General features: G+C 59.9%; 50 protein-coding genes and 1 tRNA gene (1 of these 51 only partly in view). 22 read left to right on the top strand and 29 right to left on the bottom strand.

Going from position 1 to position 57671, the window contains the following annotated elements:
* On the bottom strand, positions 1–2194 hold a 2194-nt coding region (rlmKL, locus tag AC1RP7_RS17885; protein WP_493183996.1), incomplete at its 3' end, for a bifunctional 23S rRNA (guanine(2069)-N(7))-methyltransferase RlmK/23S rRNA (guanine(2445)-N(2))-methyltransferase RlmL.
* 530 nt (positions 2195–2724) lie between these two features.
* Here rlmKL and rmf point away from each other — a divergent pair.
* Entirely contained in the window at positions 2725–2940 is a 216-nt protein-coding gene (rmf, locus tag AC1RP7_RS17890; RefSeq protein WP_003223300.1) for a ribosome modulation factor, read from the top strand.
* Positions 2941–3225: 285 nt separating this feature from the next.
* Here the strand turns inward: rmf and AC1RP7_RS17895 are convergent, their stop codons facing one another.
* Positions 3226–4245 carry a quinone-dependent dihydroorotate dehydrogenase gene (locus AC1RP7_RS17895; protein WP_090454050.1) on the bottom strand — a complete coding sequence of 340 codons (1020 nt, stop codon included), beginning with the start codon at positions 4243–4245 and terminating at the stop codon, positions 3226–3228.
* Positions 4246–4473: 228 nt separating this feature from the next.
* Here AC1RP7_RS17895 and AC1RP7_RS17900 point away from each other — a divergent pair, with 228 nt between their 5' ends.
* The 8 genes from AC1RP7_RS17900 to cobA all read left to right on the top strand — a co-directional run bounded on the left by AC1RP7_RS17900 (position 4474) and on the right by cobA (position 16048).
* A complete protein-coding gene (locus AC1RP7_RS17900; protein ID WP_493181790.1) occupies positions 4474–5685 on the top strand; it encodes a CmpA/NrtA family ABC transporter substrate-binding protein in 1212 nt (403 codons plus the stop codon).
* A gap of 15 nt (positions 5686–5700) precedes the next feature.
* Positions 5701–6276, top strand: coding sequence for an ANTAR domain-containing response regulator (locus AC1RP7_RS17905; RefSeq protein WP_008048624.1), 576 nt, complete (start codon positions 5701–5703; stop codon positions 6274–6276).
* Between the two features lie 336 nt (positions 6277–6612).
* Complete coding sequence (locus tag AC1RP7_RS17910) at positions 6613–7824, top strand: nitrate/nitrite transporter (protein ID WP_057715698.1); 1212 nt, start codon at positions 6613–6615, stop codon at positions 7822–7824.
* Positions 7825–7831: 7 nt separating this feature from the next.
* Positions 7832–9499 carry a bifunctional protein-serine/threonine kinase/phosphatase gene (locus AC1RP7_RS17915; protein WP_493181788.1) on the top strand — a complete coding sequence of 556 codons (1668 nt, stop codon included), beginning with the start codon at positions 7832–7834 and terminating at the stop codon, positions 9497–9499.
* Between the two features lie 289 nt (positions 9500–9788).
* On the top strand, positions 9789–12242 hold the full coding sequence (gene nirB / locus AC1RP7_RS17920; RefSeq protein ID WP_493181786.1) for a nitrite reductase large subunit NirB: 2454 nt from the start codon (positions 9789–9791) through the stop codon (positions 12240–12242).
* Positions 12239–12556: a nitrite reductase small subunit NirD gene (gene nirD, locus AC1RP7_RS17925; protein WP_046042889.1), complete on the top strand. Its 318-nt coding sequence runs from the start codon at positions 12239–12241 to the stop codon at positions 12554–12556. Before nirB ends, nirD begins: the two co-directional genes overlap by 4 nt.
* Positions 12556–15273 (top strand): nitrate reductase, encoded by a 2718-nt coding sequence (locus AC1RP7_RS17930; RefSeq protein ID WP_493181784.1) that lies wholly within the window; start codon positions 12556–12558, stop codon positions 15271–15273. The genes nirD and AC1RP7_RS17930 overlap by 1 nt, the downstream gene beginning before the upstream one ends.
* 10 nt (positions 15274–15283) lie before the next feature.
* Positions 15284–16048, top strand: a complete 765-nt coding sequence (cobA, locus tag AC1RP7_RS17935; RefSeq protein WP_057715702.1) for a uroporphyrinogen-III C-methyltransferase — start codon at positions 15284–15286, stop codon at positions 16046–16048.
* A gap of 73 nt (positions 16049–16121) precedes the next feature.
* Here the strand turns inward: cobA and AC1RP7_RS17940 are convergent, their stop codons facing one another.
* From AC1RP7_RS17940 to ppsA, 8 genes are all read right to left on the bottom strand, one after another.
* On the bottom strand, positions 16122–17153 hold the full coding sequence (locus tag AC1RP7_RS17940; protein WP_057715703.1) for an OmpA family protein: 1032 nt from the start codon (positions 17151–17153) through the stop codon (positions 16122–16124).
* 107 nt (positions 17154–17260) lie between these two features.
* Positions 17261–17851 carry an RNA polymerase sigma factor SigX gene (gene sigX, locus AC1RP7_RS17945; RefSeq protein ID WP_015096065.1) on the bottom strand — a complete coding sequence of 197 codons (591 nt, stop codon included), beginning with the start codon at positions 17849–17851 and terminating at the stop codon, positions 17261–17263.
* 90 nt (positions 17852–17941) lie between these two features.
* Positions 17942–18766: a mechanosensitive ion channel family protein gene (locus AC1RP7_RS17950; protein WP_008048604.1), complete on the bottom strand. Its 825-nt coding sequence runs from the start codon at positions 18764–18766 to the stop codon at positions 17942–17944.
* A gap of 2 nt (positions 18767–18768) precedes the next feature.
* Positions 18769–19017 (bottom strand): hypothetical protein, encoded by a 249-nt coding sequence (locus AC1RP7_RS17955; protein WP_008017601.1) that lies wholly within the window; start codon positions 19015–19017, stop codon positions 18769–18771.
* A 62-nt stretch (positions 19018–19079) separates the two neighbouring features.
* Positions 19080–20075, bottom strand: coding sequence for a zinc transporter ZntB (locus AC1RP7_RS17960; RefSeq protein WP_150812371.1), 996 nt, complete (start codon positions 20073–20075; stop codon positions 19080–19082).
* A gap of 26 nt (positions 20076–20101) precedes the next feature.
* Positions 20102–20593, bottom strand: coding sequence for a ribonuclease E activity regulator RraA (gene rraA / locus AC1RP7_RS17965; protein ID WP_008027412.1), 492 nt, complete (start codon positions 20591–20593; stop codon positions 20102–20104).
* A 120-nt stretch (positions 20594–20713) separates the two neighbouring features.
* On the bottom strand, positions 20714–21703 hold the full coding sequence (locus AC1RP7_RS17970; protein WP_090454039.1) for an alpha/beta fold hydrolase: 990 nt from the start codon (positions 21701–21703) through the stop codon (positions 20714–20716).
* A 197-nt stretch (positions 21704–21900) separates the two neighbouring features.
* Complete coding sequence (gene ppsA, locus AC1RP7_RS17975) at positions 21901–24276, bottom strand: phosphoenolpyruvate synthase (RefSeq protein WP_493181782.1); 2376 nt, start codon at positions 24274–24276, stop codon at positions 21901–21903.
* 174 nt (positions 24277–24450) lie between these two features.
* Here ppsA and ppsR point away from each other — a divergent pair, with 174 nt between their 5' ends.
* Positions 24451–25269 carry a posphoenolpyruvate synthetase regulatory kinase/phosphorylase PpsR gene (gene ppsR / locus AC1RP7_RS17980; protein ID WP_008048584.1) on the top strand — a complete coding sequence of 273 codons (819 nt, stop codon included), beginning with the start codon at positions 24451–24453 and terminating at the stop codon, positions 25267–25269.
* A gap of 117 nt (positions 25270–25386) precedes the next feature.
* Here ppsR and prpD read toward each other — a convergent pair whose 3' ends face one another.
* From prpD to AC1RP7_RS18010, 6 genes are all read right to left on the bottom strand, one after another.
* On the bottom strand, positions 25387–26871 hold the full coding sequence (gene prpD, locus AC1RP7_RS17985; protein WP_493181781.1) for a 2-methylcitrate dehydratase: 1485 nt from the start codon (positions 26869–26871) through the stop codon (positions 25387–25389).
* Between the two features lie 196 nt (positions 26872–27067).
* On the bottom strand, positions 27068–28258 hold the full coding sequence (gene prpF, locus AC1RP7_RS17990; protein WP_218496789.1) for a 2-methylaconitate cis-trans isomerase PrpF: 1191 nt from the start codon (positions 28256–28258) through the stop codon (positions 27068–27070).
* A 66-nt stretch (positions 28259–28324) separates the two neighbouring features.
* On the bottom strand, positions 28325–30919 hold the full coding sequence (acnD, locus tag AC1RP7_RS17995) for a Fe/S-dependent 2-methylisocitrate dehydratase AcnD (protein WP_057715708.1): 2595 nt from the start codon (positions 30917–30919) through the stop codon (positions 28325–28327).
* Positions 30920–31115: 196 nt separating this feature from the next.
* Complete coding sequence (gene prpC, locus AC1RP7_RS18000; protein WP_090454029.1) at positions 31116–32243, bottom strand: bifunctional 2-methylcitrate synthase/citrate synthase; 1128 nt, start codon at positions 32241–32243, stop codon at positions 31116–31118.
* A gap of 161 nt (positions 32244–32404) precedes the next feature.
* Positions 32405–33295 carry a methylisocitrate lyase gene (prpB, locus tag AC1RP7_RS18005; protein WP_008017616.1) on the bottom strand — a complete coding sequence of 297 codons (891 nt, stop codon included), beginning with the start codon at positions 33293–33295 and terminating at the stop codon, positions 32405–32407.
* Positions 33292–34011, bottom strand: a complete 720-nt coding sequence (locus AC1RP7_RS18010; protein ID WP_008048579.1) for a GntR family transcriptional regulator — start codon at positions 34009–34011, stop codon at positions 33292–33294. The genes prpB and AC1RP7_RS18010 overlap by 4 nt, the downstream gene beginning before the upstream one ends.
* A 297-nt stretch (positions 34012–34308) precedes the next feature.
* Between AC1RP7_RS18010 and rloA the strand changes: the two genes are divergently transcribed.
* The 4 genes from rloA to pabB all read left to right on the top strand — a co-directional run bounded on the left by rloA (position 34309) and on the right by pabB (position 38893).
* Complete coding sequence (gene rloA, locus AC1RP7_RS18015) at positions 34309–34845, top strand: retropepsin-like aspartic peptidase RloA (RefSeq protein WP_046042906.1); 537 nt, start codon at positions 34309–34311, stop codon at positions 34843–34845.
* A gap of 5 nt (positions 34846–34850) precedes the next feature.
* Entirely contained in the window at positions 34851–36386 is a 1536-nt protein-coding gene (gene rloB / locus AC1RP7_RS18020; RefSeq protein ID WP_057715711.1) for an osmotic stress tolerance membrane protein RloB, read from the top strand.
* Positions 36386–37372 (top strand): alpha-L-glutamate ligase-like protein RloC, encoded by a 987-nt coding sequence (locus AC1RP7_RS18025; RefSeq protein WP_492625176.1) that lies wholly within the window; start codon positions 36386–36388, stop codon positions 37370–37372. The genes rloB and AC1RP7_RS18025 overlap by 1 nt, the downstream gene beginning before the upstream one ends.
* A 177-nt stretch (positions 37373–37549) precedes the next feature.
* Positions 37550–38893 (top strand): aminodeoxychorismate synthase component I, encoded by a 1344-nt coding sequence (pabB, locus tag AC1RP7_RS18030; protein WP_493181778.1) that lies wholly within the window; start codon positions 37550–37552, stop codon positions 38891–38893.
* 108 nt (positions 38894–39001) lie between these two features.
* On the opposite strand, the gene thrH is transcribed toward pabB, so the two are convergent.
* The gene (thrH, locus tag AC1RP7_RS18035) at positions 39002–39619 is read right to left on the bottom strand and encodes a bifunctional phosphoserine phosphatase/homoserine phosphotransferase ThrH (RefSeq protein WP_057715714.1); all 618 of its coding nucleotides are present in this window, start codon (positions 39617–39619) and stop codon (positions 39002–39004) included.
* A gap of 173 nt (positions 39620–39792) precedes the next feature.
* On the opposite strand from thrH, the gene AC1RP7_RS18040 reads away from it, so the two are divergent.
* The 3 genes from AC1RP7_RS18040 to AC1RP7_RS18050 all read left to right on the top strand — a co-directional run bounded on the left by AC1RP7_RS18040 (position 39793) and on the right by AC1RP7_RS18050 (position 43408).
* Positions 39793–40533, top strand: coding sequence for a phosphoadenylyl-sulfate reductase (locus tag AC1RP7_RS18040; protein WP_493181777.1), 741 nt, complete (start codon positions 39793–39795; stop codon positions 40531–40533).
* 548 nt (positions 40534–41081) lie between these two features.
* Positions 41082–42623 carry an NCS1 family nucleobase:cation symporter-1 gene (locus AC1RP7_RS18045; RefSeq protein WP_493181776.1) on the top strand — a complete coding sequence of 514 codons (1542 nt, stop codon included), beginning with the start codon at positions 41082–41084 and terminating at the stop codon, positions 42621–42623.
* 56 nt (positions 42624–42679) lie between these two features.
* Positions 42680–43408: an aspartate/glutamate racemase family protein gene (locus AC1RP7_RS18050; RefSeq protein ID WP_007988885.1), complete on the top strand. Its 729-nt coding sequence runs from the start codon at positions 42680–42682 to the stop codon at positions 43406–43408.
* A 129-nt stretch (positions 43409–43537) separates the two neighbouring features.
* Here AC1RP7_RS18050 and AC1RP7_RS18055 read toward each other — a convergent pair whose 3' ends face one another.
* Entirely contained in the window at positions 43538–44461 is a 924-nt protein-coding gene (locus tag AC1RP7_RS18055; RefSeq protein WP_340314413.1) for a LysR family transcriptional regulator, read from the bottom strand.
* A 124-nt stretch (positions 44462–44585) separates the two neighbouring features.
* Here AC1RP7_RS18055 and AC1RP7_RS18060 point away from each other — a divergent pair, with 124 nt between their 5' ends.
* On the top strand, positions 44586–45332 hold the full coding sequence (locus AC1RP7_RS18060) for a 3-oxoacyl-ACP reductase family protein (protein WP_151213299.1): 747 nt from the start codon (positions 44586–44588) through the stop codon (positions 45330–45332).
* Positions 45333–45469: 137 nt separating this feature from the next.
* Here AC1RP7_RS18060 and AC1RP7_RS18065 read toward each other — a convergent pair whose 3' ends face one another.
* The gene (locus AC1RP7_RS18065) at positions 45470–46165 is read right to left on the bottom strand and encodes an HAD-IA family hydrolase (RefSeq protein WP_493181773.1); all 696 of its coding nucleotides are present in this window, start codon (positions 46163–46165) and stop codon (positions 45470–45472) included.
* A 413-nt stretch (positions 46166–46578) separates the two neighbouring features.
* Between AC1RP7_RS18065 and AC1RP7_RS18070 the strand changes: the two genes are divergently transcribed.
* Entirely contained in the window at positions 46579–49746 is a 3168-nt protein-coding gene (locus AC1RP7_RS18070) for an RHS repeat-associated core domain-containing protein (protein ID WP_493183998.1), read from the top strand.
* Between the two features lie 55 nt (positions 49747–49801).
* On the opposite strand, the gene AC1RP7_RS18075 is transcribed toward AC1RP7_RS18070, so the two are convergent.
* From AC1RP7_RS18075 to AC1RP7_RS18120, 10 genes are all read right to left on the bottom strand, one after another.
* Positions 49802–50011 (bottom strand): hypothetical protein, encoded by a 210-nt coding sequence (locus AC1RP7_RS18075; RefSeq protein ID WP_493181770.1) that lies wholly within the window; start codon positions 50009–50011, stop codon positions 49802–49804.
* A 107-nt stretch (positions 50012–50118) separates the two neighbouring features.
* Positions 50119–50301: a hypothetical protein gene (locus tag AC1RP7_RS18080; protein ID WP_057715722.1), complete on the bottom strand. Its 183-nt coding sequence runs from the start codon at positions 50299–50301 to the stop codon at positions 50119–50121.
* A 16-nt stretch (positions 50302–50317) separates the two neighbouring features.
* Positions 50318–50743: a glycine zipper domain-containing protein gene (locus tag AC1RP7_RS18085; RefSeq protein ID WP_349736047.1), complete on the bottom strand. Its 426-nt coding sequence runs from the start codon at positions 50741–50743 to the stop codon at positions 50318–50320.
* A gap of 168 nt (positions 50744–50911) precedes the next feature.
* On the bottom strand, positions 50912–51280 hold the full coding sequence (locus AC1RP7_RS18090) for a hypothetical protein (protein ID WP_007988063.1): 369 nt from the start codon (positions 51278–51280) through the stop codon (positions 50912–50914).
* Positions 51281–51592: 312 nt separating this feature from the next.
* Positions 51593–51781, bottom strand: a complete 189-nt coding sequence (locus AC1RP7_RS18095; RefSeq protein ID WP_032829518.1) for a hypothetical protein — start codon at positions 51779–51781, stop codon at positions 51593–51595.
* Between the two features lie 146 nt (positions 51782–51927).
* Complete coding sequence (locus AC1RP7_RS18100) at positions 51928–52248, bottom strand: YbjQ family protein (protein WP_493181769.1); 321 nt, start codon at positions 52246–52248, stop codon at positions 51928–51930.
* Entirely contained in the window at positions 52245–53588 is a 1344-nt protein-coding gene (locus AC1RP7_RS18105) for a serine hydrolase domain-containing protein (RefSeq protein WP_493181767.1), read from the bottom strand. Before AC1RP7_RS18105 ends, AC1RP7_RS18100 begins: the two co-directional genes overlap by 4 nt.
* A 59-nt stretch (positions 53589–53647) precedes the next feature.
* Complete coding sequence (locus AC1RP7_RS18110) at positions 53648–53980, bottom strand: type II toxin-antitoxin system HicB family antitoxin (RefSeq protein ID WP_150812359.1); 333 nt, start codon at positions 53978–53980, stop codon at positions 53648–53650.
* Complete coding sequence (locus AC1RP7_RS18115; RefSeq protein WP_218542839.1) at positions 53977–54231, bottom strand: type II toxin-antitoxin system HicA family toxin; 255 nt, start codon at positions 54229–54231, stop codon at positions 53977–53979. The genes AC1RP7_RS18110 and AC1RP7_RS18115 overlap by 4 nt, the downstream gene beginning before the upstream one ends.
* Before the next feature lie 533 nt (positions 54232–54764).
* Positions 54765–54854 (bottom strand) — tRNA-Ser (locus tag AC1RP7_RS18120).
* A gap of 308 nt (positions 54855–55162) precedes the next feature.
* Here AC1RP7_RS18120 and AC1RP7_RS18125 point away from each other — a divergent pair.
* The 3 genes from AC1RP7_RS18125 to AC1RP7_RS18135 form a co-directional block, all read left to right on the top strand.
* Positions 55163–55852 carry a crotonase/enoyl-CoA hydratase family protein gene (locus AC1RP7_RS18125; protein WP_493181766.1) on the top strand — a complete coding sequence of 230 codons (690 nt, stop codon included), beginning with the start codon at positions 55163–55165 and terminating at the stop codon, positions 55850–55852.
* 214 nt (positions 55853–56066) lie between these two features.
* Positions 56067–56789 carry a lysophospholipid acyltransferase family protein gene (locus AC1RP7_RS18130; protein WP_057715729.1) on the top strand — a complete coding sequence of 241 codons (723 nt, stop codon included), beginning with the start codon at positions 56067–56069 and terminating at the stop codon, positions 56787–56789.
* Positions 56790–56948: 159 nt separating this feature from the next.
* Positions 56949–57671, top strand: the 5' portion of a protein-coding gene (locus tag AC1RP7_RS18135) for a magnesium and cobalt transport protein CorA (RefSeq protein WP_057715730.1). 249 nt of this gene lie beyond the right edge of the window; the window shows 723 of its 972 coding nt (coding positions 1–723); its start codon is at positions 56949–56951; its stop codon lies beyond the right edge, outside the window.

The raw sequence follows: 57671 nt of genomic DNA on the forward strand, positions 1-57671 counted from the left end.
TCTCCTCGACTGCATAACGCTCGCCGAGATTGGCTTCCAGTTCAAACTTGCGGAAGTTGTTGGAGAAGTACAACACGCCGCCGGGAGCCAGTCGCGCCATGGCCAGGTCGATCAGTTGCACCTGGTCGCGCTGCACGTCGAAGACACCTTCCATGCGCTTGGAGTTGGAGAACGTCGGCGGGTCGATGAAGATCATGTCGTACTCGTCACGACTGGCTTCGAGCCACGCCATCACATCACCCTGCTCCAGGCGGTTCTTGTCGGAGAAACCGTTCAACGACAGGTTGCGACGCGCCCAGTCCAGATAGGTTTTCGACAGATCGACACTGGTGGTACTGCGCGCGCCGCCCTTGGCCGCATGCACACTGGCCGTCGCGGTGTAGCAGAACAGATTGAGGAAGCGCTTGCCGGCCGCCTCTTTCTGGATACGCATGCGCATCGGCCGGTGGTCGAGGAACAGACCGGTGTCGAGGTAGTCGGTGAGGTTCACCAGCAGCTTCACGCCACCCTCATTGACCTCGACGAACTTGCCCTGTGCCGCCTGGCGCTCGTACTGCTTGGTGCCGCTCTGGCGCTCGCGGCGCTTGACCACCACACGGCTCTTGTCGATGTTCAACGCCTGCGGGATGGCTGCCAGGGCATCGAACATGCGGGCCGAAGCCTTTTCCGGATCGATTGATTTCGGCGCGACGTACTCCTGGACATGTACCCAATCGTGATACAGGTCGATGGCCATGGAGTATTCCGGCATGTCGGCATCGTACACGCGGTAGCAGTCGATGCCTTCACGCTTGACCCACTTGCCCAGGGCCTTGAGGTTCTTTTGCAGGCGGTTGGCGAACATCTGCCCGCCTTCGCTCAGGCGCGGCTGCTCGACCACTGGAGCCGGTGCCGGCGCCGGTTTGATCGGGTTGCCGTTTTTGTTGAACTTGCGTTCCTGCGGTTCGTTCGGCGCCTGATCGTAGGCGGCTTGCTCGCGCTCGACCTGGCGCTGCTCCGGAGTACGACGCTCGCCGGTGACGAATTGATCCGGCAACACCTTGATCAGCAACAGCTTGCACGGCAAGGCGCCGTTCCAGAACGAATACTGCTTGTGGCTGCGGATGCCCATGCGCTTGCCCAGGTCCGGGGCGCCGGTGAACACCGCGGCTTCCCAGTTGAGGCAAGCCTGACGCAGGCGTTCGCCAAGGTTCTGGTAGAGGTAGAGCAGGCTCGCCTCGTCGCCCAGACGCTCGCCGTATGGTGGGTTGCAGATCACCAGGCCTTTCTGGTTCTGGTCCGGACGCGGCTCGAAGGTCGCGACTTCGCCCTGGTAGATCTTGATCCACTCACTGAGGCCAGCACGTTCGACGTTGTTGCGGCCCGGTTGAATCAGGCGCGGGTCGGCTTCGTAACCGCGAATCCACAGCGGCGGCTTGGCCAGGCCGGCCGCGGCGCGTTCGGTGGCTTCTTCGTGGAGTTTTTTCCACAGCGCCGGTACGTGACCGAGCCAGGCGGTGAAGCCCCACTGCTCGCGACGCAGGTTCGGCGCCATGTCGGCAGCGATCATGGCGGCTTCCACCAGGAACGTGCCGACGCCGCACATCGGGTCGGCCAGAGCGCCGCCTTCGGCCGCGATACGGGGCCAGCCGGAACGGATAAGGATGGCGGCCGCGAGGTTTTCCTTGAGCGGCGCCGCACCTTGCTGCAAGCGATAGCCGCGCTGGTGCAGGCTGTGACCGGACAGGTCAAGGGACAGAATGGCTTCGCCACGATCCAGACGCAGGTGAATGCGCAGGTCCGGGTTGAGCTTGTCGATGGACGGACGGTCGCCTTGCGGGGTGCGCAGTTTGTCGACGATGGCATCCTTGACCTTCAGCGCGCCGAAGTGGGTGTTGTCGATACCTGAGCCATGGCCGCTGAATTCGACGGCCAGGGTGCCGTCATTGAGCATGTGGTCTTGCCACTCGATGTCCAGCACGCCGTGGTACAGGTCTTCGGCGTCCTTCATTTGGAAACGCTTGAGCACCAGCAGCACGCGGTTGGCCAGGCGTGACCACAGGCACAGGCGATAAGCGGTTTCCATGGTGGCCATGCCGCGTACGGCAGAGGTGTGCTCCCGCGCTTCCTCAAGGCCAAGCCCGACGGCTTCCTCGATGAGCAGGCCTTCAAGGCCTTTTGGGCAAGTGAGGAAGAGTTCGAAACGATCGGACATGGGAATTCCAGAACCTTTAGCTAAGTGACCGGGCAACGCATTGCCGGTCCGGTTTTCAATCAGGCACTTTTCTCGAAGAGCGCCCGCGTGGCACGAAGGTGTGCCGTTCCACCCCTGCTGCTCGGGTTAAATGAGCTTAGATGCAAGGACAGATAAAAAAGTTGATGCAACAAAATGTCATAAGTCGACCCTTCGTCGAATAGTGCTTCCCGGCAACGGGAGCCATTCTCACTAAAGGATTAAGCCCATCATCCAGCGCAGAGCCGATCATACCGGGGTTTGGCCAATAAATACGCTACAAACGCTCTGTTACTTATGGCGTTAGCACATGAACGGTTACGTCCTTATGACAAAACGATCATTCCCTCGATGTGACGCATTGGTTAGAACTCAATACAGGTTGGCGCCGCAATGACGCCAACACCTTGGCTCGTCACGCCGGCAACGAGCCCCCAACGGCAGAGTTTTTCTGCCAGACCTCAATAGAGGTCGACGCGATAAATACAGTCAACAAGTGAGGGCAACACCCTATGAGAAGACTTAAGCGTGATCCGTTGGAAAGAGCATTTTTGCGCGGATATCAATATGGCGTTGGTGGTAAATCCCGTGAGCTTTGCCCATTTACTCTACCGTCGGTACGTCAAGCCTGGATTAACGGCTGGCGAGAAGGACGCGGCGACAACTGGGACGGTATGACCGGCACTGCGGGAATCCACAGACTCAACGAACTTCACGCCGTCGGCTAATTACAGGGCAGAACACTCCGACACGACAATCTGATTTGTACTGAATTAACCATGCACGTCCCATCCGGACGGCGGGCTCCGGCCCAGGGGCTCCTTTAAAGGGGCCCTTTTTTATACCTGCTTCACATTCAGCGACGATACCCTTGTGGCGAGGGGGCTTGCCCCCGTTGGGTCGCGAAGCGGCCCCGAAACCAATCGACTCGGTGACACCGGTAAAACACAGTGGCCGGAATTGCGGCTGCTTCGCAGCCGAACGGGGGCAAGCCCCCTCGCCACAAAAGCTCGCTAGCGTAGTGCTGCGATTGCGTCTACGGATTCACGAATCAGCGCCGGGCCTTTGTAGATGAAGCCCGAGTAGATCTGCACCAGGCTCGCGCCCGCGGTGATTTTCTCCGCTGCGTGCTTGCCTTCGGTAATACCGCCGGCAGCGATGATCGGCAGCCGACCACCCAGCTCCGATGCCAGCACTTTCACGGTGTGGGTGCTCTTGTCGCGAACCGGCGCGCCGGACAGACCACCGGCTTCTTCGCCGTGCTCCATGCCTTCGACGCCTACACGGCTCAGGGTGGTGTTAGTCGCAATGACCGCATCCATCCCGGTTTCGATCAGCGCTTGCGCAACTTGTGCGGTTTCTTCGTCGCTCATGTCCGGCGCGATCTTGATCGCCAGCGGTACATGTTTGCCATGACGCAATGCCAGTTCCGCGCGGCGCTCGGCCAGATCGGCCAGCAACTGCTTGAGCGAGTCACCGAATTGCAGGCTGCGCAGGCCCGGCGTGTTCGGCGAGCTGACGTTGACCGTCACATAGCTGGCGTGGGCGTAGACCTTGTCCAGGCAGATCAGGTAGTCGTCCACGGCACGCTCGACCGGCGTATCGAAGTTCTTGCCGATGTTGATGCCCAGCACGCCCTTGTATTTGGCCGCCGCCACGCGGGCCAGCAGGTGATCGACGCCGAGGTTGTTGAACCCCATGCGATTGATGATCGCCTCGGCTTCCGGCAGACGGAACAGGCGCGGCTTCGGGTTGCCCGGCTGCGGACGCGGCGTGATGGTGCCGATTTCGACAAAACCGAAACCCAGTTGGGCGAAACCATCGATGGCCGCGCCGTTCTTGTCCAGGCCGGCGGCCAGCCCCACCGGATTCGGGAAGTCCAGGCCCATGACATTCACCGGCGTCTTCGCCGGGGCCTTGCACAGCAAGCCGTTGAGCCCAAGACGCCCGCCCGCGCCGATCAGGTCCAGGGACAGATCGTGGGAGGTTTCCGGGGAGAGTTTGAACAACAGCTGACGGGCCAGGGTGTACATGGGCGGATTTGACTCGATTGGCGGCGAATTGAGGCGGCGATTATAGCCGGGCAACGGGGTGGCAAGCGAGGCGCGTGATCAAATCAACGGATAATGGCATATGCCTTGCACCACTCTGGGCACCAGCACCCATGCCAACGACCGAATGTGTGCAAAGACAATGGCGTCGTCCCCGACCTGCTCATGCAAGAACTCGGGACGACGTTTTTTTTGCAAGGTGAACACGCGATGAACGAACCATCAGCCGGCCCTCTGGCCTGGGTCAATGGCAGCGATGCCCCGGAAAAAACCGAAATCAATCTCGGCTTCATGGCTCTGAGCGACTGCGCCTCGGTGGTTGTCGCCGCCACCCAGGGCTTCGCCCAACCCCATGGCTTGACCCTGAACCTCAAGCGTCAGTCGTCCTGGGCCAACCTGCGGGACAAACTGGTCAGCGGCGAACTCGATGCCGCCCACAGCCTCTACGGTCTGGTTTACGCCGTTCACCTGGGCATCGGTGGCGTGGCCGCGACCGACATGGCCGTGCTGATGGGCCTGAATCAGAACGGCCAGAGCATCAACCTGTCCCGAGGTTTGCAAGCGCTTGGAGTGACCAGTCCTGAAGCACTGGAACGGCACGTGCACCAAACTCGCTCAAAATTCACCTTCGCCCAGACGTTTCCAACCGGCACCCACGCCATGTGGCTGTATTACTGGCTCGCCAGCCAGGGCATTCACCCGCTCCTGGAGGTCGACAGCGTGGTGGTGCCGCCGCCGCAAATGGTCGCGCACCTGCGGGCCGGGCGCATCGACGGGCTCTGCGTCGGCGAACCCTGGTCCGCCAGCGCCGTGCAACAGGACCTCGGCTTCACCTTGGCCACGACCCAGACCATCTGGCCCGATCATCCGGAAAAGGTCCTGGCCTGCACCCGCGCCTTCGTCGAGCAATACCCCAACACTGCCCGCGCGTTGGTGATGGCGATTCTGGAGGCCAGTCGCTTCATCGAAGAAAGCAGCGAAAATCGTCGCAGCACCGCGCAATTGCTCAGTGCAGCGCAATACCTCGATTCGCCGCTGGAGTGCATCGAGCCGCGCCTGCTGGGCGATTATGTCGATGGTCTGGGCAATCGCTGGCAAGACCCACACGCCCTGCGCTTCCACGGTGAAGGCGAGGTCAATCTGCCGTACCTGTCCGATGGCATGTGGTTCATGACCCAGTTCCGTCGCTGGGGTTTGTTGCGCGACGACCCGGATTACCTCGCCGTGGCCCGTCAAGTCCAGCAACTAGACTTGTATCGTGAAGCGGCCAGCGCTGTAGGGGTCGCGGCACGGGGCAAGGAGATGCGCAGCAGTCAGTTGATCGACGGCAAGACCTGGGACGGTTCGGACCCGGCCGGTTATGCCCGCAGTTTCAAACTGCACGCCATGAGCGACAGCTCGCACCGATCCGCCAGCCGCTGACAGGAGACCATGAACATGCTGCGTATCCTGCTGATCAACGACACCGCTAAAAAAGTCGGGCGCCTGAAGGCCGCCCTGACCGAGGCCGGATTCGAAGTGATCGATGAATCCGGCCTGACCATCGACCTGCCCGAACGCGTCGAAACGGTGCGTCCGGATGTGATTCTGATCGATACCGAGTCACCGGGCCGCGATGTCATGGAACAAGTGGTGCTGGTGACTCGCGACCAGCCACGACCGATTGTGATGTTCACAGACGAACACGACCCCGATGTGATGCGACAGGCGATCAAGTCCGGTGTCAGCGCCTACATCGTCGAAGGCATTCACGCACAACGCCTGCAGCCGATTCTCGATGTGGCCATGGCACGTTTCGAAAGCGATCAGGCCTTGCGTGCCCAACTGCATGCCCGCGACCAGCAATTGGCCGAGCGCAAGCGCATTGAACTGGCCAAGGGACTGCTGATGAAAATGAAGGACTGCAACGAGGAAGAGGCCTACACACTGATGCGCCGCCAGGCGATGAGCCGCCAGCAGAAGCTGATTCAAGTGGCGGAGCAGATTATTGCCATGAGCGAGTTGCTCGGCTGAAGTCCAGTGGCGCTTGTAAGGGCGCCATCGCGAGCAGGCTCGCTCCCACAGGTGGTTTGTGTTCGACGCCATTCCCTTGTGGGAGCGAGCCTGCTCGCGAATGGCCGCTCGATTTCGAGTGTTGGCACAGATCTCGCTAAGTAATCACCACAGGTAACCAACGGCGGTTGCCCCACCTACGACAAAGACGTCGCTCACCTCATTTGCCCTTGGCGGATCGGGTAGCGGCGTTTTTTCGTTTTGGCCCCACAGCACGGGGCCGGTGGTGCGGCCGTATCGGCGCCCCACCTGCAAGCTCATGACTCCTTTCGAGACTCTTCACAGCTGAGGTGCGCAATGAATTCAAGCTTCTGGAAATCCGGCCATACACCCACATTGTTCGCAGCCTTCCTCTATTTCGACCTGAGCTTCATGGTCTGGTACCTGCTCGGTCCTTTGGCAGTACAGATCGCCGCCGACCTGCACCTGACGACGCAGCAACGAGGGCTGGTGGTCGCCACGCCGATTCTGGCCGGGGCGGTGTTGCGCTTCGTGATGGGGATGCTGGCTGATCGCCTGTCGCCCAAAACCGCCGGCCTGATCGGTCAGGTCATCGTGATCTGCGCGCTGTTCGGCGCCTGGAAACTCGGGATCCACAGCTACGAGCAGGCGTTGCTGCTGGGCCTGTTCCTCGGCATGGCCGGCGCTTCGTTCGCCGTCGCCCTGCCCCTGGCCTCGCAGTGGTATCCGCCGCAGCATCAAGGCAAGGCCATGGGCATTGCCGGCGCGGGGAACTCGGGCACGGTGCTCGCCGCATTGATCGCCCCGGTGCTGGCGGCGGCGGTTGGCTGGAGCAACGTGTTCGGTTTCGCCCTGATTCCGCTGATTCTGACCCTGATCGTCTTCGCCTGGCTGGCCCGCAATGCCCCCGAGCGGCCAAAAGCCAAATCCATGGCCGACTACTTCAAGGCCTTGGGCGATCGTGACAGCTGGTGGTTCATGTTTTTCTACAGCGTGACATTCGGCGGCTTCATCGGTCTGGCCAGTGCCCTGCCCGGTTATTTCAACGACCAGTACGGCTTGAGCCCGGTGACCGCCGGCTACTACACCGCAGCCTGCGTGTTCGGCGGCAGCCTGATGCGCCCCTTGGGTGGCGCGCTGGCTGACCGGTTCGGCGGCATTCGGACTCTGCTGGCGATGTACACCGTCGCGGCGATCTGCATTGCCGTGGTCGGCTTCAATCTGCCGAGTTCCTACGCCGCACTGGCACTTTTCGTCTGCACCATGCTCGGTCTGGGCGCAGGCAATGGCGCGGTATTCCAATTGGTGCCCCAGCGTTTTCGCCGGGAAATCGGCGTGATGACCGGCCTGATCGGCATGGCCGGCGGTATCGGTGGCTTTGCCCTCGCGGCCGGCATGGGCGCGATCAAGCAAAGCACCGGCAGCTATCAACTGGCACTGTGGTTGTTCGCCAGCCTCGGCGTTCTGGCCTGGTTCGGTCTGCACGGCGTAAAACGTCGCTGGAGAACCACCTGGGGTTCGGCCGCCGTGACGGCAGCGCGAGTCTGACGCCCCGATGAGCCTGCAACTGAGTTTCGCCGAAGCCAGCGCCATCGGTCCTCGCGAGGAAAACCAGGATGCCCTGCGCCTGGTCACGCCGGCTCCGGCGCTGGCCGCGAGCAAGGGTTATCTGTTCGCGATTGCCGACGGTGTCAGCCAATGCGTCGATGGCGGTCTGGCTGCCCGTTCGACGCTGCAGGCCCTGGCGCTGGATTACTACGCCACGCCGGAAACCTGGAGCGCCGCACAGGCACTCGATCGCCTGCTGCTGGCGCAGAACCGCTGGTTACAGGCCAATGGCGGCGGACAACCGCTGCTGACCACCCTGAGTGCGCTGGTCCTGCGCGGCCGGCGTTTTACCCTGGCCCATGTCGGCGATTGTCGGGTGTATCGCTGGCATGCCGACCAATTGCAGCGAATCAGCGAGGATCATGTCTGGGACCAGCCGGGCATGCAGCATGTGCTGAAACGGGCGCTGGGGCTCGATCAACACCTGGTGCTGGATTTTCTCGACGGTGAGTTGCGCCCCGATGAATGCTTCGTCCTGCTCAGCGACGGCGTCTGGGCCGTCCTGGGCGATACCGCCATTGCCGCGATCCTGCGCGATCAACCGGACTTGCACAGCGCTGCGAACACCCTGGTCAATGCTGCGCACCTGGCGGGCAGCCAGGACAACGCCAGCGCCATGCTGGTGCGGGTCGATGCCCTCGGCGAAGCGAGCATTGGCGATGCGTTGATGCACTTACAGCAATGGCCACTGCCGCCTGCCCTGAAACCGGGTCAGGCGTTCGAGGGCTGGCAGGTCGAGGGGATCGTCGCACAGAGCCAGCAATCGCTGCTTTATCGCGTTCGCGACAGCCAGCAACAACCCTGGCTGTTGAAAACCCTGCCCGGTCGCCTGCACGACGATCATCAGGCCGGGCAAGCGTTACTGTCGGAAGAATGGTTTCTCAAACGCGTGGCCGGTCGACATTTTCCTGAAGTCCACTCCGCCAGTCAGCGTCAGCATTTGTACTACGTGATGCGTGAATATTCGGGCGTTACCCTGGCCCAACGACATGAGCAAGGCGGGCCGCTGCCGCTGCCCCAGTGGCAAGACATCGCCGAACGCTTGCTGCGAGCGGTCGGCCTGTTGCATCGACGGCAGATCCTGCATCGCGATATCAAACCGGAAAACCTGCTGCTGGGGGACGATGGTGAGTTGCGCCTGCTGGATTTTGGCCTCGCCTACTGCCCCGGGCTTTCGCAAGATCTGCCCTGGGCGCTGCCGGGTACACCCAGTTACATCGCACCCGAAGCCTTTCGCGGCGAAGTACCGACGCCACAGCAGGACTTGTACGCCGTCGGAGTAACCCTGTATTTCCTGCTCACCGGGCATTACCCCTATGGCGAAATCGAAGCCTTCCAGCGCCCGAGGTTTGGCCTCCCGGTCAACGCCAGCCGCTACCGGCCCGACCTGCCGGACTGGATCGCCCATAGCCTGGAGCGCGCCGTGGCGGCGGCCCCCGACCAGCGTTTCGAAACAGCGGAAGAATGGCTGCTACTGATCGAACAGGGCGAGCGCCACAGCTTGAGCGTGCGCCCCAGGCCTTTGCTGGAGCGCGAACCGCTGAAAGTCTGGCGAACATTGGCGCTGGTATCGTTGCTGCTCAATCTGGTGCTGCTGATGGTTGCGCTCCATTAGCGGGCAAAGCGCCTTGAATCGGTGCACTCCCTCACGGTTCTGCCCTTGTGAACGGGGAAAATGCCAACAAACACGGGATTTGAGCGACTTGGCATAACCACTGCATTACCTCTTTCAACAGACATACAGCGCAGGCTTCAACGACGAAGGTTGCACTTCCCGAGAGAACGGGACCAGGACAAAGGCGTCCTCGCTAGGCAACTAGCGGGACGCCTTTTTTTGTTTGCGCAAAATTTGTCGAGCATGGCCTGCCACTGATGAGGCAGGCCCGAGCTCCCCGGAGAACCTGATGAAAAAACTAAAACTGGTGATGATCGGCAACGGCATGGCAGGGGTCCGGACCCTGGAAGAGCTGCTCAAACTGAGCACGGAGCTGTACGACATCACGGTCTTCGGTGCCGAACCGCACACCAACTACAACCGCATCCTGCTGTCGCCGGTGCTGGCGGGCGAACAGACCTTCGAAGAAATCGTGCTCAACGACCTGGACTGGTACCTGGAAAACAACATCAAGCTGCTGCTCAACCGTAAGGTGGTGGAGATCGACCGGGTCAAGCGCCGGGTCATTGCCGAAGACGGCAGCGAAGCCGAATACGATCGCCTGCTGATCGCCACCGGCTCGACGCCTTTCATCCTGCCGATTCCCGGCAATACCCTAGACGGCGTGATCGGCTACCGCGACATCGCCGACACCCAGGCCATGATCGACACCGCGAAAACCCACCGGCACGCCGTGGTGATCGGCGGCGGTCTGCTCGGCCTGGAGGCCGCCAACGGCCTGATGCTGCGGGGCATGCACGTCACCGTGGTGCATATCGGCGAGTGGTTGCTGGAGCGGCAACTGGACAAGACCAGCGGCCAGTTGCTGCAAACCGCGCTGGAATCTCGCGGCCTGCACTTTCGCCTGTGCGAGCAGACCCAGGCCTTGCACGACGCTGGCAACGGCCGGGTCGGTTCGGTGCAATTCAAGAACGGCGACATCATTCCCGCTGACCTGGTAGTGATGGCCGCCGGCATTCGCCCCAATACCGAATTGGCGGAGAAATCCGGCATTCCGTGCAGCCGCGGGATTCTGGTCAACGACACAATGCAAACCTACGACCCACGGATCTATGCCATCGGCGAGTGTGCCAGCCACCGCGGTATCGCCTATGGTTTGGTGGCGCCGCTGTTCGAACAGGCCAAAGTCTGCGCCAACCACCTGGCCCAACTGGGTTTTGCCACCTACAAGGGTTCGGTGACCTCGACCAAATTGAAGGTTACCGGTATCGACCTGTTTTCCGCCGGCGACTTCATGGGCGGTGAAGGCACCGAGACCATTACCCTCTCGGACCCGATTGGCGGCGTCTACAAAAAACTGGTGATCAAGGATGACGTGCTGGTGGGCGCCTGCCTGTACGGCGATACGGCAGACGGCGGCTGGTATTTCAGGCAGATCCGTGAGAATCACGCCATCAGTGAGATCCGCGATCACTTGATGTTCGGTGAAAATGCGCTTGGCGACGTAGGACATCAGGGCCAGGACAAAGCCATGAGCATGGCCGACAACGCCGAAGTCTGCGGCTGCAACGGTGTGTGCAAGGGCACCATCGTCAAGGCGATCCAGGAGCACGGGCTGTTCAGTGTCGACGACGTCAAGAAACACACCAAGGCTGCCAGCTCCTGCGGTTCCTGCGCCGGCCTCGTCGAACAGATCCTGATCAACACCGTGGGCGGCGCGGCGGACGTCAAACCGAAAAGCGAAAAGTCCATCTGCGGCTGCAGCGATCTCAACCACGGGCAAATCCGCCAGGCCATCCGCGAGCAGCACCTGCTGACCATCGCCGGCACCATGAGCTACCTGAACTGGCGCACACCCAACGGCTGCGCCACCTGCCGCCCGGCGCTCAACTACTACCTGATCTCCACCTGGCCAGGAGAAGCCAAGGATGATCCGCAATCGCGCCTGATCAATGAACGCGCCCACGCCAATATTCAGAAAGACGGCACCTACTCTGTAGTCCCGCGGATGTGGGGCGGTGTGACCAATCCTTCAGAGCTGCGGCGCATTGCCGACGTCGCCGACAAGTACAACGTGCCGATGGTCAAGGTCACCGGTGGCCAGCGCATCGACTTGCTGGGTATTCGCAAGCAAGACCTGCCGGGGGTGTGGAAAGACCTGGACATGCCGTCCGGCCACGCCTATGGCAAATCCATCCGCACGGTGAAAACCTGCGTCGGCAGCGAGTTCTGCCGCTTTGGCACCCAGAACTCCACACAGCTGGGCATTGAACTGGAACATGACCTGTTCAACATGTGGTCGCCACACAAGGTGAAGCTGGCTGTCTCCGGTTGCCCGCGCAACTGCTCGGAAGCCGGTATCAAGGATGTGGGAATTATCGGTGTGGACTCCGGCTGGGAGATGTACATCGGTGGCAACGGCGGGATCAAGACCGAAGTCGCGGAATTCTTCGTCAAACTGAAAACCGCCGAAGAAGTGCGCGAATACAACGGTGCATTCCTGCAGCTCTATCGCGAAGAAGCCTTCTACCTCGAACGCACCGTGCACTACCTGCAACGGGTCGGCATGGAACACATCAAGAAAGCCGTGCTGGAAGATCCGGAGCAGCGCAAGGCGCTCAACGATCGCCTGCAGTTCTCCCTGTCGTTCGAACAGGACCCGTGGAAGGAACGCCTGGAACAGCCCCAGCTGAAAAAAGAATTCGACGTCATCCCCGTGAAAAACCTGGAGGTGCTGGCATGAACTGGCTGGATATCTGTGCACTGGAAGAGATCAATGCCCTGGGCTCGCGGATCATCGCCGGGCCAAAGGGAGACATCGCGATTTTCCGTACCAGCGACGACGAAGTGTTCGCCCTCGACGACCGCTGCCCGCACAAGGGCGGCCCGTTGTCCCAAGGTCTGGTCTACGGTAAGCGCGTGGCCTGCCCGCTGCACAACTGGCAAATCGACCTGGAAAGCGGCGAAGCCCTGGCCCCGGACATCGGCTGTGCCCATCACCATCTCGCCCGGGTGGAAAATGGCCGGGTGATGCTGGCCCTGCGGGATGCAGGCTGATGGACCGCCAGATCACTGCGTCCACCTGCTGTTACTGCGGGGTCGGCTGCGGGGTGCTGATCGAGCACGACGGCGAGCACATCCTCGGCGTCAGCGGCGACCCGGCGCACCCGGCCAATTTCGGCAAACTGTGCAGCAAGGGTTCGACCCTGCACCTGACCGGCGACTTGACGGCGCGGGCGTTGTACCCCGAACTGCGCCTCGGTAAAAGCCTGGCCCGCCACCGCACCGATTGGGATACCGCCCTCGATCACGCCACCAGCGTGTTTGCCGCGACCATTGCCGAACATGGCCCGGACAGCGTGGCGTTCTACATTTCCGGGCAACTGTTGACCGAGGACTACTACGCCTTCAACAAGCTGGCGCGTGCCCTGGTAGGCACCAACAACATCGACAGCAATTCGCGCCTGTGCATGTCATCGGCGGTGGTCGGCTACAAGCGCAGCCTGGGTGCCGACGCCCCGCCCTGCAGCTACGAAGACCTGGAGCTGAGCGATTGCGTGATGATCGTCGGCAGCAACATGGCCTACGCCCACCCGGTGCTGTTTCGCCGCCTGGAAGCAGCCAAATCCCGCCGGCCGCAGATGAAGGTCATTGTCATAGACCCACGTCGTACAGATACCTGCGATCTGGCTGACCTGCACCTGGCGATCTTGCCTGGCACCGATGTCGCCTTGTTCCATGGGATTTTGCATCTGCTGCTGTGGGAAGACTGGATAGATCGTGACTTCATCAGGGACCACACCGAAGGCCTGGCCGAGCTGAAAAACCTGGTGCGTGACTACACGCCGCAAATGGTTTCGCAGCTCTGCGGTATCAGCCTCGGGCAATTGCAGCAATGTGCCGAGTGGATCGGCACATCACCGAGCTTTCTGTCGCTGTGGTGCATGGGGCTTAACCAGTCCACCGCCGGCAGCGCGAAAAACAGTGCATTGATCAATCTGCACCTGGCCACCGGGCAGATCGGTCGCCCCGGCGCCGGACCTTTCTCCCTCACCGGTCAGCCAAATGCCATGGGCGGGCGGGAAACCGGCAGTTTGTCCAACTTGCTGCCCGGTCACCGTGACGCCGCCAATGCACAACACCGTGCGCAAGTGGCGTCCTACTGGGGCGTCGAGCAACTGCCGGACAGCCCCGGGCTCTCTGCGATCGAATTGTTCGAGCAAGTGCGCAACGGCAAGATCAAGGCGTTGTGGATCGCCTGCACCAACCCCGCGCAATCCATGCCGGACCAGACGGCCGTGCGCGCAGCTCTGCAAGCCTGCCCGTTCGTGGTATTGCAGGAAGCCTTCAGCACCACTGAAACCGCGAAGTTCGCCGACCTTCTGCTGCCCGCCGCCAGTTGGGGGGAAAAGGAAGGTAGCGTGACCAACTCAGAGCGGCGCATTTCCCACGTACGCCAGGCAATCGTCGCACCGGGTGAGGCGCGGCCGGACTGGGCAATCACCGTAGATTTCGCACAACGCCTGGAAAAACACCTGCGTCCCGGCCAAGCCAGCCTGTTTGAATTTGATAATCCCGCTCAGGTCTTTGACGAATACAAACAACTGACTCAAGGTCGCGACCTGGATCTGTCCGGTATCAGCCATGCACTGATCGATCGTCTCGGCCCGCAGCAGTGGCCCTTCCCTGCGGGTGCCGTTGAAGGCACGGCCCGGCTGTACGTCGACGGGGTATTTGCCACTGCCAATGGGCGCGCGCAGTTCGTGGCCGATCCATACCGTGCCGCCAAAGAGCAACGCGATGCTCGCTTTCCGCTGACCCTGATCACCGGCCGGCTGCGCGATCAATGGCACGGCATGAGCCGCACCGGCACCGCTGCGCAGCTGTTTGGCCATGTCAGCGAAGCGGAGTTGAGCCTGCACCCGGACGAACTGCGCCGCCATCGCCTGCAGCCGGGGGATCTGGTCAGCCTGAAAAGCAGGCGCGGCGCAATCGTCGTCGCGGTTGCCAGCGATGACAGCGTGCGCCCGGGCCAGGCCTTTTTACCGATGCATTGGGGCGACCGTTTTCTCAAGGGCGGGGTGAACAGCCTCACCCTGCCCGCATTCGATCCTTTGTCGAAACAGCCCGAACTTAAACACAGCGGTGTTCGCCTGGATCCGGTGGATTTGCCCTGGAAACTATTCGCACTGATCGAGGGCGATGTTCAACGGCATTTTGAAACGCTACGACCGCTCTGTGAGGCGTTTTCCTACGTCAGTCTCAGTCTGGTTGGCCGTGAGCGCCCTGCCCTGCTTGTACGGGCTGCCAATACTTCAGCACCTTCGGCAGAGTTGCTAAGCGAAATCGATAAAAACCTGACGCTCGATGACGGCCCGGTACTGGCTTACGACGACCCTCGACGGGCCATAGGCAAGCGCGTGCGGATCGAAAATGGCCGGATCACTGCCATTCGACTGGCCGGTGAAACCCTTGCCCAGCACTGGTTACAGGGGCTGTGGCTCGAAGGTCGCGCGGACCAGCAACTGCGGCGCTGGCTGCTTGCGCCGCTGAGCGCACCACCGGGCAATCTCGACACGTCCTTCAACTCGAACAAGATCCTGTGCAATTGCAAGAACGTCGGCCAGAACGCGATCTGCGCCGGCATCAGCCGTGGCCTGGACTTGCAGGGGCTCAAGCAAGAACTGGGTTGCGGCACGCAATGCGGGTCCTGCGTTCCGGAAATCAAACGCCTGCTGGCCGCCACGGCGCAGCCAGTCACCGTCTTCTCGTGAGGAAAACACTATGAGTGCAAAAGTCTGGCTGGTAGGTGCGGGCCCGGGTGATCCGGAGTTGCTCACGTTGAAGGCGGTACGTGCCTTGCGCGAGGCAGATGTGGTGCTGATCGATGACCTGGTCAATGTCGCGGTACTCGAGCATTGCCCTGGGGCGCGGATCATTCCGGTGGGCAAGCGTGGCGGCTGCCGCTCTACCCCGCAAGCGTTCATCCATCGCCTGATGCTTCGTTATGCCCGGCAGGGTAAATGCGTAGCGCGGCTCAAGGGCGGCGATCCATGCATTTTCGGTCGCGGTGGTGAAGAGGCGCAGTGGCTGCGTGAGCGTGGGGTCGAAGCCGAGTTGGTCAACGGCATCACTGCCGGGCTGGCGGGGGCAACGCAATGCGATATTCCGCTGACTTTGCGCGGTGTAGCCCGTGGTGTCACGCTGGTCACCGCACACACCCAGGACGACAGCCAATTGAACTGGCAGGCACTGGCCCAAGGCGGAACGACGCTGGTGATTTACATGGGAGTGGCCAAGCTCGGTGAAATCCGTGAGCAGCTATTGGCCGGCGGCATGGCAACGGATACGCCCGTGGCCATGATTGAAAATGCCTCCTTGCCCCATCAACGGGAATGTCGGAGCACTCTCACAAACATGGATGAAGCTGCCTACAGATTCCAGCTGAAAAGCCCTGCCATACTGGTGATCGGTGCAGTGGCAGCCTGTGCAACTCAATCGCTGTGGGAGCGTGAATTGCCTGTGATGGCGGCAGATCAGTCAGCGTAGTTTCACCTGTTCCACTAAATCGCAGACAAAGAAAAGCCCGGCCTGAGCCGGGCTTTTCAGAGCTGCGAGCTAATTACTTAGCTTGAGCTTCAACCTGCGCTTCTACGCGACGGTTAACTGCACGACCAGCGTCAGTTTTGTTGTCAGCAACTGGGCGGGATTCGCCGTAGCCAACAGACTGAACGCGGGACGATTCAACACCGTACTGGTTGGTCAGAACTTGTTTAACGGCGTTTGCACGACGCTCGGACAGTTTCTGGTTGTAAGCGTCAGGACCGACGGAGTCAGTGTGACCTTCAACAGTAGTGCTGGTGGATGGGTACTGCTTCATGAAGTCAGCCAGGTTCTTGATGTCGCCGTAGCTGTTTGGCTTGACTACCGACTTGTCGAAGTCGAACTTCACGTCCAGCTCAACACGAACAACTTCAGCAACTGCCGGGCAGCCGTCAGCGTCAACAGTTACGTTGGCTGGGGTGTCTGGGCACTTGTCAACGTTGTCGCAAACGCCATCGTTGTCGCTGTCAGAGCAAACTTCCGGAGCTGGAACTGGAGCAGCAGCTGGCTTGCTGCCGCCACCGAAGTTCACACCGATACCGACGCTAGGAGCCCACTCGGTGTTGCCCTGGTCGATGTTGTACTGAGCTTCAACGCCAGCACGGGCGTAGAAGTTGTCGGTGAAGTACAGCTTGGCACCGCCGCCAACGTTGGCGAAGGTGGAACGGTTACGACCGTTCGAGCCGTTCTGGTCGATGCTCTGGTCGGAGAAACCGCCCGAGACGTAAGGACGCAGCATGTCGCCTGGGTTGTTGAAGTGGTACAGAGCGTCCAGAGCGGTGTTCGCGCCCTTAACGTTCTTGCCATCGTTTGCACGGGCATTGTGCACTTCGTCGTAGGCCAGACGCAGTTCAACGTCGTCTGTCAGGAAGTAACCGATCGAACCACCCGGCAGGATGCCGTCGTTCTTGAAGTTACGGTCGCTATCGAAATATTGCTTCTTTGCGTAGCCTTCGATTTCAACTGCGCCTTGGCCCTGTGCCAGAGCGCCGATGGAAGTGGCGGCAATAAGAGAACCAATGGCCAAGCCCAAGGTGTTTTTCAGTTTCATCCGTTAAATCCCCATCTGGTGATTGTGAAGCAGTCCCGCAAACCGGGGGACAACTCGGCGGCAAGTCTAACAGAACTTGCCTACACGTAAGAGATATTTGCGCTGAACTAAGTTTCAGCAATGCCTGCAAATTTCTCACGCAATTTATCTAGAGCGCGTTTGTACCGCATTTTTGTTGCGCTCAAACCCATATGCATGATGTCTGCGATTTCCTGAAACTCCAGCTCTGCGACAAATCGTAGCACCAGAATTTCACGATCAATCGGATTCACATACACCAACCAGCGATCAAGTCCGCCTTTTTCCTCAGGTTTCGGCGTCTTTTCTTCGGACGCTTCCTCGAGGGGGTCAAGACTCAATGCGTCCATCAAGCGACGCTTTCGCCGTTCCTTCCGATACTGTGTGATGCACTCGTTGTACGTGATGCTATATAGCCACGTCTTGAACTTCGATTTACCTTCGAAGTTCTTCAGGCCATACAGCACCTTCAACATGACCTCCTGACAGACATCGTCTGCGTCGCGATCGTTCCCTAGATATCGTGCGCACACGTTAAATAATGTTCGCTGGTAACGCCGCATCAGTTCTTCATAGGCGCGTGTTACGTGAAACAGCTCGGTATGCGAGCGCGCGACCAACTCCTCATCAGAGAGCTCGCGGGGGTCGTAGCGCATGGATAACGATTGGGCTTTATTCAAAACAAGTCGGGCCGACAGTCAGGTCAATGTCCGCCGCAGCCAGCGTGAGCAGGCATTTTGCGGCGGCATACATTAGCAGGGTTTGCCGGGTTAGCGGCTACTCACATGCTGCTCAAGGAGGATCCGATTGGAAAGAGAGACTAGCTCACCCTCATCGGTCAGCAATGTGGTTTTAACCGTGCCGATCTCTTCGATCTGGCCTTCGACCTCGCCAACACGCACTTGTTGCCCAACCTGGTACAGCTCACGCACGTAGATTCCCGCAAGAATCTGGCCGGCAATTTCCCGGCTTCCCAACCCCATGGCCAGCGCTACTGCCAGACCAACGGTTATCAACACAATCACGATCACATGGTTCAGCAGGTCAGTCTTGACCTCCAACTGGCTGATCGCAACCGAAATACTGATGATGATCACCAGGCCCTGGGCAATCCGTCCAAGCCCTGAAGCATAGTCCAGCCCCACGCCTTCTGCCGCCCCGCGCACCAGCCCGTTGGCCAGTTGCGCCAGCAAGACACCGACCAGCAACACCAGCGCCGCGCCGAACACCTTCGGCAAATACAACGCAAGCATGTCCAGCGTAGCTGAAACTCGCTCAAGGCCAAGGGATTCTGCGGCAGAAACCAGAAAAATCAGCAGAACGAACCAATAGACGATTTTGCCGATCAGCGTCGAAATAGGAACTTGCAACCCTGCACGGGACAGCAATTTGGTCAGGCCGGTGCCACCCATCAAGCGATCAAGGCCCAGTTTGGCGAGCAACTTCGAGAGCAAGGTGTCCAGCAGTTTGGCCACGACAAAACCCAACAGCAGCACAACCAGTGCGCCGAACAGGTTCGGAATGAAGTTCGCAACCTTGGTCCACAACGCAGTCATTGCAGTGACGAGGCTCTGAGTCCAGAGATCAAGTTCCATATTCAATCAGCCTTATCAGCAGTGCGAGCAGTAGGTTTACGAAGACGGGATACCGGCGCGACATGGGCCGATCCGTTATTCAGGGCGATCATCAGTGCGGGCAACCAGCGCCCCAGCAGGCTGAACAGATCACCGGCGCCGACCTGGCGGTTGGCGGTTTTCAGCACACGCCCCAGGCACGCATCGTCGTCCCGGGTGGACGGTGAGGCGTTGAGCATGTCGCGTAAAGACTGTTCAAACGGATCGTGCATACGCACCTCTCGTGATGTCTGTGGGAGACGCGGTCAGTTTTGGTCGGGTCACATGGTTTCCCTCAGACCCAGCGCAAACGTCGGAACAACCACCACTGCCCGAGCGCCACCGAGACCATCATCAGGCAAGCGATCAGAAAGCCGTAAGGGCTGGCAGAGAATGGAATTCCACCGACGTTGATCCCCAAAAGCCCGGCCAGAAAACTCATCGGCAAAAAGATCCCGGTGATGATCCCGAAGCGATACATCGTGCGGTTCATGCGCACGCTCAAGCGACGGTCTTCAGCCTCCAGGACCAGCCCCACCCGCTCCCGGGTCAATTCCAGCTCTTCGAGGTAGCGGGTCAGGCTATTGTTCAATTCGTTCCAGTAATCGCCGTCATCCTCGACGAACCAGGGCAACTTGATTCGCGTCAACTGCCCGAAAATGTCCCGCTGCGGAGCCAGAAAGCGCTTCAACGCAGCCGCCCGGCGACGAATCTGCAAAACCGCCCCGTGCTCAGGAGTATACCGTTCGTCGGTATCCAGCTTTTCTTCTTCCTCATCGACCACTTCCGAGAGACAGCTGACCAGATCCTGCACCTTGTTGGTGAGGTACTGCGCCATGCAAAGGATGAGTTCGGAGGCAGTTTTCGGCCCCTTGCCCTCGGACAGTTGCACCAGCAACTCGTCAGTGGCACGCAACGGACGCAAACGCAGGGAAATGACACGCTGGGCAGAGCCGAAAATCCGCACCGACACCATGTCTTCCGGTTCGGCGCCAGGGTTCAGATTGACCCCGCGCAAAAATAGCAGCAGTTCGCTGTCCGAAAGCTGCAAAAGTCGCGGACGGGTGTTTTCTTCAAGTAACAGGTCACAGCTGAATTCGCTCAGACCGCTGGATTTGCGCAACCAGGTCCGGGTTTGCGGATGACTGCGATCCCAGTGCAGCCACAGGCTTTCATGGGCCTGCAGTTGCAAGTCATCGAGTTCAGTCCGGGCAATCGAACGCGCACCGCCTTTACCGTCCAGCACCAGGGCATGCACCAGCCCCCATTGCGCGTTTTCTTCCTCGAACATCCGCACTCCTTTGGTCAACCGGCGCTTTATTCAGGCATTTTCAGCGGGCTGGGCGAGATGATCACGCCGTTGTTGTCCGCATAAATGTATTCGCCTGGACGGAACGTCACGCCGGCAAACGTCACCACAACGTTGAGATCGCCGAGCCCGCGCCTGTCGGATTTCCTCGGGTGGCTGGCGAGGGCCTGAACGCCCAGATCGGTCTGCGCGATGATATCGACGTCGCGGATGCAACCGTAGATCACCAGCCCTTCCCAACCGTTTTTCGCGGCTTTCTCGGCCAGCATGTCACCGAGCAACGCATGTCGCAGGGAACCGCCACCGTCTACCACCAGCACTTTGCCATTCCCCTTGAGCTCGACCTGCTCCTTGACCCGCGAGTTGTCTTCAAAGCATTTGATGGTCACGATTTCGCCGCCGAAGGAATCACGGCCGCCGAAATTGCTGAACATCGGTTCCAGCACCTGCACCAGCTCCGGATAGGCGTCGCACAGGTCAGGCGTGATGTAATGGTTCATCGAGAAACTCCTGTAAGAGGAAGACAATCGAGGATGTCGGAAAGTGACCAGAACAGCTCAATGCGTCATATCTTAGCCGCAAGCCGACCGGAGCGAAATGCCCTTGTCAGAGCGTCAGGCTCAGATTGCCGCGACCAAATCCTGTTGCGCTCCCGGCAAAGGTGTCTGCTGATCGGCCAACCAGCGCGTCACCAAAGGCCAGACTTCAGCTTGGGCTGCCTTGCTGACGAGCATTTCCACGTGACCGAAATTGTCGCCGAAGCCCTGCTCGCGCCCCAGGTTGATGAATTGCTTGTGCTCGGAACCGAACTGTTCGAACAGCTTGCGACACGCCCACGCAGGATCCTGATGATCACCCGCAGCGCTCACGGCAAGCACCGGCAACTTGACCTCGGCCAAACCCGCCCACCAGTTTTTATCGGCATCGCCAAAGCGCCCGAACAGACCGTACCAGCGCATGCCTTCCAGGGCCAGGCCGATGGGCTCGTCCTCCGGACCGCGCTTGAGCCTTGAGCCGGACAACTGGGCAAAACGCTTGAGAATGAAGCGACCGCTCCACTCTACCGGCGGAATCTTCAATGGCCAGTAGGTGCGACTGACTTGTGTACCGAAAAACGCCGCCGAGGCCACGACCGGCTCACCGATGTACTCGCCCCCCAGCGCTGCGGCCAGTGTAATACCGCCCAGTGAGTGACCGATCCAGTGTGGCACCTGCCCGCTCTGTTCGCGCACGAACGCACCAATGGCCGGCAGGTCATAGCGTGCGTAGTCGGCAACACGGTTCTTGCGGTAGTCGTGGTTACGCTGGGACAGGCCGTGACCGCGCATTTCCGGAATCCAGACATCGAACCCCAGACGGGCCAGGTAAGCGCCCAACCCCAGGCCTTTGGGAGAAAACCAGAACCGGCGATTGGAAAAGCTGCCGTGCAGCAGGATCACCGGCACGCCACGGGAGGACGACTCATCGGCCATGCCAAGGCGTGTCACAGCCAATTCGACGGTGAAGTCGGGACTGTTACCGGGTTTCAAACGATACACATCTTCGCTCAGATCACCGCGCCGTTCGGCACTGATCAGGGCGACAGGAAATAGGTTGCTGCTGCTTTGCATAATCTCTTGCACAAAAAAGGGCGGCATCCAGATGGAGCCCGCCCTGCTTGAATCTCATAAAGACCGCTCCCTGTAGGAGCGAGCTTGCTCGCGATGGACGTCAACGATAACGCGTTCATCCTGGATAAACGCGGTGTCCTGAGGTTTTTCGCGAGCAAGCTCGCTCCCACAGAAAGGGGCGGCCCGTTTACACCGGATCAGGCCGAAGCTTGACCTTCCGCCAGGAAGAACCAGGTTTCCAGTACGGAGTCAGGGTTCAACGAAACGCTTTCAATGCCCTGCTCCATCAGCCACTTGGCCAGGTCCGGGTGGTCCGAAGGACCCTGACCGCAGATACCGATGTATTTGCCGGCCTTGTTGCACGCGGCAATCGCATTGGCCAGCAGTTTCTTGACCGCCGGATTACGCTCGTCGAACAGGTGGGCGATGATGCCGGAGTCACGGTCCAGGCCCAGGGTCAGCTGGGTCAGGTCGTTGGAGCCGATGGAGAAACCGTCGAAGAACTCGAGGAACTCTTCAGCCAGGATGGCGTTGGACGGCAGTTCGCACATCATGATCACGCGCAGGCCGTTCTGGCCACGAGCCAGACCATTTTCCGCCAGCAGATCCACCACCTGGCTCGCTTCGCCCAGGGTACGGACGAACGGCACCATGATTTCGACGTTGGTCAGGCCCATCTCGTTGCGCACGCGCTTGAGGGCGCGGCATTCGAGCTCGAAGCAGTCGCGGAACGATTCGCTGATGTAACGCGAGGCACCGCGGAAGCCCAACATCGGGTTCTCTTCTTCCGGCTCGTATAGCTTGCCGCCGATCAGGTTGGCGTATTCGTTGGACTTGAAGTCCGACAGACGCACGATGACCTTTTTCGGCCAGAACGCAGCCGCCAGGGTGCTGATGCCTTCGACCAGTTTCTCGACGTAGAAGCCGACCGGATCGTTGTAACCGGCGATGCGCTTGTCGACGCTTTCCTTGATGTCCAGCGGCAGGCCGTCGTAGTTCAGCAGTGCCTTGGGGTGCACGCCGATCATGCGGTTGATGATGAACTCCAGGCGGGCCAGGCCCACACCGGCGTTCGGCAGCTGTGCGAAGTCGAAGGCGCGGTCCGGGTTACCGACGTTCATCATGATCTTGAACGGCAGCTCAGGCATGGCGTCCACGGAGTTCTTCTTGATGTCAAAGCCCAGTTCGCCTTCGAAGATGAAACCGGTGTCGCCTTCAGCGCAGGAAACGGTCACGCCCTGGCCATCTTTCAACAGCTGGGTGGCGTTGCCGCAACCTACTACCGCTGGAATACCCAGCTCACGGGCGATGATCGCCGCGTGGCAAGTACGGCCGCCACGGTTGGTGACGATCGCGCTCGCGCGCTTCATGACCGGCTCCCAGTCCGGGTCGGTCATGTCGGAAACCAGTACGTCGCCTGGCTGGACCTTGTCCATCTCGGACACGTCCTTGATGATGCGGACCTTGCCGGCGCCGATACGCTGGCCGATGGCGCGACCTTCCACCAGCACGGTGCCGGTTTCTTTCAACAGGTAACGTTCCATGACGTTGGCCTGGGTGCGGCTCTTCACGGTTTCCGGACGGGCCTGCACGATGTACAGCTTGCCGTCGTCACCGTCCTTGGCCCACTCAATGTCCATCGGGCACTGGTAGTGATTCTCGATGATCATCGCTTGCTTGGCCAGTTCGCTGACTTCCGCGTCGGTCAGGCAGAAACGTGCGCGTTCAGCCTTGTCCACGTCGACGGTCTTGACCGAACGACCGGCCTTGGCCTCGTCGCCGTAGATCATCTTGATGGCTTTGCTGCCCAGGTTGCGGCGCAGGATCGCTGGGCGACCCGCGGCCAGCGTACCTTTGTGAACGTAGAACTCATCCGGGTTCACCGCGCCTTGTACGACGGTTTCACCCAAGCCGTAGGCGCCGGTGATGAACACCACGTCACGGAAGCCCGACTCGGTATCGAGGGTGAACATCACGCCGGCGGTGCCGGTTTCGGAACGGACCATGCGCTGCACGCCAGCAGACAGGGCAACCAGCTTGTGGTCGAAGCCCTGGTGCACGCGATAGGAAATGGCACGGTCGTTGAACAGCGAGGCGAACACCTCTTTGGCGGCGCGAATGACGTTTTCGACACCACGGATGTTCAGGAAGGTTTCCTGCTGACCGGCAAAGGATGCGTCGGGCAAGTCTTCGGCGGTGGCGGAAGAACGCACGGCCACGGCCATGTCAGGGTTGCCGGCGGACAGCGTGGCGAACGCGGTACGAATTTCGGCATTCAGTTTTTCAGGGAACTCGGCTTCCATGATCCATTGGCGGATCTGGGCACCGGTCTTGGCCAGCGCATTCACGTCATCGACGTCCAGGGCATCGAGCGCATCGTGAATCTGCTGATTCAGGCCGCTCAGTTCCAGGAAATCACGATAAGCCTGAGCGGTCGTGGCGAAGCCGCCGGGCACCGATACACCGGCACCTGCAAGGTTGCTGATCATCTCGCCCAGGGATGCGTTCTTGCCCCCCACATGCTCAACATCGTGTTTGCCGAGCTTATCGAGGGAAACTACGTACTCTACCAAGGTGATCTCTCCACTAACTGTGTTGGAAAAGCTCAGAAACCGGCTGCTTAAGTGAGCATTTGCCGGTTATATGGCCTGGACCTGGAAAATAAGTGAGAATGCGGGCCAATGGCGGCCGGCAAATCGCGCCTATCATATCCAAGATTCGTCACTAGCTTAAGGCCCAAGGTGCAAATGAAACGATCTGCTTTCTTTATCTCCGATGGTACCGGCATTACCGCCGAAACCCTGGGTCAAAGCCTTCTGGCGCAGTTCGAAAACATTACCTTCAGCAAAGTCACGCGGCCGTACATCGACAACGTGGACAAAGCGCGGGCCATGGTACAACAAATCAACAAAGCCGCCGAAACCGACGGCTTCCGTCCGATTATCTTCGACACCATCGTCAATCAGGACATTCGTGAGATTCTCGCAACCTCGAATGGTTTCATGATCGACATTTTCTCGACGTTCCTGGCACCGCTTGAACAGGAACTGACCGAGCATTCTTCCTATACCGTGGGCAAGTCCCACTCCATCGGCGCCAACACCAACTACATGGAGCGTATCGAGGCCGTTAACTTCGCCCTCGACAACGACGACGGCGCCCGCACGCACTATTACGACAAGGCCGACCTGATACTAGTGGGCGTGTCGCGATGTGGTAAGACGCCGACGTGCCTGTACATGGCAATGCAGTTCGGTATCCGTGCAGCCAACTACCCGCTGACCGAAGACGACATGGAGCGCCTGCAACTGCCGTCCGCCCTGCGCGCCCACCAGCACAAGCTGTTCGGCCTGACCATCGACCCGGACCGCCTTACCGCGATCCGCAACGAGCGCAAGCCCAACAGCCGCTATTCGAGCTACGCCCAGTGCGAGTTCGAAGTTCGCGAGGTGGAAAACCTGTTCCGCCGCGAGAACATTCCGAACATCAACTCCACGCACTTTTCCGTAGAAGAAATCTCCGCGAAGATTCTCGTGGAGAAAGGTGTGGAGCGGCGTTTCAAGTAGTTCTTTTTTGCCTGTTCGGCCCTCATCGCGAGCAAGCTCGCTCCCACAGTTGATTTGTGTTCACCGCAGATCTCCTGTGGGAGCGAGCTTGCTCGCGATGAACGATAACTCGGTCTCCTAGATAACAAACAAATCCACAAACCGGTTCACCGGTGTCGCCTCAAGTTTCTGCCGATCCTTGCACAACGCAAAAATCTCTTCGCTACGCTGACTGGTGAATCGTGTCAGCAAGTTCGCCCTGAACTTGTCCTCCAGCAACGGAATGCCTTCGACCCGACGTCGACGATGCCCAATCGGGTATTCCACCACCACGTTTTCAGTACTCGACCCATCCTTGAAAAACACCTGCACCGCGTTGGCAATGGAGCGCTTGTCGGACTCCAGATACTCACGGGTGAAACGCGGCTCCTCAACTATCACCATCTTGTCGCGCAGCACATCGATGATCGGATGCGCCTTGTGGAAATCATCTTCGTAATGCTCTGCAACCAGATTGCCAAAGGCCAGCGGCACGGCAGTCATGTACTGGATGCAGTGATCGCGATCAGCGGCATTGGCCAGCGGGCCGACCTTGGAAATGATGCGAATCGCCGACTCGTGAGTGGTGATGACGATCCGGTCGATTTCGTGCAGACGATTGCGCACTTGCGGATGCAGGGTCACCGCCGCCTCACAGGCCGTTTGCGCATGGAACTCGGCCGGAAAACTGATCTTGAACAACACGTTTTCCATCACATAACTGCCGTACGGTCGCGAGAAACTGAACGCACGCCTGTCTTCAGGCTTGAGCGCCAGATCGTTGTTGGTGTGGCTGAACAATACGTCGTAAAACCCCCACTGCCTGGCACTCAATACACCGGGAATACCCATTTCGCCGCGCATCGCCATGTCCGCCAAACGCACGCCACGACTGGACGCATCCCCCGCCGCCCAGGATTTACGCGAACCGGCATTCGGCGCATGCCGGTATGTGCGCAATGCCTGACCGTCAGCAAAGGCGTGAGACAACGCCGACAACAACTGCTCGCGATTGGCACCCATCAGCTTGGCCGTGACTGCGGTCGAGGCCACTTTCACCAGAATGACGTGATCGAGGCCGACACGGTTGAACGAGTTTTCCAAGGCAATCACGCCTTGAATCTCATGGGCCATGATCATCGCTTCAAGCACTGTACGCACGGTCAGCGGTGCCACACCATTAGCCAGGTGCTTTTGTGATAAATGGTCGGCTACCGCGAGAATACCGCCGAGGTTGTCCGACGGATGCCCCCACTCCGCCGCGAGCCAGGTGTCGTTGTAGTCGAGCCAGCGCACGATGCAGCCGATGTCCCACGCCGCCTTCACAGGATCGAGCCGGTAACTGGTCCCCGGCACCCGGGCGCCGAATGGCACGACAGTGCCTTCTACCACTGGCCCCAAATGCTTGGTGCACTCGGGAAAACGCAGGGCCAGCAGGCCGCAACCCAAGGTATCGATCAGACAGTTGCGCGCAGTATCCAGCGCCTCTTTTGACTCGATCTTGTAGTTGAGGACGTAATCGGCAATGTCCTGCAGGACCTTGTCGTAGTCGGGGCGGTTGTTCAGGTCGACGTTGGCACTCATGTTCGATTCACTCTGCGGTGTTCGTTGATGGGACCTCGGTTCAGGGCAATCTCAGTCAATGACAAATTCTTATGATTGAAATGCAGGCCACTGTGGGAGCGAGCTTGCTCGCGATGGCGGTGCATCAGCCAGCACACGTATTGAATGTGTTGGCCCCATCGCGAGCAAGCTCGCTCCCACAGGTGTTTGGATGATCTTAGAAAGAATCACCCGGCACACGGACAAACCCTTCCATCAACACCCGTGCACTGCGGCTCATGATCGCTTTGTTCACGGTCCACTCGCCATTGACCTGGCTGGCCTCGGCGCCGACGCGCAAGGTACCGGACGGGTGGCCGAAGCGCACCGCGTTGCGTTCGATACCGCCTGCCGCGAGGTTAACCAGCGTACCGGTGATCGCTGCCGCCGTGCCGATTGCCACCGCAGCAGTACCCATCATCGCGTGGTGCAACTTGCCCATGGACAGCGCACGCACCAGCAGGTCGACATCACCCGCCGCAATGGCTTTGCCACTGGACGATACGTAATCCGCCGGTTTGGCGACGAAGGCCACTTTTGGCGTGTGCTGGCGCTTGGCAGCTTCGTCAATGTTCGAAATCAGGCCCATGCGCAATGCGCCGTAAGCACGGATGGTTTCGAACATCAGCAAGGCTTTCGGGTCGCCGTTGATCGCGCCCTGCAACTCGGTGCCCTTGTAGCCGATGTCTTCGGCATTGACGAAAATCGTCGGGATACCGGCGTTGATCATGGTCGCCTTGAAGGTGCCGACGCCGGGCACTTCCAGGTCGTCCACCAGGTTGCCGGTAGGAAACATCGAACCGCCGCCGCCCTCTTCGTCCGCCGCCGGATCGAGGAACTCGATCTGCACTTCGGCCGCCGGGAAGGTCACGCCGTCGAGTTCGAAATCGCCGGTTTCCTGTACTTCACCATTGGTGATCGGCACGTGGGCGATGATGGTCTTGCCAATGTTGGCCTGCCACACGCGAACCACCGCCACGCCGTTTTGCGGGATGCGGCTGGCGTCCACCAGGCCATTGCTGACGGCGAACGAACCGACCGCCGCCGACAGGTTGCCGCAGTTGCCGCTCCAGTCCACGAAGGGCTTGTCGATGGACACCTGACCGAACAGGTAATCGACATCGTGATCGGCCTTGATGCTTTTCGACAGGATCACGGTTTTGCTGGTGCTGGAAGTCGCGCCACCCATGCCGTCGATTTGTTTGTCGTACGGGTCGGGGCTGCCGATCACCCGCAGCAGCAAAGCGTCGCGGGCCTGGCCCGGGACCTGTGCCGCTTCAGGCAAATCCTTCAGGCTGAAAAACACGCCTTTGCTGGTGCCGCCGCGCATGTATGTCGCTGGAATTTTGATCTGCGGTGCATGAGCCATGGTGCTCGTTACTCCTAATCTGAAAACAGACACGGGACTCAAAGTCCCGTGTCTGCAAAGCGTGTGTTAAACAGCAACCGCCGATTCTTCGAGGAAGTCCTGGGCGAAGCGTTGCAGCACGCCACCGGCTTCGTAGATCGACACTTCTTCAGCGGTGTCGAGGCGGCAGGTCACCGGCACATCGACGCGCTCGCCATTCTTGCGATGGATCACCAGGGTCAGCTCGGCACGCGGGGTGCGGTCGCCAATCACGTCGTAGGTTTCGCTGCCGTCGATGGCCAGGGTGTGGCGGTTGGTGCCCGGCTTGAATTCCAGCGGCAACACGCCCATGCCCACCAGGTTGGTGCGGTGAATGCGCTCGAAACCTTCGGCGGCAATCGCTTCCACACCCGCCAGGCGCACGCCCTTGGCCGCCCAGTCGCGGGACGAACCCTGACCGTAGTCGGCACCTGCGATGATGATCAGCGGCTGCTTGCGATCCATGTAGGTCTCGATGGCTTCCCACATGCGCATCACTTTGCCTTCCGGCTCGACGCGGGCCAGCGAACCCTGCTTGACCTTGCCGTTTTCCAGAACCATTTCGTTGAACAGTTTCGGGTTGGCGAAGGTCGCGCGCTGCGCGGTCAGGTGGTCACCACGGTGAGTCGCGTAGGAGTTGAAGTCCTCTTCCGGCAGGCCCATTTTCGCCAGGTATTCGCCCGCGGCGCTGTCGAGCATGATGGCGTTGGACGGCGACAGGTGATCGGTGGTGATGTTGTCCGGCAGCACCGCCAGCGGACGCATGCCCTTGAGCGGACGGGCGCCGGCCAGTGCGCCTTCCCAGTACGGCGGACGGCGGATGTAGGTGCTCATCTCGCGCCACTCGTACAGCGGCGCGACTTTGGGACCTGTGTCTTCGTGGATCGCGAACATCGGGATGTAGACCTGACGGAACTGCTCCGGCTTCACCGATGCCTTGACCACTGCGTCGATTTCTTCGTCGCTCGGCCAGATGTCTTTCAGGCGGATTTCCTTGCCATCCACCACGCCCAGCACATCTTTTTCGATGTCGAAGCGGATGGTACCGGCAATGGCGTAAGCAACGACCAATGGCGGCGATGCGAGGAACGCCTGCTTGGCGTACGGGTGAATCCGGCCGTCGAAGTTACGGTTACCGGACAACACAGCAGTGGCGTACAGGTCACGGTCGATGATCTCTTGCTGGATCACCGGGTCCAGTGCGCCGGACATGCCGTTGCAGGTGGTGCAGGCGAAGGCCACGACGCCGAAACCGAGCTGTTCCAGCTCATCGGTCAAACCGGCTTCATCGAGGTACAGCGCCACGGTTTTGGAGCCCGGTGCCAGGGACGACTTGACCCACGGCTTGCGGGTCAGGCCGAGCTTGTTGGCATTGCGCGCCAGCAGGCCGGCAGCGATCACGTTGCGCGGGTTGCTGGTGTTGGTGCAGCTGGTGATGGCAGCGATGATCACTGCGCCGTCCGGCATTTGGCCTGGCACATCGTCCCACTGACCGGAGATACCTTTGGCAGCCAGATCCGACACCGCCACACGGGCGTGCGGGTTGCTCGGGCCAGCCATGTTGCGCACCACAGAAGACAGGTCGAACGTCAGGCCGCGCTCGTACTGCGCGCCTTTGAGGCTGTCAGCCCACAGGCCGACCTGCTTGGCGTAGTTCTCGACCAACTGCACCTGCTCGTCTTCACGTCCGGTGAGCTTGAGGTAGTCGATAGTCTGCTGATCGATGTAGAACATCGCCGCGGTGGCGCCGTATTCCGGGGCCATGTTAGAGATGGTCGCGCGGTCGCCGAGGGTCAGCGCCGCAGCACCTTCACCGAAGAACTCCAGCCACGCGCCAACCACTTTTTGTTTGCGCAGGAACTCGGTCAGCGCCAGCACCATGTCGGTGGCGGTGATGCCCGGTTGCAGCTTGCCGGTCAGCTCGACGCCGACGCTTTCCGGCAGACGCATCCACGATGCGCGACCGAGCATTACGCTTTCGGCTTCCAGACCACCGACACCGATGGCGATCACGCCCAACGCATCGACGTGTGGGGTGTGGCTGTCGGTGCCGACGCAGGTATCAGGGAAGGCCACGCCGTCACGCACCTGGATCACCGGAGACATTTTCTCCAGGTTGATCTGGTGCATGATGCCGTTGCCCGGCGGGATCACGTCGACGTTCTTGAACGCCTTCTTGGTCCAGTTGATGAAGTGGAAACGGTCTTCGTTGCGACGGTCTTCGATGGCGCGGTTCTTCTCGAACGCTTCCGGATCGAAGCCACCGCGCTCGACGGCCAGGGAGTGGTCGACGATCAGTTGGGTCGGCACCACCGGGTTCACTTGCGCCGGATCACCGCCCTGCAGGGCGATGGCGTCACGCAGGCCGGCGAGGTCGACCAGCGCGGTCTGGCCGAGAATGTCGTGGCACACCACGCGGGCCGGGAACCACGGGAAGTCGAGGTCGCGCTTGCGCTCGATGAATTGCTTCAGGGATTCGGTGAGCGTGGCCGGGTCGCAGCGACGCACAAGGTTTTCCGCCAGTACACGGGAGGTGTACGGCAGGGTGTCGTAGGCGCCAGGCTGGATCGCCTCGACCGCTGCGCGGACATCGAAGTAATCCAGGTGGCTGCCGGGCAGCGGTTTACGAAATTGTGTGTTCATCGTCAGGACTCGGTCACGGTAGTTACAAAAGGTGGGGCCTGGCACCAGACTTGAAGTGAACACAATCCACTGTGGGAGCGAGCTTGCTCGCGATGGCGTGTCAGTCGACACCAATGTGAATGACACTCCATCGCGAGCAAACTCGCTCCTACAGGGATCTGCGTTGCATTCAGATCCCGGTGCCGGCCGCCACCATTCAGCGTTGTTCGATTGGTACGAACTTGCGCTGCTCAACGCCGGTGTATTCGGCGCTTGGACGGATGATGCGGTTGTTGGCACGTTGTTCGTACACGTGGGCGGCCCAGCCGGTCAGGCGCGAGCAGACGAAGATCGGTGTGAACAACTTGGTCGGGATGCCCATGAAGTGGTACGCCGAGGCATGGTAGAAGTCGGCGTTCGGGAACAGTTTCTTCTGCTCCCACATGGTCTTGTCGATGGCTTCGGACACCGGGAACAACACCTTGTCACCCACTTCGTCAGCAAGCTTTTTCGACCAGCCCTTGATCACCTCGTTACGCGGATCGTTGTCCTTATAGATCGCGTGGCCGAAGCCCATGATCTTGTCCTTGCGCTCGAGCATGCCGAGGGTGCCCTTGATCGCGTCTTCCGGCGACGAGAAACGCTCGATCATTTCCATCGCCGCTTCGTTGGCGCCGCCGTGCAGCGGACCGCGCAGCGAGCCGATGGCCGCGGTGATGCACGAATACAGGTCGGACAGGGTCGAGGCGCAAACACGTGCGGTGAAGGTCGACGCGTTGAACTCGTGCTCCGCGTAGAGGATCAGCGAAACGTTCATCACCTTGACGTGCAGCTCGCTCGGCTTCTTGCCGTGCAGCAGGTGCAGGAAGTGGCCGCCGATGGACTGCTCGTCGCTCACGCAATCGATGCGCTTGCCTTCGTGGCTGAAGCGATACCAGTAGGTCATGATCGCCGGGAACGCGGCCAGCAGGCGGTCGGTCTTGTCGTGTTGCTCGGAGAAGTTGCTCTCCGGCTCCAGGTTGCCCAGGAACGAGCAGCCAGTGCGCATCACGTCCATCGGGTGGGCGTCGGCGGGGATGCGTTCCAGCACTTCTTTGAGCGCTTGCGGCAGGTCGCGCAGCTTGCTCAGTTTGGCAACGTAGGCTGCCAGTTGCGCCTTGCTCGGCAGTTCGCCGTACAGCAGCAGGTAGGCAACTTCTTCGAACTGTGCGTCAGCCGCCAGTTCACGTACGTCATAACCACGATAGGTCAGACCGGCACCCGACTGGCCCACGGTGGACAGTGCGGTTTGCCCGGCTACCTGGCCACGGAGCCCGGCGCCACTGAGTACTTTTGCTTCGGCCATTGCTGTCTCCAATTCTTGAATTTTTTAGGGAAACCAATCTTTCATCTGTAGGAGCGAGCTTGCTCGCGATGGACGCCGATGATGACGCGGGAAAACTGATACCCCGCGGTGTATGGCCCACCATCGCGAGCCAGCTCGCTCCTACAGGTACACGGTGTTCATTATTTTTTCGCGGCGAACAACGCATCGAGCTTCTGCTCGAAGGTGTGGTAGTCGATGCGATCGTAAAGTTCCATGCGAGTCTGCATGGTGTCGATGACGTTCTGTTGCGTGCCATCGCGACGGATCGCGGTGTAGACGTTTTCTGCAGCCTTGTTCATGGCACGGAACGCCGACAGCGGGTACAGCACCAGCGATACATCGGCAGCGGCCAGTTGTTCGGTGGTGTACAGCGGCGTCGCGCCGAACTCGGTGATGTTGGCCAGGATCGGCGCTTTCACGCGATTGGCGAACAACTTGTACATTTCCAGTTCAGTGATGGCTTCCGGGAACACCATGTCAGCGCCGGCCTCGATGCACGCGGCGGCGCGATCCAGGGCAGACTCCAGACCTTCCACCGCCAGGGCGTCGGTACGGGCCATGATCACGAAGCTGTCATCGGTACGGGCATCGACGGCCGCTTTGATGCGGTCGACCATTTCCTGCTGGGTCACGATTTCCTTGTTAGGACGGTGACCGCAGCGCTTGGCGCCGACCTGGTCTTCGATGTGAATCGCCGCCGCGCCGAACTTGATCATCGACTTCACGGTACGGGCGACGTTGAACGCCGAGGAACCGAAACCGGTGTCCACATCCACCAGCAGCGGCAGGTCGCAAACATCGGTGATGCGGCGCACGTCGGTCAGCACGTCATCCAGGCCGGTGATGCCCAGGTCCGGCACGCCGAGGGAGCCGGCAGCCACCCCGCCACCCGACAGGTAGATCGCCTTGAAACCGGCGCGCTTGGCCAGCAACGCATGGTTGGCGTTGATCGCGCCGACCACTTGCAATGGATGCTCGCTGGCGACCGCATCGCGGAAACGCTGGCCTGGAGTGCTCTTGTTCAAACTCATGACTCACCTCGTTTGGCTGTCGGGTTAGCGCCGTCCTGGTAATGACGGGCGATGTTGCGTTTGGAGGCGCCGATGTGACGGCGCATCAACAACTCGGCCAGTTCACCGTCACGGTCGGCGATGGCATCGAGAATTCGGTGGTGCTCGGCGAACGCCTGGTGCGGGCGATTGGGCGTGGTGGAAAACTGGATGCGGTACATGCGCACCAGTTGATACAGCTCGCCGCAGAGCATTTGGGTCAGCGTACGGTTGCCGCTGCCCTGGATGATTCGGTAGTGGAAGTCGAAATCGCCTTCCTGCTGGTAGTAGCCTCTCCCGGCCTGAAACGCCTCATCGCGTTCGTGGGTTTCCAGGACCCGACGCAGCTCGTCGATTTCTTCGAGGCTCATGCGCTCGGCGGCCAGGCGACAGGCCATGCCTTCCAGGGATTCGCGGATTTCGTATAGCTCAATCAGTTCGGCGTGATTGAGCGACACCACCCGTGCGCCGACATGCGGCACGCGAACCAGCAGGCGCTGGCCTTCCAGACGGTGGATGGCCTCGCGCAACGGGCCACGGCTGATGCCGTAGGTGCGCGCCAGTTCCGGTTCGGAGATTTTGCTGCCCGGCGCGATATCGCCTTTGACGATAGCCGCCTGAATGCGTCGGAAGACGTTCTCGGAAAGCGTCTCCGTATCGTCTTGCGTAGAAACCGGGGGATCGAGTTGATCCAGCATATTGTCGACACCTTGTAAGCCAGTGCCGCAAAAACTATCGAATAGTGGCGACACAGTCAAAGTATAAATCGATATTGTCGACAATCTTCTGATAACCGGTTGCACCATTACGAAGCAACCGGCCTATTTATAGCCACCGGCCAGCGCTGGCGCCATCAAACCACCGTGCTAGAATGCCGCCCGCATTTGTTTGTCACATCTGCACTGCCTGTCATAAAAACCTGACAGGCATACGAGGGAGCTTGCGCAGCGATGCCAGGGCCTTGAATCAAGTCGGACCGCTGCGCATCAGGATTTATGAGACTCAAGCCCTTCCCCACCTTCCTTTATTTCCTTTGCCTGCCCGGTTTCGCAATGGCCGGGGAAAAGACCGTGTATGGCCTTAACGAGTACGCATCGCTCAATGGCATCGATCTGGAAGTGGCGGCCAAACTCGACACCGGGGCGAAAACCGCCTCCCTGAGTGCACGGGATATCAAACGTTTCAAACGCAACGGCGAGTCGTGGGTGCGCTTTTACCTGGCCATCGACGCCGCCCATTCGCACCCGATCGAACGCCCGCTGGCCCGTGTCAGCAAGATCAAGCGCCGGGCCGGCGACTACGATCCGGAGGAAGGCAAGAAGTACACCGCTCGCCCGGTGATCGAACTGGACATCTGCATGGGCTCGGCCCTGCGCAGCATCGAAGTGAACCTGACCGACCGCAGCGCTTTCCAATACCCGCTACTGATTGGCTCCGAAGCCCTCAAACGTTTCGATGCTCTGGTTGACCCCAGCCTTAAATATGCTGCCGGCAAACCTGCCTGCACCACCGACGCTCATACCGCCGAGTAATTCAAATGCGCTCTCTTACCCTTCACCTGAAACTGCTGATCGCCATCCTGGTGGTGCTGGGCATTTCAGTTACGGCCTATCAGATCTTCGTGCTGGGCATCCCGGTGACCGAAGACGCCACCGACGACCTGTGGAACATCGACGCCAAGGTCGAGTTCGTCGCCAGTGCCAAGGATCCGGTCAAGATCCAGATGTTCGTGCCTCCGCTGAGCCGCGACTTCGTGAGCCTCAACGAGAGCTTCATCTCCAACAACTACGGCGTGGCCGTGAACCGGGTCGACGGCAACCGCAAGGTCACCTGGTCGGCACGCCGGGCCAAAGGCAATCAGACGCTGTATTACCGCCTGGTGCTGACCAAGCGTTATTCCGGTGAGAAAGCCAAGATCAAAGGCCCGACCTTTCGCGACAGCATGACCATCGAAGGCCCGGAAAAAATCGCCGCCGAAGCCCTGCTCGCACCGATTCGCCAACACTCGGCCGATGTCGAAACTTTCGTCGGCGAAGCCATCAAGCGGGTCAACAACCTTAATGACGACAACGTGAAGCTGCTGCTGGCCGGTGATCCATCCGCGGCGCACAAGGCGAAAATCGTCGAGCTGCTGCTGTCCATCGCCCACGTGCCGATCGAGAAGGTCCACACCATCCGCCTGGTGGCCGACCAGCCGCAAATGCCGGAACTGTGGCTGCGCAGCTTCAATGGCACCGACTGGCTGTACTTCAACCCGGAAACCGGTGAACAGGGCCTGCCGACCGACCGCCTGCTGTGGTGGACCGGCGACGAAAACCTGATCACGGTCGATGGTGGCAAGAAAGCCAACGTGACCTTCAGCCTGAACAACAGCGAAATGAACGCCATTCGCCTGGCCAAGCTGACCGACGAAAACACCGACGCCAATTTCCTCGAGTACTCGCTGTACGGCCTGCCGCTGCAAACCCAGCAGACCTTCATGATCATGGTGATGATCCCGATCGGCGTGCTGGTGATCCTGATCCTGCGCAACCTGATCGGCATCCAGACCCTGGGCACCTTCACCCCGGTGCTGATCGCCCTGGCCTTCCGCGAAACCCAGCTCGGCTTCGGTATCGTGCTGTTTACCATCATCACGGCACTGGGCTTGTCGCTGCGCTCCTATCTCGAACACCTGAAACTGCAAATGCTGCCGCGGCTGTCGGTGGTGCTGACGTTCGTGGTGGTGCTGATTGCGGCCATCAGCCTGCTCAGCCATAAACTCGGCCTGGAACGCGGTTTGTCGGTGGCGCTGTTCCCGATGGTGATCCTGACCATGACCATCGAACGCCTGTCGATCACTTGGGAAGAGCGCGGCGGTGGCCATGCCATGAAAGTGGCCGTCGGCACGCTGTTCGCCGCGTCCCTGGCGCACCTGATCATGAGCGTGCCGGAACTGGTGTACTTCGTGTTCACTTTCCCGGCGATCCTGCTGATCCTGGTGGGCTTCATGCTGGCCATGGGTCGTTATCGCGGTTACCGCCTGACCGAACTGGTGCGCTTCAAGGCCTTCCTGAAAAAGGCTGACGCCTGATGTTCGGCCTCTGGAAGACCTGGAAGGCCCTGGAAGCCCGGGGCATCATGGGGATCAATCGGCGCAACGCAGACTACGTGCTCAAATACAACAAGCGCAGCCTGTACCCGATCGTCGATGACAAGATCATCACCAAGGAACGCGCCATCGCCGCCGGCATCCATGTGCCCGAACTGTATGGCGTGATCTCCACCGAGAAGGAAATCGACAATCTCGAAGAGATCATCGGCGCACGCAATGACTTCGTGATCAAACCGGCCCAGGGCGCTGGCGGAGATGGCATCCTGGTCATCGCCGACCGCTTCGAAGGGCGTTATCGCACGGTGTCCGGCCGGATCATCAGCCATGAAGAAATCGAACACCAGGTTTCCAGCATCCTGACCGGCCTGTACTCCCTGGGCGGTCACCGCGACCGGGCGCTGATCGAATACCGCGTGATTCCGGACCAGATCTTCAAGAGCATCAGTTACGAAGGCGTGCCGGACATTCGCATCATTGTTTTGATGGGCTACCCGGTGATGGCCATGTTGCGCCTGCCGACGCGCCAGTCCAACGGCAAGGCCAACCTGCACCAGGGCGCCATCGGCGTCGGTGTGGACCTGGCCACCGGCCTGACCCTGCGCGGCACCTGGCTGAACAACATCATCAACAAACACCCGGACACCACCAATGCAGTGGATGGCGTGCAACTGCCCTACTGGGACGGTTTCATGAAACTCGCCGCTGGTTGCTATGAGTTGTGCGGCCTGGGCTACATCGGTGTCGACATGGTCCTGGACCAGGAAAAAGGCCCGCTGATTCTGGAGCTCAACGCCCGGCCGGGGCTGAATATCCAGATTGCCAATGACTGCGGCCTGACGTTGCGCACTCATGCGGTCGAGGCGCGGCTGGAAGACATGAAGGCGCGTGGCGTGAGTGAATCGGTCGAAGAGCGCGTGGCGTTTGTGCAGGAGATGTTTGGGCATATTCCTGCGGTCGAGGGCTGAGGCCCTTCTCTTGCTCGCGATGAACCTGAAAACACTGTGGGGGGGTCAGGCATACAGCGTTATCGTTGACGACCATCGCGAGCGAGCTCGCTCCTACAGCAATCAATCCCCTCTAGGAGCAATTCTCCGAGGGGACTACAATCGCCACCCCGCCTCGATGGCTGACTTCCCCCGCCCATGTTGACCTGTTCCGTACACCCGCTGCCCTATCGCGCCAACCCCGCCGAATATTTCGCGGCGATTCGCCATGCACCCGGTGCCGTCCTGCTCGACAGTGGCCGCCCCAGCGCCGACCGCGGTCGATATGACCTGCTCAGCGCCTGGCCACTGGAACAACTGACGGTGTCGCCCGACGAAAGTGGCGATGCTTTCCTGCAACGCCTGCGCGACAACCTGACACGCCTGGGCGAAGCCATTCTGCCGGCAGATTATGAGTTGCCGTTTGCCGGTGGGTTGATCGGTTACCTGAGTTACGACTTCGGCCGACATCTGGAACGCCTGCCGAGCCAGGCCAGTGATGACCTGCATCTGCCCGACGCGCGTTTCGGCTTGTACGGCTGGGCCTTGATCAGCGATCACCTTTCGCAGACCAGTCAATTGGTGTTCCACCCGACCCTGCCCGACAGCGAGCGTCAGCGCCTGATCGAACTGTTCAGCCAGCCTGCGCCGCAAGCGATCGCGCCCTTCAAACTGCTCACCCCGATGACTGCCGACTTGAGCGCCGATGAGTATCAACAGGCCATCGAGCGCATCCAGCAATACATTCAGGCCGGCGACTGTTATCAGGTCAATTTCGCCCAACGGTTTCGCGCACCCTGCCTGGGTGATCCGTGGGCCGCTTACTGTGCGCTACGCGCTGCTTGCCCGACGCCTTTTTCCGGTTTCCAGAACTTGCCTGATGGCGATGCCGTACTCAGCCTGTCGCCGGAACGCTTCGTCAAAGTCAGCCAGGGCCATGTGGAAACCCGCCCGATCAAGGGCACTCGCCCCCGGGGCCTGACGCCCGAGCAGGACGCCGCGAACGCCGCCGAATTGCTGGCCAGCCCCAAAGACCGCGCGGAAAACCTGATGATTGTCGACCTGCTGCGCAATGACCTCGGTCGCACCTGCCGCACAGGTTCAGTACGGGTGCCGGAATTGTTCAGCCTGGAAAGCTATCCGAACGTGCACCACCTGGTGAGCAGCGTCACCGGTGAACTGGCGGATGAGCGCGATGCCCTGGACCTGATCGCCGGCAGCTTCCCCGGCGGCTCGATTACCGGCGCGCCAAAGATTCGTGCCATGCAGATCATCGACGAACTGGAGCCGACCCGGCGCGGCCTGTATTGCGGTTCGTTGCTGTACCTGGACGTACGCGGCGAAATGGACAGCTCGATCGCCATCCGTAGTTTGCTGGTCAAGGACGGGCAGGTGTGTTGCTGGGGCGGTGGCGGAATTGTCGCGGACTCGCAGTGGCAGGCTGAGTATCAGGAGTCGATTACCAAGGTGAAGGTACTGCTCGAAACCCTACAGAACCTGTAGGAGCGAGCCTGCTCGCGATGGAGCAACGGACGACGCGGGCTGTCTGGTGCCCCGCGTTATCGTTGACGACATCGCGAGCAGGCTCGCTCCTACATACAGGGAATGTGATTACAAGCTCAGGGTCCGGTTTGATGCCTTGATGAACTCCTGCTTCAACGCTTCAAACGTGTGCACCGCCGGGAACTGCGGGAACTGCGCAATCACGTTATCCGGCGCATGGAACAGAATCCCGGCATCGGCCTCGCCCAGCATCGTGGTGTCGTTGTAGGAATCCCCCGCCGCGATCACCCGGTAGTAGAGGCTCTTGAAGGCCAGGACCGACTGACGCTTGGGATCTTTCTGACGTAGTTGATAGTCAGTGACTCGCCCAGTGTCGTCAGTAATCAGGCGATGGCAGAGCAAGGTCGGGAAGCCCAGCTGACGCATCAGCGGCTGGGAGAACTCATAGAAGGTGTCCGACAGGATCACCACCTGGAAGCGCTCGCGCAGCCAGTCGACGAACTCGATGGCGCCATCGAGCGGCTTGAGCGTGGCGATCACTTCCTGAATGTCGGAGAGCTTCAGGCCGTGCTCGTCGAGAATTCGCAGGCGCTGCTTCATCAGCACGTCGTAGTCGGGAATGTCCCGGGTAGTGGCCCTGAGGGATTCGATCCCGGTTTTTTCGGCGAAGGCGATCCAGATTTCCGGAACCAGCACACCTTCAAGATCCAGACAGGCAATTTCCACAAGACACTCCCATTTGTATTGATTATTGAGTCGAGCGAGCAAAAAGACTGCCGAACTCTAGCGATTCGGGCCTGCCTGCGCAACGCAGAGGATGCCCCGGCCCGTGCAGCTTTTTGTTACCATCGACCCCATATAGAGCGCCCAGCGCCACCGACCTGTAGGAAGCCGCCCTGATGAGCCCAACGTTCGACGTCGTGGAACTCGCCACGACCTATGCCAACAAATCCGCCCAGGACATTCTGAAACTCGCGTTTGCCGAGTTCGGCGATGACCTGTGGATATCTTTCAGCGGCGCCGAAGACGTGGTGCTGGTGGACATGGCCTGGAAGCTGAACAAGAACGTCAAAGTGTTCAGCCTCGACACCGGTCGCTTGCACCCCGAGACCTACCGGTTCATCGATCAGGTGCGCGAGCACTACAAGATCGACATCGAACTGGTGTCGCCGGACTACACGAAACTTGAGCCGTTCGTGAAGGAAAAAGGCCTGTTCAGCTTCTACAAGGACGGCCATGGCGAATGCTGCGGCATCCGCAAGATCGAACCGCTGCGCCGCAAGCTGTCAGGCGTGACGGCCTGGGCGACCGGCCAGCGTCGGGACCAGAGCCCCGGCACCCGCAGCGCCGTCGCGGTGATGGAAATCGACACCGCGTTCTCCACCCCGGAACGCACCCTGTACAAGTTCAACCCGCTGGCGCAAATGACCAGCGAAGAGATCTGGGGCTATATCCGCATGCTGGAGTTGCCGTACAACAGCCTGCACGAACGCGGTTTCATCAGCATCGGCTGCGAACCCTGCACCCGCGCGGTACTGCCGAACCAGCATGAGCGTGAAGGCCGTTGGTGGTGGGAAGAGGCGACGCAGAAGGAATGCGGGCTGCATGCGGGGAATATCATCAGCAAGTCGAAAGCGTAAATACCCCTGTAGGAGCGAGCTTGCTCGCGATAAACCCAAGAGCGCCATGGGGTGTCAGGAATACAGCGTTTTCATTGACGACCATCGCGAGCAAGCTCGCCCCCACAAAAATGTGTACACAGGAATGTCACCATCGGTGCCATTTATGTGTGCACTTTTCGTTTCTGCGCCCCCAAAAGTTACATCCCCTCGCCTGACGTACACCGCCATGTCCTCCTGAATCCCCTTCGTAAAATAAATACCTGTTCAATCGGTCAATTTTAATTGCCTATTTTTCAGTAGCTTGGCGAACCGCCATAACAAAACGAAATGAATAGCGCGTTTCATAGATCTCCCGACTGGCATGGATCTGGCTTAAGTGCATACATGTTTTGTATACAATCAATTCAAAACATACACACACTTTAGATCCGCAAGCCTGAAGCGCCCTATCCCGTACAGGCTGCAGATGCCCCGTAACCAATGATATTCGCCATCCGCGACGAAGATTTGTCGAGCCAACGCTCATGCACAGTCATCGCGATGTCGAGCATCAGGAGCCTGCCGGAATGCGTACTAGTCTCTCCAATAACAACATCGCGCTGGATCTACCCTCCTCCCATTCCATCCACACCGTCGACAATCAGGCGCATCACGCTCCCGTGGTGCTCAGCCCCCGATTGCACAACAAGGACCTGGCACCGACCAAGTCCGAAGGTCGGCGCTGGGGCCGCTACAGCATCTTTGCCCTGTGGACCAACGACGTGCACAACATTGCCAACTACTCGTTTGCCATAGGCCTGTACGCCTTGGGTCTGGGTGGCTGGCAGATTCTCCTGTCCCTGGGGATCGGCGCCGCGCTGGTTTACTTCTTCATGAACCTGTCTGGCTACATGGGCCAGAAAACCGGGGTGCCGTTTCCGGTCATCAGCCGGATCAGTTTCGGCATTCACGGTGCGCAGATTCCTGCATTGATCCGCGCCGTTATCGCCATCGCCTGGTTCGGTATCCAGACGTATCTTGCGTCCGTGGTCTTTCGCGTGCTGTTAACGGCGGTCCATCCCGGGTTCGCCGACTACGACCACGACTCGATCCTCGGCCTGTCGACCCTGGGCTGGGTGTGTTTCGTCGCGATCTGGTTCGTGCAACTGGCGATCCTGGCCTATGGCATGGAGATGGTGCGACGCTACGAGGCATTTGCCGGCCCGGTGATTTTGCTGACCGTCGCCGCCCTTGCCGCGTGGATGTACACCCAGGCCGATGCGACCATCGCCTGGTCTATCCGTGAGCCGCTGACTGGCGGTGAGATGTGGCGCAACATCTTTGCCGGTGGCGCACTGTGGCTGGCGATCTACGGCACCTTGATCCTCAACTTCTGCGACTTTGCCCGCTCCTCGCCGTGCCGCAAAACCATCAAGGTCGGAAATTTCTGGGGCTTGCCGGTGAATATCCTGGTATTCGCCGGCATTACCGTCCTGCTGTGCGGCGCGCAATTTCAGATCAATGGCCGGATCATCGAAAGCCCGACCGAAATCATCGCCTCGATCCCCAACACCTTCTTCCTGGTGCTCGGCTGCCTGGCGTTCCTGATCGTCACCGTGGCGGTGAACATCATGGCCAACTTCGTCGCCCCGGCGTTCGTACTCAGCAACCTGGCGCCCAAGTACCTGACCTTCCGCCGCGCCGGGCTGATCAGCGCGACCATCGCTGTGCTGATCCTGCCGTGGAACCTCTACAACAGCCCGCTGGTGATCGTGTACTTCCTGTCCGGCCTCGGTGCCCTGCTCGGCCCGTTGTACGGGGTGATCATGGTCGACTACTGGCTGGTACGCAAAGGCCGGATCAACGTGCCGCAGTTGTACAGCGAAGACCCTGACGGCGCGTATTACTACAGCCGCGGTGTCAATTTGCGCGCGGTGGCGGCGTTCATTCCTGCAGCGTTCATCGCCATCGTCTTGGCATTGGTACCGGGCTTCCACAGCGTATCGCCATTTTCCTGGCTGATTGGTGCCGGTATCGCCGGGATGCTCTACCTGATCATCGCCAAGCGCCAACCGCATTACGTCGATGTTAGCGGCGAAGCCATCGCGGTCGACAACGTCAGCCACTGATCCTGCCGCGGCCCGGTGTTGTCGGGCCGCAGAACCAACTGCAATAAGGACTCCCCATGCGCATTCTCGTGGTCAACGTCAACACCACCGAATCCATCACCCAGGCCATCGCCCGCTCGGCGCAGGCCGTCGCGTCGCCCGGCACGGAAATCGTCGGCCTCACCCCGCACTTCGGTGCCGACTCCATTGAAGGCAATTTCGAGAGTTACCTGGCGGCCATCGCGGTCATGGACCGGGTGATGTCCTACGACCAGCCCTTCGATGCGGTGATCCAGGCCGGTTATGGCGAACACGGCCGTGAAGGCTTGCAGGAACTGCTCAATGTGCCGGTGGTGGACATCACCGATGCCGCCGCCAGCACAGCAATGTTTCTCGGTCACGCCTATTCCGTGGTCACCACCCTCGACCGCACCGTGCCGCTGATCGAAGATCGCCTCAAGCTCTCCGGCCTCTGGGACCGTTGCGCCTCGGTACGGGCCAGTGGTTTGGCAGTACTGGAACTGGAGCACGAGCCGCAGCGCGCACTGGAGGCCATCGTCCATCAGGCCGAACTGGCGGTGACCCAGGACAAGGCCGAAGTGATTTGCCTGGGCTGCGGCGGCATGGCCGGGCTGGACGAGCAGATTCGCCGACGTACCGGGGTACCGGTGGTGGATGGGGTGACGGCGGCGGTGACCATTGCCGAATCATTGGTGCGACTGGGGCTGTCGACATCGAAGGTGCGGACTTATGCGACGCCACGGCCGAAAAACATCATTGGTTGGCCGGGGCGGTTTGCCCGGTAGACCGCGGTGCCCCAATCGCGAGCAAGCTCGCTCCCACAGGTTATGCATCGCACCTCAGTAATGTATTCGACGCAAACCTGTGGGAGCGTGGCTTGCCCGCGATGGCAACACCTCGGTCTTAAGCCAGGCTCAAACCGCACTGAACCTCTGCCCCAACCCCCGCTCGGCAAACTGCTCAATGACAAACTCGACAAACGCCCGGGTTTTGCCCGGCAGCAGTTTGTGTTCGGCGTAATAGATGGAGGTGTAGCCGTCGTCGATGTACCAATCCGGCAACACCCGCTGCAGCCTGCCCGACTCCAGATAGCCCGCGGCAAACGGCATGCTCACCAGCGCAATGCCCAGCCCTTGCGCGGCCGTGGCGCAGGCGGCCTCGGAATCGCTCATGGTCATCCGCGCCTTGAGCGTCAACGGGCTGTGTTGCTGATTGCGATGGGTCAACTGCCAGGAGCGTACACGACCGGTCTGCGGTGAGCGGATCAGAATCCCGTCATGGTGCTTGAGGTCATCCGGCTCGCTGATCGCTGCATGTGTCTCCAGATAGTCCTTCGTAGCCACCAACACCCGATGCGCCGGACTCAGCCGGCGTGCCACCACGCCCTGGGGTAATTCGAAGCCGCCGCCGATGGCCGCGTCGAAACCCTGCCCGATCAGATCGACCTGGCGGTTGTCGAAGTGCCAGTCCGGGTTGATCGCCGGGAATCGCCGCAGAAACTCACCGAGCATCGGCACAATGTACAGGCAGCCAAATACTGTCCCCATGCTGACTTTCAAGGTGCCCGCCGGCTGCCCTCCGGCGCTGGCGAGATTGGCCACGGCATTCTGGATCGTGTGCAGGCTACCGCTGACTTCGCCGAGAAACAACTGACCGGCTTCCGTCAGGGTCAGGCTGCGAGTGCTGCGCTGGAACAATCTGACACCCAGGCGCGCCTCGAGCTTGGCAACGCTCTTGCCCACCGCCGCCGGTGTCAGGCTCAAGCGCCGCGCCGCCTCAGCAAAGCTGCCGACCTCGGCACTGCGCACAAAGCATTCGATACTGCTGAAGGTTTCCATAAGCGCCACTATAAACTTTTGGTTTACACAGACTATCGCAACTATGGTCTACACAGCACGTAATCCTGAATCGATACTAGCCTCCATCAACCGGGACATCTCGCCTCGGGACTTGGAGATCGATATGACTACTCAGAACCTCAGCGGCAAAGTGGCCTTGATTCAAGGTGGTTCCCGCGGCATCGGCGCAGCCATCGTCAAGCGCCTGGCTGCTGAAGGCGCCACCGTTGCCTTCACCTACGTCAGCTCCACGGCCAAAGCCGAAGAACTGCAAGACAGCATCACCGCCAAGGGCGGCAAGGCCCTGGCCATCAAGGCCGACAGCGCCGACGCCGACGCCATCCGCGGTGCCGTGTCCGCCACGGTAGAAGCCTTCGGTCGCCTGGATATCCTGGTCAACAATGCTGGGGTACTGGCGGTCGCACCGCTGGCCGAGTTCAAACTCGAAGACTTCGACCAGACCCTGGCCATCAACGTGCGCAGCGTGTTCATCGCCACCCAGGCCGCCGCCAGACACATGACCGAAGGCGGTCGCATCATCAATATCGGCAGCACCAACGCCGACCGCATGCCCTTCGCCGGTGGTGGCCCGTACGCCATGAGCAAGTCGGCGCTGGTCGGCCTGACCAAAGGCCTGGCCCGAGATCTCGGCCCGCAAGGCATCACCATCAATAACGTGCAACCGGGCCCGGTCGACACCGACATGAATCCGGCCGAGGGTGACTTTGCGGAAAGCCTGATCCCGTTGATGGCCGTGGGCCGTTACGGCAAGGCCGAAGAGATCGCCAGCTTCGTCGCCTACCTTGTCAGCCCTGAAGCGGGCTATATCACGGGGGCCAGCCTGACCATCGACGGTGGTTTCGGCGCCTGATGCGTTAAACGCAAACCCTATGTGGGAGCGGGCTTGCTCGCGAAAGCGGTGAATCAGACGACATCAATGTTGCCTGGTACACCGCCTTCGCGAGCAAGCCCGCTCCCACATTTGCCAGAGTCGACCCGTCTTTTTAGCTAGGCCCACTCAAGCGCCGGCAAACCAAAAGCACTCGGCACAAACGCCTTCAGCGTACGAAGAATGCCATCGGCGTGTGCGTACCTGGCATCTGCCATTGCCGCATCCGGAATCGCAATCGCCGTCATCCCTGCCGCTTTCGCCGCAGTGACGCCGAAGGGCGAATCCTCGAACACCAGGCAGTCTTGCGGTGCAACACCCAGGCGCCGCGCCGCCGTCAGGAAAATATCCGGTGCTGGTTTGGCCGCGCCCACCTCGGCGTCATCGGCGGTGACGATAAAGTCGAACAAGGCGAACCAGTCGCGGTGCAAGGTGGTTTTCTGGCCGAACGACTTGCTCGAAGAACTGGTGCCTACGGCAATGGGAATATTGTTGGCCTTCAGATGCCGTACCAGTTCCTGTGCTCCGGGCATTGCCTGCGCTGTAGGAAAACGCTCGCGCATCAGCGGCTCGCGGATCACCAGAAACTCTTGTGCCGTAATCGGCAAGTCCAGCGCTTCAACCACATAGCGCGCCAGATCGCCCGCGCCCCGGCCAATGATGTTCTGTTTGATGCTCCAGTCGAACGTCCGACCGTAACGCGCGGCAATGATGGAGGTGACTTCGGTGTAGATGCCTTCCGTGTCCAGCAACAAGCCGTCCATATCGAAAATCACGGCCTTGATCGGGCCGAATGCTTTCAGTGGTGCATTCATCGCATCTGATCCGTTTTCTAAGGTATCCCGGGGAGCTCAGGTACGGCCGATGCCCCATGGATTAAAGGATTCAGCAGCATAGCGAGCGCCGCTGGTCTAGAGCAATGATGAAATTCCGATCGGCGCCGAATGGCCCTCCGCGATTTAGCGAATCCCCCTACAGCGAGCGCCACCCTTTCCCGACTTCTTTCCTCGCCGATCCCCCGCAGAGTTTCGCGCTCCACATTCCGCCAAGCGAAAGACAGCAGATGTTCGATCCCCAAGAGGTATTGGCATGCCCCGCCAGCGGTCCCCTGATACTTTGCCCCGGCAGGCATGAACGCCACGAGGACGCCTCCAGACAGGCGAAAAACCCCAATGGTGTCAGTATCGACACCGCCGAGCGAACCGCCACCCACAACGGCCCGGTGTCGATGGTTACCGGTGAAGAACTGCTGACCCTGACCGATGGCACCCTCAACGGAATCCTGCCTTTCGACTTCACCCGCCTCTATCGCACCAGTGCCGTCGAAATCGACAGTGGCCTCGGTTTTGGCTGGAGCCATTCGCTGTCCCAGCACCTGGAACTCCACAGCGAGCGGGTGCTGTGGATCGACCCCGAAAACCGCCGCACGCCCTTTCCACGGCCGACGGCAGCGCGCCCGGTGATCCACAACAGCCTGTCGCGGGCGGCGATTTACCTCGGCGAAGAGCCGGACGAATTGATCCTCGCCCTGGCCGGCCACCGCGCGCGGTTCTACCACTTTCATGACGGCCGGCTCAGCACGATCAGCGATGCCTACGGCAACCGCCTGACGGTGCAACGGGACCGCTGTGACCGGATCCAACGCCTGGACAACGGCGCCGACCGCGCCTTATTGCTGCGTTACGACGTCAAGCACCTGGTGGCCGTCGACTATCAGGTGTTTCAGCGCGGCGACTGCGAGGCAAACACCTGGCGCACCGAACAGACACTGGTCAGCTACCGCTACGACGCCCGCCGGCGCTTGATCGAGGCAACCAACGCCGCAGGTGAAAGCGAGCGCTATGACTACGACGAGCAGCACGTGATCCTGCAACGGCAAATGGCCGGCGGCGCGAGTTTCTTCTGGGCGTGGGAACGCTCTGGCAAGGCAGCCCGCTGCATCCATCATTGGGCCTCGTTTTCGCAAATGGAGGCACGTTACGCCTGGGACGATAAAGGCTGTGTGACAGTGAACAACGCCGACGGTAGCGAAGAGGTTTACGTTCATGACAACCGCGCACGCCTGGTACGCCAGGTCGGGCCCGACGGCGGTGAGTTGCACAAGGCCTACGACGATCAGGGTCGCCTGATCGCCGAGCAGGACGCCCTCGGCGCCGTCACCGAATACCATTATGACGAAGCCGGCCGGTTGATCGCGCGGCGTGCGCCCGATGAGGCGCCCATGACCTGCAACTATCGGCACGGTTTCCTGCGCACCCTCACCCGTGGTCAGGCGACCTGGACCTGTCAGCGCAATGCCCAGGGCGACATCACTGCTGTTTCCGATCCCGACGGGCAGATCACCCGCTATTTCTACGACCCCAAGGGGCGCTTGCTGACAATCCGATTCCCCGATCAGAGCGGTCACCGGTTTGTCTGGAACGCCCTGGGGCAACTGTTGGAGGAGACCTTGCCGGACGGTGCCCAGCGTGCTTTTTCCTACGATGTGCTGGGCCGGCGGATTTCCCGGCAGGACGAACACGGTGCCGTCACCGGCTATGAGTGGGACGCCGTGGGTCGACTGACCAGGATCACGCTGCCCACCGGTGACTGCCGTGCCTATCGCTACAACGCCTACGGCCAGGTCACCGCCGAAACCGACGAACTGGGACGGGTAACCCGTTACGAATACGCCGACGACCTGCACTTGGTCAGCCGTCGGATCAACCCCGACGGCAGCACACTGAAGTACGGCTACGATCATGCGCAACTGTTGCTTACCGAGATCGAAAACGAGGTCGGCGACACCTATCGGCTGGACTACACGCCTGGCGGATTGATCCGACAGGAAACTGGCTTTGATGGCCGTCGTACCACCTATGCGTATGACGGTAATGGCCAGTTGCTGAAAAAAACCGAGTTCGGCGACGACGGTTCGCAACTCCTCACCCAATACCAACGCGACAGCGCCGGGCGCTTGTTGCTCAAGACCCTGCCCGACGGGATCAAGGTCGAGTACCACTACGACAACTCAGGGCGACTGGTTCGCGTCGATGACGGTCAGGGCCATCCGCTGGCGTTCGAATACGACCGCCAGGGCCGGCTGATCACCGAGCATCAGGGCTGGGGCACCCTGCGTTACGGCTACGATGCCTGCGGTCGGCTCAAGCGGCTGCACCTTCCGGACGACTGTGTCCTTGTCTACCACCACGCCAAGGGGGGCGTCCTCTCTGCCATCGATCTCAATGGCACGCGCCTGACCTGCCACCGTTTTGTCGGCGGGCGCGAACAGCAACGCCAACAGGGCCTGCTGCGCAGCGACTACGCCTACGACGAGCAAGGCCGCTTGCAGGTCCATTGCGTCAGCCAAAAGCAACGAGCGCTGTATCGCCGCGAGTATGCCTACAGCGCCAAGGGCAATCTCCTGCAGATTGCCGACAGCCGTCACGGCCAACGCCACTATCAATACGATGCGTTCGACCGCCTGACCGGCGTACGCCACGACCGCGATCCGTTCGCGGAGAACTTCACCCATGACCCGGCCGGCAATCTGCTGATCCGTGGCCGTCCAGGCCCGTTCGTGCTCCAGGGCAACCGTCTGCACCGCCATTGCAACAGCCACTACGACTACGACGCCTTCGGCAACCTGATCCGCGAACGCCGCGGCATGCCGCCCCAAGTCACCCAATACACCTATGACAGCCAGCACCGCCTGATCAGCGTCAGCACCCCGGACGGTAAAAGTGTCAGCTACCGCTACGACGTCTTCGGCCGGCGCATCCGCAAAACCATCGACAGCCAGACCACGCAATTCTTCTGGCAAGGCGACCAGCTCATCGCCGAAAGCACTCCCGAGCACTACCGCAGCTACGTTTACGAACCCGGCAGCTTCCGCCCGCTGGCGCTGCTTGACGGAAAAGGCCGGGCAGACGCCCGCCCTCTCTACTACCAACTCGACCACCTCGGTACTCCGCAGGAACTGACCAACTATGGCGGCGCTATCGTCTGGTCGGCCAAATACACCGCCCACGGCAAACTTCGTGAAGTGAGCCAGGGCGACGGCGAACGACTCAAACAGCCTCTACGGTTTCAGGGGCAATACTTCGACGCCGAGAGTGGCCTGCACTACAACCGTCATCGCTACTACCATCCCGACATTGGTCGTTATCTGACGCTGGATCCGGTCAGGCTGGCCGGTGGGTTGAACCCGTATCGGTACACCCGGAACCCGACGGGGTGGGTGGCGCCATTGGGATTGGGCGGGAATTGCCCGCAGGAGAACAAGCCGGGATGCTCGGTGCCGTATGGGCAAGGAAGGGCAAAGGTTGATGAGGGAGAGCCTGATGCGCCCTCTCCAAAACCTTCGAATAAATACGGGTATTGCGGAGACTCACTAGAGCCCCGGGGAATTTTCTAACCGGATTCCCCCCTCGAACCAACGCTTCAAAGAAGCAATCGGGACCCGGGGCTCTTCACTGTCGCTTTGTAATAGCTGGCTCACCCGCGCCATCGCCCCGATCTTCTGGATCGGCCTCTATATCATCGTCGTCGCTCGCAACCTGCTCCACACCTGCATCATCATCGTCCGGTGGTCGTTGGTCACGGCTCAAGGAATCGGTAGGCGACGGCAGCGGATACTCCGGTGTTTCATCAACGTCGGGGACTTTCCGATCAGTGTTCATATCGCACCTCTTGTGTGACCTGAAGTGCAGGCCACGACCTGGCGAGGATCGGGCGATGGACGCGTTCGATCAGCTGGACAACCGGTCAATCCGACAGCACGGTTCGATCAGTCCTCGTCCTCTTCCTCATCTTCAAACTCGATATTCCCCACATCGCCCGCATCATCAGCATCGTTAAGCGGTACCGTCGCATCATCCATCAGCGATCCCGGATCTTCATTGCCGGGATCGTTTATAGATGGCTGTGCGCTCGGCCCCTTTTCTTCCTTGTCTTCGCTTTTCGCAGTCATGGGATGCCTCGCTCAACTAGTGATGCTTATTGTGGTGCTTATTGTGGTGCTTGTTCGAATGCTTATGTCCGCCACCGGAATGGGAGTGGCCGCTATCACTCCCCAGATCATTGCCGACCGCACCACCGGCTGCACCGCCAAGACCGGCACCGATGGCCGATCCGGTCGAACCGCCAAGACTGTTGCCGATCACTGATCCACCCGCCGCGCCCAAGCCACCGCCTACCGCTGCTTCGGTGCGACTGCGCTTTGGCGCGGCAATGGCACTACCGGCCGCGCCGCCGACTCCGGCACCGACGGCCGCACCCGTGCTGCCACCCAGCTGGCCACCGACAACATTGCCCAGCACCCCACCAAGACCACCGCCCACTGCGGCATCTCCATTACCTCCCGCCAGCGCCACCTGAGAGACCAGCAATCCAAAAACAATTGCAGGCACCATCAATAGTCGAGCATTCAGGCTTCCGTTTTTTTTGTCGTTGGTTTTCGGGTTCATGGCACGCCTCGCATTCTTCCCAGGGTATGGAAGATTTGAGCTGCTGCGGCGTGAAACGTTCATAAATGAAAAAGCCCGGCATCAAGCCGGGCTCTTTTCAAATCTGGATCAGGATCAGTGACGCTTGTGACCATTGGCCAGGTTGCTGCCCACGCCGCCGCCCAATGCACCGCCCAGGCCCGCACCGATGGTGGCACCGGACTTGCCGCCGAGGCTATTGCCGATCACCGAACCACCGGCCGCGCCGACACCGCCACCGATAGCAGCGCTGGTACGATGACCTTTTTTGGCGGCAACTGCGCTGCCTGCCGCGCCAGCGACGCCCGCACCAATCGCGGCGCCAGTGCTGCCGCCCATTTTCTGGCCGACGACGTTACCCAATGCGCCGCCCAAGCCACCGCCCAGCGCGGCAGTGCCGTCACCAGCCATTGCACCTTGAGCAACCAGAAGCCCCAGAACCAGAGCGGGCAGTGTTAAACGCATGACAAAAACCTCAAAAATAGGGGGTACACAAAAGGGGGGCGAGATTGAATGCTTTTGCGCGGATAAAGTCCAGCACACCGGTCCAACTTCGCGATTGGCGAGGGTTGGACAGCGTTTACCGAAAAGGTTTTATCGCGGACAAAAAAAAGCCCGCTGGGGAAACGGGCCAGGTGTTGCTTTCTAACGGATGAGTCGAGATTACGGAGGGTGTTGTGAAAAGTTTGTGAAAGATCTGCCCCTTCAAAAAAATTGTCATAAAATTTTTCAGGCATGAAAAACCCCGCTCTATGACGGGGTCTGCCTGACGTTCGATTACTTCCTGACCGGCGCTGTCACCTTGGGTAAAAATTTGCCCTTCAGTACCCGGCACGCCCTGGTCTTGATCTTGTCGACCTCAGTCTGGTCCTCGCCAAAACTGGCCACATACTGGGTCTGACCACACCGCACGGAGTTGTTGATCGGAAACTCTGCGCCATCGTCCTCGATATACGGATCAGCCATCTCTCCACCCCTTTCAAAAAGCGCGATCGACATCGGCAAGCCCTTTGCCTGAAAGAATATCGATCGCCAAGGTTTTTGAGACTAGACGGTCACTAACGGACCTGCCGTTCGGATTTCCCCGTGACCGACGAATGGCTTCTCACCTTTTACCTCAACTTGACCGCAGTCCCGGTCACAAACACCACTACCATCCCTCCCTTTCCGGCCGGCATGCTGATCTCATAATCAAGCCCGACCACCGCGTCTGCCTGAAGCACCTGAGCCCGCTCCTTGATCTCATCGGTGGCCTGAATGCGTGCTTCCTTCAACGCTCGCTCCAGTGTCTGGGAACGCCCGCCGAAAAAGTCGCGCATCCCGGCAAACACGTCGCGGACAACGTTGATCCCTTGCACCGACTCGGCGCTGACGATGTCCAGGTAGGCGGTAATTTGCCGGCCTTCGATGGACTGGGTCGTGGTGATGATCATGGGTGTTCCTTCCTGTTCAGATAGTCAGCCAACGCGTCAAACGCCGGCAAAGTGACGGGATCATTGGCCGAGTTGTTGGCCACCGGATGGGATGCGTAGCGGACGATGACCATCTCGGCCTTCGGGTCGACATAAATGCGCTGCCCATGGACCCCACGCGCCATGAATGCCCCGCCTTCCTTGCTCGTCACCCACCACATCGACCGGTAACTCCAGTCTTTGAGCAATGTGTAACCCGCCTTGGCGAAAGCCTGCTTATCGCCGCCGCCACGGATATCGTCGATCACTGCCTCTGGCACTATCTGGTGGCCGTTGAACCGACCGCCGTTACGCAGCATCTCGCCAAAACGCGCCAGATCCCGCAACCCCGTATTCAGGCCACCACCGGCGAACGGCGTGCCGATGGAGTCCACTGTGAAATAGCCGTCCTGCTCGGCACCCAACCGGCTCCAGATGTTCTCCGACAGCAGTTGCGCAACATTGCGGCCGGTGGCGCGGGCAATGACCCAGCCCAACACGTCGGTGTTGACGGTTTTGTAGGCAAACGCTTTGCCGTGCTCGCCTTGCGGTTGCACCGTCTGCAAAAACTCGTAGTAACTGCGCGGTCCCTCATAACCCTTGGGTTTGGGCAACGGGTTGCCTGCCCGGGCATGGGCCCAGACTTCGGCATCCGGGTCCGCGTAGTCCTCGCTGTATTTGAGGCCCGTGGTCATGTCGAGCACCTGCCGTACCGTGGCGCTGCCAAACGCAGAATCCGCCAGTTCCGGTACATATTCGGCAACCCGCTTGTCAGCATCGATGCGCCCCTGCGCCACCAACATGGCACCCAGCGTGCCGACCAGGGACTTGGTCACTGACATTGCGGCGTGCTGGCCGTCCGGCTTCAACACGCCGAAGTAACGTTCGTAGACAACTTTCCCGCGGTGCATCACCACAATGCCATCGGTGTACGTGGCCGCGAGGGATTGCTCCCAGGTCATAGGCGCCCTGGAGCCAAGCGGGACAAAACTGATCCCGTCGATATCTTTGCGTAGCACTGTCTCCAGTGGAACCGGAGCACCCAGGCCGCGTGAAACGTTGATCGTCGGCATCAGTTGCCGGAAATTCGAAACACTCCAGCGCATTGCCGGGAACTGGAAATAGCTGCCGTCTTCAAAACGCACGGTGCGATCAGCGGAGGGTGGCGAACCGACCATCCAGCCAAGTTTGGCCGGGTCACTGGCTTGGGCGTCGGGAAAAGTCGCAGGGGCGGATGCGAGGGCCAGTGATGACGCGACAACTATCGACACAGCCGCGATGAGCTTGGCTGCGCCGCGAAAACTGGCGCGAGGATAGAGCATGATGTCGATTCCGTTCGAAGAGTTTGAGCAGTCTACAGCCGGATCGGCTTATTCACTGCTTAAGCATGCGCCTCGCGATCAAGAACATCAGCAACCCACTGATTGATACTTTTGTGGGCTAACTGAGCTTTCACAGCTACCGTCGCGTGAAGGGCTGGGGCCAGGCGCAGACTGAGATGGCCTGAATAAGGCTTCTGTGGGGTGCGGCCGAGTTTGGCGCAAGTCTCCAGATAATCGGTGACGGCCTCTTCGAATGCGGTGCGAAGTTCTTTGACTGACTCGCCGTGAAACCCGACAACATCCTTGATGCCCGCAATGTGGCCGACGAACAGGCCGTCTTCGTCGCTGTACTCGATTCGGGCTGAGTAGCCGTTGTAGTTCATTACGTTCACGGGGTAACTCCTGCTTGCTCAAGGAAAGCCCGGGCGTCACGCACCTGGTAGGGCTTGGCTTCTTTGTCGGGGTGGGGCCGATGAAAAGTGGCCACCACGCCATTCAGTTCAAAACGTACTCGCGATCCATTGCCTTCGATGGTTCTTGCCCCTGCAGCGCCGAACAAAGATTCGATGCGTGACCACTCCATGGTGGCCGGGGCTGGTCTTGAAAATACGGTTTTGAGGGTGCTGAGCTGTTTATTATTCATGGTATTATATCATGATACCGCACAAGGTTTAGCAACCGCGAATGACATCGCTGATGCGTGGGAGAAGCCTCTAACGCGTGCTTAAAAAAACGCCGCTTATCCAGAACAGGAAAGCGGCGTTTTTCGTGTGGAAGCGTTTGTTTTGCAAGGCAGGCAGGATATCGGGGTGACTCTCGCCGGGGTTGTAGGCAATTTCCGAGAGTTGCGTAAAGCCTTACGCTTGCTGCGTTTTTAGCTGGCCACTACCTTGCTGGTCTTAACCTGGGCGGGACACCCTTAAGTGGATCTGTATAGATACTCCCTAAGAAGACTGCATTTTTATAATCACTTCGCACGAAAGGAGACGGTTGACCGAAAGCAGGCATTAGCGAGATAGGTACTTGTCTGATGCTCTCACTCATATCGTGCGAGCTAGAACACCCCATAAATCATCTGCGTTCCCACTTTGTTCACATACGGCCCTTTTTCAGACGCCAAAAACCACAAACCCCCGACTTTCTCTAGGAAAATCAGGGGTTTGTGTTTGCAGAATGTGGCGGTGAAGGAGAGATTCGAACTCTCGATACAGTTTCCTGTATACACACTTTCCAGGCGTGCTCCTTAAGCCACTCGGACACTTCACCGTATCTCTTCAAACATGTTCTGTCTGTCGAGGCGCGCTAATGTAGTCGAAAGCTTTTCCGATGGCAAACATTTTTTTCAGAATTTTCATGCGGTTAACGCGATTCAGCGTTTCCGGTCGCTCCCGGCCATGGCAAACCGGCCAATCTCCGGCTTCGTGCCCTCTTCTATATAGAGGGGAATGCGCAGCAGGCACGGCGGGCTGTGCCTGACGGGCGGGCAAAGGGTGACTGGCGGGTCAGTCACGGCGCTTTACCTGGCTTGCGGCGGTGGGTAACGTCTGCCCAACTTTATTGAAAGGAATAGCGTCATGAGTGAGTTGATTTCCTACCATCTCGAAGACGGTATCGCGACCCTGACCCTGAGCAATGGCAAGGTCAATGCCATCTCCCCGGATGTGATTGCCGAGTTCAACGCTGCGCTGGATCGGGCAGTGGCTGATCGTGCGGTGGTGATCATTACCGGCCAGCCGGGCATTCTCTCTGGCGGTTATGACCTGAAGGTGATGACGGCCGGTCCTAGAGAAGCCGTGGCGCTGGTGACCGCCGGCTCGACCCTGGCCCGCCGCCTGCTGTCGCACCCCTTCCCGGTGATCGTGGCGTGCCCGGGGCATGCGGTGGCCAAGGGCGCGTTCCTGCTGTTGTCGGCTGACTATCGCATCGGCGTTGAAGGTGCGTTCAGCATTGGCCTGAACGAAGTGCAGATCGGCATGACCATGCACCACGCGGGCATCGAGATTGCCCGTGACCGCCTGAACAAAGTGGCGTTGCAGCGTTCGGTGGTCAACGGCGAGATGTTCAATCCACAAGGCGCCGTGGCGGCCGGCTTCCTCGATGTCGTGGTCTCGCCTGAAGAACTGCAAGGCGCGGCACTGGCGGTGGCTCGTCAGTTGAAGAAGATCAACATGACCGCGCACAAGAACACCAAATTGAAAGTGCGCAAAGCGCTGCTGGAGGCCCTGGACAACGCGATCATCCAGGATCAGGAGCATTTGGGCTAAGCCCGGATCTGCTGCAACGAAAAGCCCGACCGTCGTGTCGGGCTTTTTCATACATGTCTGTGTTAAACGTCTGTGACCGCTCTAGGCTGCATCTGACCAAACAGTCGGAAACATCAGCTCAAACATCCTCCATCTCCCACTTCCCTGGGAGCAATTGCCGAAAACAGTGCACATCCGTACACTGCGCCACCTTTTGTCCCGGTGGGGCCTGTAAATGCTGTTTTTGTGCCGTATGTCATTGATGGGCCTGCACTTTATCGTGGCGGGTGTGCTGGGGGTGATGCTCGGCCTGTGCCGGCCGTTCAATCCGGACAACAGCCGCCTGTGCGCACGCCTGTACGCATGGCCGGCCATGTGCATTTTGCGTTTGCGAGTGAAGGCCGAAGTCGGGCCGTTGATGGATAAACCCGACAGCTGCGTGATCATCGCCAATCACCAGTCCAACTATGACCTGTTTGTGTTTGGCAACGTGGTGCCCCGTCGTACCGTGTGCATCGGCAAAAAGAGCCTGAAGTGGGTGCCGCTGTTCGGGCAGTTGTTCTGGCTGGCCGGCAATGTGCTGATCGACCGTGGCAATGCACAAAAGGCACGCAAGTCGATGTTGACCACCACCCACACCCTGCAAAACAAAGACACCTCGATCTGGGTTTTCCCGGAAGGCACGCGCAACCTGGGTGAGGACTTGCTGCCCTTCAAGAAAGGCGCCTTTCAGATGGCCATTGCCGCCGGGGTGCCGATTGTCCCGGTGTGCGTCAGCAGTTACGTCAAACACATGCGGTTGAACCGCTGGCGCAGCGGGAAAATCCTGATTCGCTCGTTGCCGGCGATTCCCACCGCTGGATTGAGCCTGGACGACATGCCCCTGCTGATCGCCCAGTGCCGCGAGCAGATGCGTGAATGCATCGAATCGATGGACCGGCAACTGCAAGCCGCCTGAAAAAGAACCCCGCCTGGTGCGGGTTTTCTTTTGCCTGTGCGTCTTTGCCCAGAACTCGGCAGATTTAACTGACTCTCAAACACTGCAAGGCTAAGCTGAGCCACACTGCCAATGCATTCGTTGCCAATTGAAAGCTGCCAAAAGAAGTGAACCACCATCATGGGTAGAGTTGTTGCTGCTGCGGTTTATAGCGCCGGTAAGAGAGTCACTGATATCAGCCTTGACGAAGGCGCAGCCTGGGCTGCAAAGCCCGGGCACTTTGTCTGGATCGGCCTCGAAGAGCCGAACGCCGAGGAGCTCTACAACCTGCAACGCCAGTTCAACCTGCACGAACTGGCCATCGAAGACGCCCTGGAAAAGCACAGCCGACCGAAGCTGGAAACCTTCGGCGATGCGCTGTTCATCGTGACGTATTCGCCCATCCGCCATGAGGGCAAACTCGAGTTCATCGAGACGCATATCTTTGCCGGCAATGGCTACATCATTACTGCGCGCAACGGTCACTCCGCGTCCTACGCCCATGTCCGACAGCGCTGTGAGGCGCGTCCGCTATTGCTTGAGCACGGGGAAGATTTCGTACTCTATGCCATCCTCGATTTCGTGATCGAAAACTACCAGCCGATGGGCGAAGCCATTCACGGGGAAATCGATGAGTTGGAACGCAACGTGTTGTGCGGCTCGCTCAATGACTACGACATCCAGAAGCTACATGGCCTGCGTCGTGATGTTTTGCGCTTGCGTCGTTATGTGGCACCGATGATTGAGATCGGGGAGGAATTGCAGAGGCTGAGCTTCCCGTTCATCGACAAGAACATGCGCCCGTACTTTCGCGATGTGCAGATTCATGTAACGCGGCAGATGGAAGACCTGACGACGCTGGCG

The organism is Pseudomonas sp. GW822-FHT01E03, from assembly GCF_058802985.1.

Excerpts from the sequence above, each read along its gene's own strand:
- AC1RP7_RS18055 (WP_340314413.1), bottom strand. The coding sequence starts at position 44,461 with ATGGAAACCTTCAGCAGTATCGAATGCTTTGTGCGCAGTGCCGAGGTC.
- prpC (WP_090454029.1), bottom strand. The coding sequence starts at position 32,243 with ATGGCCGAAGCAAAAGTACTCAGTGGCGCCGGGCTCCGTGGCCAGGTA.
- prpF (WP_218496789.1), bottom strand. The coding sequence starts at position 28,258 with ATGGCTCATGCACCGCAGATCAAAATTCCAGCGACATACATGCGCGGC.
- rloB (WP_057715711.1), top strand. The coding sequence starts at position 34,851 with ATGCGCTCTCTTACCCTTCACCTGAAACTGCTGATCGCCATCCTGGTG.
- AC1RP7_RS18025 (WP_492625176.1), top strand. The coding sequence starts at position 36,386 with ATGTTCGGCCTCTGGAAGACCTGGAAGGCCCTGGAAGCCCGGGGCATC.
- AC1RP7_RS17900 (WP_493181790.1), top strand. The coding sequence starts at position 4,474 with ATGAACGAACCATCAGCCGGCCCTCTGGCCTGGGTCAATGGCAGCGAT.
- AC1RP7_RS18080 (WP_057715722.1), bottom strand. The coding sequence starts at position 50,301 with ATGACTGCGAAAAGCGAAGACAAGGAAGAAAAGGGGCCGAGCGCACAG.
- AC1RP7_RS18045 (WP_493181776.1), top strand. The coding sequence starts at position 41,082 with ATGCGTACTAGTCTCTCCAATAACAACATCGCGCTGGATCTACCCTCC.
- AC1RP7_RS17915 (WP_493181788.1), top strand. The coding sequence starts at position 7,832 with ATGAGCCTGCAACTGAGTTTCGCCGAAGCCAGCGCCATCGGTCCTCGC.
- AC1RP7_RS18085 (WP_349736047.1), bottom strand. The coding sequence starts at position 50,743 with ATGGTGCCTGCAATTGTTTTTGGATTGCTGGTCTCTCAGGTGGCGCTG.
- AC1RP7_RS18100 (WP_493181769.1), bottom strand. The coding sequence starts at position 52,248 with ATGATCATCACCACGACCCAGTCCATCGAAGGCCGGCAAATTACCGCC.
- AC1RP7_RS17895 (WP_090454050.1), bottom strand. The coding sequence starts at position 4,245 with ATGTACACCCTGGCCCGTCAGCTGTTGTTCAAACTCTCCCCGGAAACC.
- cobA (WP_057715702.1), top strand. The coding sequence starts at position 15,284 with ATGAGTGCAAAAGTCTGGCTGGTAGGTGCGGGCCCGGGTGATCCGGAG.
- AC1RP7_RS17950 (WP_008048604.1), bottom strand. The coding sequence starts at position 18,766 with ATGGAACTTGATCTCTGGACTCAGAGCCTCGTCACTGCAATGACTGCG.
- AC1RP7_RS18105 (WP_493181767.1), bottom strand. The coding sequence starts at position 53,588 with ATGCTCTATCCTCGCGCCAGTTTTCGCGGCGCAGCCAAGCTCATCGCG.
- AC1RP7_RS18070 (WP_493183998.1), top strand. The coding sequence starts at position 46,579 with ATGGTTACCGGTGAAGAACTGCTGACCCTGACCGATGGCACCCTCAAC.
- AC1RP7_RS17910 (WP_057715698.1), top strand. The coding sequence starts at position 6,613 with ATGAATTCAAGCTTCTGGAAATCCGGCCATACACCCACATTGTTCGCA.
- nirD (WP_046042889.1), top strand. The coding sequence starts at position 12,239 with ATGAACTGGCTGGATATCTGTGCACTGGAAGAGATCAATGCCCTGGGC.
- AC1RP7_RS17905 (WP_008048624.1), top strand. The coding sequence starts at position 5,701 with ATGCTGCGTATCCTGCTGATCAACGACACCGCTAAAAAAGTCGGGCGC.
- pabB (WP_493181778.1), top strand. The coding sequence starts at position 37,550 with ATGTTGACCTGTTCCGTACACCCGCTGCCCTATCGCGCCAACCCCGCC.
- rmf (WP_003223300.1), top strand. The coding sequence starts at position 2,725 with ATGAGAAGACTTAAGCGTGATCCGTTGGAAAGAGCATTTTTGCGCGGA.
- AC1RP7_RS18040 (WP_493181777.1), top strand. The coding sequence starts at position 39,793 with ATGAGCCCAACGTTCGACGTCGTGGAACTCGCCACGACCTATGCCAAC.
- rraA (WP_008027412.1), bottom strand. The coding sequence starts at position 20,593 with ATGAACCATTACATCACGCCTGACCTGTGCGACGCCTATCCGGAGCTG.
- AC1RP7_RS18050 (WP_007988885.1), top strand. The coding sequence starts at position 42,680 with ATGCGCATTCTCGTGGTCAACGTCAACACCACCGAATCCATCACCCAG.
- AC1RP7_RS18125 (WP_493181766.1), top strand. The coding sequence starts at position 55,163 with ATGAGTGAGTTGATTTCCTACCATCTCGAAGACGGTATCGCGACCCTG.
- AC1RP7_RS17970 (WP_090454039.1), bottom strand. The coding sequence starts at position 21,703 with ATGCAAAGCAGCAGCAACCTATTTCCTGTCGCCCTGATCAGTGCCGAA.
- AC1RP7_RS18060 (WP_151213299.1), top strand. The coding sequence starts at position 44,586 with ATGACTACTCAGAACCTCAGCGGCAAAGTGGCCTTGATTCAAGGTGGT.
- AC1RP7_RS18090 (WP_007988063.1), bottom strand. The coding sequence starts at position 51,280 with ATGCGTTTAACACTGCCCGCTCTGGTTCTGGGGCTTCTGGTTGCTCAA.
- ppsR (WP_008048584.1), top strand. The coding sequence starts at position 24,451 with ATGAAACGATCTGCTTTCTTTATCTCCGATGGTACCGGCATTACCGCC.
- AC1RP7_RS17940 (WP_057715703.1), bottom strand. The coding sequence starts at position 17,153 with ATGAAACTGAAAAACACCTTGGGCTTGGCCATTGGTTCTCTTATTGCC.
- AC1RP7_RS18095 (WP_032829518.1), bottom strand. The coding sequence starts at position 51,781 with ATGGCTGATCCGTATATCGAGGACGATGGCGCAGAGTTTCCGATCAAC.
- prpB (WP_008017616.1), bottom strand. The coding sequence starts at position 33,295 with ATGAGTTTGAACAAGAGCACTCCAGGCCAGCGTTTCCGCGATGCGGTC.
- AC1RP7_RS18065 (WP_493181773.1), bottom strand. The coding sequence starts at position 46,165 with ATGAATGCACCACTGAAAGCATTCGGCCCGATCAAGGCCGTGATTTTC.
- AC1RP7_RS18010 (WP_008048579.1), bottom strand. The coding sequence starts at position 34,011 with ATGCTGGATCAACTCGATCCCCCGGTTTCTACGCAAGACGATACGGAG.
- AC1RP7_RS18115 (WP_218542839.1), bottom strand. The coding sequence starts at position 54,231 with ATGAATAATAAACAGCTCAGCACCCTCAAAACCGTATTTTCAAGACCA.
- prpD (WP_493181781.1), bottom strand. The coding sequence starts at position 26,871 with ATGAGTGCCAACGTCGACCTGAACAACCGCCCCGACTACGACAAGGTC.
- rloA (WP_046042906.1), top strand. The coding sequence starts at position 34,309 with ATGAGACTCAAGCCCTTCCCCACCTTCCTTTATTTCCTTTGCCTGCCC.
- AC1RP7_RS17955 (WP_008017601.1), bottom strand. The coding sequence starts at position 19,017 with ATGCACGATCCGTTTGAACAGTCTTTACGCGACATGCTCAACGCCTCA.
- AC1RP7_RS17960 (WP_150812371.1), bottom strand. The coding sequence starts at position 20,075 with ATGTTCGAGGAAGAAAACGCGCAATGGGGGCTGGTGCATGCCCTGGTG.
- acnD (WP_057715708.1), bottom strand. The coding sequence starts at position 30,919 with ATGAACACACAATTTCGTAAACCGCTGCCCGGCAGCCACCTGGATTAC.
- AC1RP7_RS18130 (WP_057715729.1), top strand. The coding sequence starts at position 56,067 with ATGCTGTTTTTGTGCCGTATGTCATTGATGGGCCTGCACTTTATCGTG.
- nirB (WP_493181786.1), top strand. The coding sequence starts at position 9,789 with ATGAAAAAACTAAAACTGGTGATGATCGGCAACGGCATGGCAGGGGTC.
- AC1RP7_RS18075 (WP_493181770.1), bottom strand. The coding sequence starts at position 50,011 with ATGAACACTGATCGGAAAGTCCCCGACGTTGATGAAACACCGGAGTAT.
- AC1RP7_RS17930 (WP_493181784.1), top strand. The coding sequence starts at position 12,556 with ATGGACCGCCAGATCACTGCGTCCACCTGCTGTTACTGCGGGGTCGGC.